The following is a 57,671-nucleotide window of genomic DNA, read 5'->3' on the forward strand; positions in this document are numbered from 1 at the left end:
TCAACCGGCCCCGCGCCGCCACCAACCTGGCCGCGTCACCGAGCGAGAACACCCCCGCCACATGCGCCGCCGCCAACTCACCAATCGAATGACCCCCCAAGAAGTCAGGCCGTACGCCCCACGATTCGAGCAGCCGGAACAACGCCACCTCAACCGCGAACAACCCCGCCTGCGCGAACACCGTCTGCCCGAGCAGATCCGGCTCCGACCACACCACCTCACGCAACGGCCGATCCAGATGCCGGTCCAACTCGCCGCACACCGCGTCGAACGCGGCCCCGAACACCGGGAACGCGCCGTACAGTTCCTGCCCCATCCCGAGCCGCTGCGAGCCCTGCCCCGAGAACAGGAACGCCGTCCGGCCGGTGCCCGCGACGCCGTGGACGACTCCACCGCCGGGGGCCTCGTCGGCCAGCGTGCGCAGGCCTGCCAGCAGGTCGTCCCGGTTCCGTCCGACCACCACCGCGCGATGGTCGAACAGCGCGCGCGACGTCGCCAGCGAGTACCCGATGTCGGCGGGGCGCAGTAGTGGACGGTCCGTCACGAAGTCCAGCAGACGGGCGGCCTGAGCGGGCAGCCCGTCCCGGCTTCGCGCGGACAACACCCAGGGCACCGTGCCCGAGTGGGACAGCCGGTCGCCCTGGTCACCCCGTGCGTCCCGCAGGTCTGCCGGAGCCGCTTCGATAATGACGTGGGCGTTGGTGCCGCTGATCCCGAACGACGAGACCCCCGCCCGCCGCAGACGACCCTCCGCCTCCGGCCACTCCCGCGCCTCCGTCAGCAGCTCCACCCGCCCCGCCGACCAGTCCACCTGCGAGGACGGAGCATCCACATGCAGCGTGCGCGGCAGCACCCCATGGCGCATCGCCTGCACCATCTTGATCACCCCGGCCACACCCGCCGCGGCCTGCGCATGCCCCATGTTCGACTTGACCGACCCCAGCCACAACGGCGGCCCGTCCGCACGATCCTGCCCGTACGTCGCCAGCAGCGCCTGCGCCTCGATCGGATCACCCAGCGTCGTCCCCGTGCCGTGCGCCTCCACCGCGTCCACATCGCCCGTGCCGAGACCGGCGGTGGCCAACGCCTGCCGGATCACCCGCTGTTGGGACGGACCGTTCGGCGCGGTCAAGCCGTTCGAGGCGCCGTCCTGGTTCACCGCGGAGCCACGGACGACCGCCAGCACCGGATGACCGTTGCGGCGGGCGTCCGACAACCGCTCCACGAGCAGCATCCCGGCGCCCTCGCCCCAGCCCGTTCCGTCGGCGGCGGCCGAGAACGCCTTGACGCGGCCGTCGGGGGCGAGCCCGCGCTGTTCGCTGAAGTCGACGAAGGTCTCCGGGGTCGCCATCACCGTCACACCACCGGCCAGTGCCAGCGAGCACTCCTGCGACCTGAGCGACCGTATCGCCAGGTGCAGTGCCACCAGCGAGGACGAACAGGCGGTGTCGACGGTGACCGCCGGGCCCTCAAGACCCAGCGTGTAGGCGACCCTGCCCGAGACGATGCTTCCGTTGCTGGAGCTGGTGCCGTAGTCGTGGTACATCACGCCGGCGAACACGCCCGTGCGGCCACCGCGAAGTGTGGCGGGGTCGATGCCGGCCCGCTCCAGGGCCTCCCACGACGTCTCCAGCAGCAACCGCTGCTGGGGGTCCATGGCAAGGGCCTCACGTGGCGAGATCCCGAAGAAGGCCGCGTCGAACCGGGCCGCGTCGAGCAGGAATCCGCCCTCGCGCACATAGCTCCTGCCGGGCGTGCCGGGCTCGGGGTCGTAGAGGCGCCCGGTGTCCCAGCCGCGGTCGGCGGGGAAGCCCGACACGGCGTCCGTGCCCTCGGCGACGAGCCGCCACAGGTCGTCGGGGGACGTGACGCCGCCGGGGTAGCGGCAGGCCATGCCCACGATCGCCACCGGCTCGGTGGCGGCGGCCTCCAGCCGTCCGTTGCTCTGCCGGAGCCGTTCGTTCTCCAGCAGCGAGTCGCGGAGCGCCTCGATGATCTCCTCGGCGGACGCGTCCACCTTCAGCCTCCGAACTCGTTGAGGAAGTCGGCCATCACCCGTGTGAAGTGTTCGGGCTCTTCCAGGTGGGGCAGGTGGCTCGATTCCTCGAAGACCTCCCACCGGACGTCGGGGATCAGTTCGGCGAACGGCCGCACGGTCGCGGGCGTCGCCTCGTCGTGCCGGCCCGAGATCAGGAGTGTCGGCACCTCGATGCCGGCGACGCAGTCCTCCACCGACCAGTCCCGCAGGGTCCCGGTCACGTGGAACTCGCTCGGGCCGTTCATGGTGCGGTAGACGGTGGGGTCGTTCTGGATCTCCATGAGCGTCGCCACGAAATCGCGCGGCCACGGCCGGAGCCGGCACACGTGCCTGTTGTAGAAGACCGTCATGGCCTGGTGGTACTGCTCGCTGTCGGTCTCTCCCGCGGCCTCGTGGCGGGCCAGCGTCTCGTCGACCCCGGGCGGCAGCAGTTCTCGCAGGACTTTCATTTCCTGGCGCCACAGGACATAGGAGGCGGGGGAATTGGCGACGACCAGTGCCCGAAGGCCCGGTGGCTTCGCCGAGGCGTGTTTCGCGGAGAGTGTGCCGCCCCAGGACTGGCCGAACAGTACGTAGTCGTCGGCGATTCCAAGCCTGTTCAGCAGGTTGTCGAGTTCGTCGAGAAACAGTCCCACGGTCCAGAATTCCGGGCCCCGCCCGGGAAGGTGGGTGGAGCCGCCGTTGCCGAGCTGGTCGTAGTGCACGACCGGCCGTCCCAGCTCGGCGAGCGAGGCGAGAGAGCGCAGGTAGTCGTGGGTGCTGCCCGGCCCGCCGTGGACGACCACCAGGGGCGGCCCGCCGGCGCGCAGGTCGCCCGTGACGCGATACCAGGTCTCGTACTCGCCGAATGGCACTCTTCCCTTGGCATGGGGAGCCAACGACACCTCAATCACCCCGTTCGACTGGTCTCACGACGCACGCCGTCATCGCCAGCCGCGGCCGGTCGACAGGCCGCGGCGGTCATGACGACACTAGTTACGGAAAGGCTCCGGGAACTCCCCTGAGATGCCCCGGACACCCCCTATATCCAGGGGCCGGAACCGGTGTCCTGCGCAGGAGCGGATCAGAGGTTCACTTCGTGGAGCCGATCCACTCGTCGACGATCCGCGCGGTGGTCTCCGCGTCCTCCTGTACGAGTGAGAAGTGGTTCCCGGGGGCCGTCCTGAGGGTCTGGGTGGCATTCCAGGGCGCGGCCAGCCACCGGTCGCCGCCGGGTTCCTCGCCGGGCCCGGTGATGAACGACTCGCCGGCCTGGACGAACAGCACGGGCGCGCGGAGTTCGCCCGGGGTGAAGTCGAGCAGGAGGTTGGCGTACAGGCCCATCGCGGAGAGCCGGGCGCTGCCGAAGCGCCCGAACGTCGGCTCCATCTCCAGCAGGTTCAGAGCTAGCGACTCCTGTCCGACGGTCATGGCCTCGTCGCGGACCTGGAAGCTGTCCAGCAGCACGATCCCCCGCGGGCCGGCGTCCACCGCCTCCAGGCGGCTCGCGACCGCGTGCGCGACCAGGCCGCCGGAGGAGTAGCCGAGCAGGACGTACGGCTCCCCTTCCGCGGCCCGTGCCACGCTCTCGGCGATCACTTCGGTGACGGCGCCGAGCGAGTCGGGGAGGCTCTCCCCCGCTGCGAAACCGGGCAGCGGCAGCGCCGTGACGTGCCGTGTCCCGTGCAGGTGCGAGACGAGCCGGGCGTGCTGGTGGACGCCGCCGACCGCCATGGGCGTGGAGACGCAGATCAGGCGTGGCCGCGTGGGCCCGTCCGCGAGGACCACCGGCCGTGGCGGGCTCGGCAGGTCGGCGCTCCCGGTGAACCTCGGACGGATGTCGGCGACCGCGCCGAGGAGGACGAACCCCTGGGTGACGTTCCCCGCTCGCACGGCCGCGCGGAACAGGTCGCTGAGGGTGTCGCCGTCGGTGTCGGCGGCGGGCTCGCCGTCCGTGCCCGAGCCGTCGAGGTCGGCCGCCAGCCGTAGTTGGACATGGCGGGCCAGTTCGGCGGGATTCTTGGAGTCGAACACGGCCATCGCGGGCAGGCGCAGCCCGGTCGCGGCGTTGAGTCCGTTGCGCAGTTCCATCGCCGTGAGGGAGTCGAAGCCCGCCTCCAGGAAGTCCCGGTCGGGGTCGACGGACTCGGGGCCGCTGTGGCCGAGGACTCCGGCGGCGCAGGTCAGCACCAGCGTCCGCAGTTCCCGGGCCCGCTCGTCCTCGGAGAGGCCGGCGAGTCGCGTGCGAAGCGCGCCCGAGTCCGCCCGGCCCGCCGTGGCGGTGCGCCGGGAGCGTGGTACCAGGTCCCGCAGCAGTGGAGGCAGGTCGTCACCGGTGGCGGCCAGGGCCCTGAGGTTCAGACAGATGGGGACGAGCGCCGCCGCATCGAGACGTCCGGCGGTGTCGAGGAGTCCGAGTCCCTGTGCGGCGGAGAGCGCTTGGACGCCCGAGCGGCCCACGCGCTGCCGGTCGTTGTCGTCGAGCCGGCCCGCCATGCCGCTGTCGCCGGCGCCCCACAGTCCCCAGGCCAGGGACTGGGCGGGCAGGCCGTGGGCGCGTCGGTGTGCGGCCAGGGCGTCCAGGAACGCGTTCGCCGCCGCGTAGTTGCCCTGTCCCGGAGTACCCAGCACGCCGGCCGCCGAGGAGAACAGGACGAACGCCGACAGATCCATGTGCCGGGTCAGCTCGTGCAGATACCAGGCGGCGTCGGCCTTCGGGCGGAAGACGGTGTCCACGCTCTCGGCGGTGAGGGAGGAGATCATTCCGTCGTCCAGCACCCCGGCCGCGTGCACGACGGCGCTCAGGTTCCGTCCGGTCAGGAGCCCTGCGAGGGCGTCGCGGTCGCCCACGTCGCAGGCGGCCACCTCCACGCGTGCTCCGAGTGCCGACAGTTCCTCGCACAGTTCGGCCGCGCCGGGTGTCGCCGCGCCGCGCCTGCCCACCAGGAGCAGGTTCCGTACGCCGCGTTCGGCGACCAGGTGCCGCGTCACGACCACGCCGAGCGCCCCGAGCGCACCCGTCACCAGTACCGGGCCCTCGCCTGCGAACTCCCCGAAGGGACGCGGCTCGGGCTCCTGGGGCGTGACCGAAGCTTCGGGAGCGACGGACGCCTCGGCCGGTACAGCCGGTTCGGCGGGTACGGCCAGTTCGGCGGGTACAACGGGTTCGGCGGGCACGGCGGGCACCTTCGCCAGGCGGGCCGCGCGGAGCACGCCGTCGCGCAGGGCGACCTGCGGCTCGTCCGACGACGCCAGGGCCGGGAGCACGCTCGTGACGTCGGCGGGATCCGCCAGGTCGGCGAGGACGATCCGACCGGGGTCCTCCGACTGTGCCGACCGCACCAGGCCCCATACGGCCGCGCCCGCGAGGTCGGTGACGTCCTCGCCGTCCACGGACACCGCGCCCGAGGTGACGACCACGAGGCGGGCACCCGCGAACCGGTCGGCGGCGAGCCACGACCGCACGACGTCGAGCACCTGACGCACGGCCTTCCGTGCCGGTGCGGCGCCCGCCGTCCCGGTCACGGGCAGCACCACCAGTTCGGGTACGGGGGTTTCGTCCCGCAGGTCGTCCCAGGCGATCCAGTCCGGGGTCCGCCCGGCACGGGCGGCCGGGAGCGGCGACCATTCCAGACGGAACAGCGACTCGTGGAACGGTGATCCGGCCGCGGCGGACAGCTGGGCCGGGGACATCTCCCGCAGGGCCAGCGACTCGACCGCCACGATCGGGTTCCCTGCCGTGTCCGCGGCCTGGATCGACACCACACCGGTGCCGGTCGGGGTCACCCGGACACGCAGTGCCGTGGCGCCGGAGGCGAACAGTTCCACGCCCGACCACGCGAACGGCAGCACCACCCCGTCACCGACCACCGCACCACTCAACGCCACCGCATGCAGACCCGCGTCCAGCAACGCCGGATGCAACCCGAACCCGGCCCCCTCCACCTGATCAGGAAGCGCGACCTCCGCGAACACCTCCTCACCCCGCCGCCACGCCGCCCCCAACCCCCGGAACACCGGCCCGTACTCCAGACCGACGTCGGCCAGTGCGTCGTACAGCCCGGTGACATCGATCTCGGTGGCGCCGGGCGGGGGCCACTGTTCGAGCCCGGGGTCCGTGGCCGCGCGGGCCGGGGTCAGCGTGCCGAGCGCGTGCCGGGTCCATGGCCCGTCCGCGTGCGCGCGGGTGTGGATCGTCACGGTCCGTCCGCCGTCCGGGCCGTCGGGGGCGCCGACCACCACCTGTACGGAGACGCCGCCGTCGGCGGGGAGCACCAGCGGCGCCTCCAGTGCCAGTTCCTCGACACGGCCGCAGCCGACCTGGTCACCGGCCCGTACGGCAAGTTCCACGAAGCCCGTTCCGGGGAACAGCGTCACGCCGGACACGGCGTGGTCGCCGAGCCACGGCTGGGTGCCCACCGACAGCCGGCCGGTGAGCGTCACGCCGTCCGTCCCGGGGGCCACGGACGGGACGACCGCACCGAGCAGCGGGTGGCCGGGTGCGTCCAGGCCCAGGGAGGTCACGTCGCCCGCGCCCGTGCTCTGGTCCGTCCAGTAGCGGCGGCGCTGGAAGGCGTAGGTGGGCAGTTCGGTCCGCCCGGCCCCGTGTCCGTCGAAGGCGGTCCTCCAGTCGACGTCCACACCGCCGGTGAACACCTCGGCGAGCGAGGTCGACAGCCGTTCCGCACCGCCCTCGCCGCGGCGCAGCGAACCGGCCGTCACTCCGCTCACGCCCGCCGACTCCATGGTCTCCCCCAGGCCGACCAGCAGGCCGGGGTGGGGGCTGGACTCCACGAACGCGGTGAAGCCGTCGTCCAGCAGGGCGCGTGTCGCCTCCTCGAACCGGACGGTGCGGCGCAGGTTCGCGTACCAGTACTCGGCGTCGAGGGTGGCGGTGTCGAGCTGCGTGCCCGTCACCGTCGAATAGAACGCCACCCGTGAGGGGCGGGGCGACAGGCCGTCCAGTTCGGCGAGGATCCGGGCGCGGAGCCCTTCGACGAACATCGAGTGGGAGGCGTAGTCGACGGGGATCAGCCGTACCCGGACGCCCTGTTCCTCCAGCGTCGCCCGGAGTTCCGTCAGCGCGTCCACCTCACCGGACACGACGACGGACGTGGGGCCGTTGACCACCGCCAGTTCGACACGTCCCTCCCATCCGGCGATCGCCTCGGCGGCCCGTGCCGGTGACAGGGCCACCGAGAGCATGCCGCCCTGGCCGGCGAGGTCCTCCGCGATGATGCGGCTGCGCACCGCGACGACTCGGGCCCCGTCGTCCAGCGTCAGCGCACCCGCCACACAGGCCGCCGCGATCTCACCCTGAGAGTGGCCGACGACAGCGGCGGGCTCCACCCCGAAACCACGCCACACCTCACTCAGCGACACCATCACCGCCCACAGGACCGGCTGGACCACGTCCACCCGCACCAAAGACCCACCGTCACCACGCAACACCTCCAACAGGTCCCACTCCACGTACGGCCGCAGCGCACGGCGGCACTCCTCCAGGCGGGCGGCGAACACCGGTGAGGAGTCGAGGAGTTCGACCGCCATACCGACCCACTGCGATCCCTGGCCGGGGAAGACGAACACGGGTGCGGCGCCGCCGCGGCCGGAGCCGCGCAGCACGCCGGGGTGCGCGGCGCCGGTGGCCAGCGCGTCCAGTCCGTCCAGCGCGGTCGCCCGGTCCGTCGCGAGCACGACCGCGCGATGGTCGAACGCCGTCCTGGACGTGGCCAGTGACAGGCCCACGTCGGCGATGTCGGCAGCCTCGTCCGCCCGGACGAAGGCGGCCAGGCGCTGGGCCTGGGCTCGTACGGCCTCGGCGCTCCGGCCCGTCACCACCCAGGGGAAGGTCCCGGTCCGGGGCCGGTCGGCGGGCCCGGAGGTGTCGTCCGTCCTGTTCGGGGCGGGGGGCTGTTCGAGGATCACGTGGGCGTTGGTGCCGCTGATCCCGAACGAGGAGACCGCCGACCGGCGGGGGCGACCGTTCCGCGGCCACTCCCGGGCCTCCGTCAGCAACTCCACCCGCCCGGCCGACCAGTCGACGTGCGGGGTCGGCTCGTCCACGTGCAGCGTGCGGGGCATCACTCCGTGCCGCATCGCCTGCACCATTTTGATGATCCCCGCGACACCGGCCGCCGCCTGGGTATGGCCCATGTTCGACTTGATGGACCCGAGCCACAGCGGATTGTCCTGCGGACGGTCCTGCCCGTACGTCGCCAGCAGGGCCTGCGCCTCGATGGGGTCGCCGAGCCGGGTGCCCGTGCCGTGTGCCTCCACCGCGTCCACATCGCCGGTGCCGAGGCCCGCGTTGGCGAGCGCCTGCCGGATCACGCGGCGCTGCGAGGGGCCGTTGGGCGCGGTCAGGCCGTTCGACGCGCCGTCCTGATTGGTCGCGGTGCCACGGACGACCGCCAGCACGGGATGGCCGTTGGCGCGGGCGTCCGACAGCCGCTCCACCAGGAGCATGCCGACGCCCTCGCCCCAGCCGGTGCCGTCGGCCGACGCGGCGAACGACTTGCTCCGTCCGTCCGCCGCAAGGCCGCGCTGCCGGCTGAACTCCACGAACGTCCCCGAGGTCGCCATCACCGTCACGCCGCCCGCGAGAGCGAGGGTGCACTCGCCGGTCCGCAGTGCCTGCGCGGCCAGGTGCAGCGCCACCAGGGACGACGAGCACGCCGTGTCGACGGTGACCGCCGGCCCTTCGAGACCGAGCGTGTAGGAGACCCGCCCGGAGGCGACACTGCCGCCGCTGGCCCCGCCTCCGTAGTCGTGGTACATCACTCCGGCGAACACTCCGGTCGCGCTGCCGCGCAGGGAGCCCGGCGCGATCCCGGCGCTCTCGAACGCCTCCCAGGATGTCTCCAGCAGCAGCCGGTGCTGTGGGTCGGTCTCCAGTGCCTCCCTCGGTGAGATCCCGAAGAACTCGGCGTCGAAGTCGGCCGCGTCGTAGAGGAAGCCGCCCTCACGCGCGATGCACTTGCCCGGTTTCCCCGGCTCGGGGTCGTAGAGGCCGTCGACGTCCCAGCCCCGGTCGCGGGGGAACTCCGCCACCGCGTCCACGCCGTCGGCGACGAGCCGCCACAGATCGTCGGGGGACGCGACCCCGCCGGGGAACCGGCAGGCCATGCCCACGATCGCGATGGGTTCGTCGACGCGCGCCTGAGCCCTGACCGGGGCCGCGGTCTCGCCCGCGCCGAGGAGTTCGCCCATGATGTGCCGGGCCACCGCGTCGCAACTGGGGTGGTCGAAGACGAGGGTGGCGGGCAACCGCAGGCCGGTGGCGGCGCCGAGCAGGTTGCGCAGTTCCACCGCCGACAGGGAGCTGAAGCCCAGCTCGGTGAACGCGCGCGCGGGTTCGATGGAGCGGGCGTCGTCGTGGCCGAGGACCGCGGCGACGTGCGTGCGTACCAGGTCGAGCAGCGCGCGGTCGCGTTCCGCCTCGGGCAACACGTCCAGCCGGCGCCGCAGTGACGCCGCGCCACCGGAGCGGGCCGCCCGGCGGGCGGGCGGCTTGACCAGGCCGTGCAGGACCGCCGGGACGGCGCCGGAGCCGGCGAACGACCGCAGCACGCCGAGGTCGAGCCGGACGGGCACGAGTTCCGCCGTCCCGGTGGACAGCGCCCGGTCGAACAGCGCGAGCCCCTCGGTGACCGTGAGGGGCGGCATGCCGGAGCGCCGCAGCCGCTCGATGTCGGCGTCGGCGAGCGTGCCCGCCATGCCCTCCGCCCCGGCCCACGGGCCCCACGCCAGGGAGACCGAGGGCAGGCCGAGCGCGTGGCGGTGAGCGGCGAGGGCGTCCTGGAAGGCGTTCGCCATCGCGTAGCCGGCCTGTCCGGCGCCACCCAGCGTGCCCGCGACCGAGGAGAACAGCACGAACGCCGACAGGTCCATGTCCCGGGTCAACTCGTGCAGGTGCCAGGCCGCGTGGGCCTTCGGCGCGAGGACGGTGTCCAGCCGGTCGGGCGTGAGAGAGGTCAGGACTCCGTCGTCCAGTACACCGGCCGTGTGCACGATGCCCGTCAGGGGGTGCTCGATCCCCGCGAGGAGAGCGGCGACGGCGTCCCGGTCGCCGACGTCACAGGCGACGACCGTGACCTCGGCGCCGAGCCCGGCCAGCTCCGTACGAAGCTCCTGGGCGCCGGGCGCCTCGATGCCCCGGCGGCTGGTCAGCAGCAGGCGCCGTACGCCGTGTTCGCGCACCAGGTGCCGGGCCACCAGCGAACCGAGACCGCCCGTACCGCCAGTGATCAGTACGGTCCCGGCGGCCCCGGCGGCCCCGGCTGGGGCGAACGACAGGGTGTCCGTACCGCCGGCTGCCCTGACGAGCCGGGGGACCCGCACCTCGGCGCCGCGCACGGCCAGTTCGGGCTCGCCGCAGACCGCCAGCGCGGGCAGCGACGGAACCGGGCCGCTTACCGGGTCCGGGTTCAGGTCCGGGTCCCCGACCGCTCCGTCCACGTCCGGATCCTGATGTGGATGGGGATCGGGATCCAGGTCCACGAGGACGAAGCGGTCGGGGTGTTCCGTCCGGGCGGTGCGGATCAGGCCGCGTACGGCCGCGCCCGCGAGATCACCCGGACGCTCGCCGTCGGCGGTGACGGCCGCGCCGCGGGTGACCACCACCAGCCGTGCGGGCTCCAGCCGTTCGTCGGCCAGCCACTCCTGGACGATGCGCAGCGTCTCGTGCGCGACCGCACGCACGCCTGCCGGGACGTCGTCGACGCCCGACGGGCAGGCCCACACGACGACGTCCGGAACCGGCTCCCGCGCGAGCGCGGCCAGGTCCGCGTACACCGGGACGTCCTGGGGCAGGCCGCAGCGGTCAGTTCCCAGTACCGCCACACCCGGCGTGGCCGAGGGCTCGCCGCTCGACCCGGCCGACACGGTCGACAGGAGTGACAGGGATGGCAGGGGCGGCCAGGCGACGGTGAACAGGGAGTTGTCCTGGCTGTCCGGGACGGCGAGTTGACCGGGCGTCACCGGCCGCGACACCAGGGAGTCCACCGACAGGACAGCCTGTCCGGTCTCGTCGGTCACCAGCAGGCTCACCCCGGCGGCGTCGGCGCGGCGGATACGGACGCGGGCCACCGGTGCTCCGGCGGCGTGCAGCCGTACCCCGCTCCATTCGAACGGCAGGACGACCTCGCGGCCCTCGTTACCCTCGCCGCCTTCGCCGCCTTCGCCGTCGACAAGGATCGCGTGCAGCGCGGCGTCCAGGAGGGCCGGGTGGATGCCGTACTCGGCGGCCTCGGCCCGGTCGTGCTCGGGCAGCGCGACCTCGGCGAACAGTTCGTCGCCGCGCCGCCACGCGGCACGCAGCCCCTGGAACGCCGGGCCGTAGCCGAACCCTCGGTCGGCAAGGATCTCGTAGACGCTCGTCAGGTCCAGGGTGGCCGCGTTCTCGGGGGGCCAGATCGCGAGGTCGTCCTCGAACGCCGCACCGCCCGAAGAGCCGCCCGAAGTACCGCCCGCCGAAAGGAGCCCGCTCGCGTGCCGCGTCCACGGGAGGCCGGGCGTGGCATCGTCGGAGTGGGCGTAGACGCTGACGCGGCGGGCGCCCTCGTCGTCCAGAGCGGCGACCACGACCTGGACGTCGACGCCGCCGTGCTCGGGCAGCACGAGCGGCGCTTCCAGGGTGAGCTGCTGCAGTACGTCGCAGCCGACCTGGTCCCCGGCCCGTACGGCCAGTTCCACGAAGGCGGTACCCGGCAGGAGGCGCGCGCCGAACACCTCGTGGTCGGCCAGCCACGGTCGGGTGCCGGTCGACACCCTGCCCGTCAGCACCACGCCGTCGTTTTCCGGGGACGCCACGGCGGCGCGGAGAAACGGGTGCTCGGCGGCGGTCTGACCGAGCCCCGACACATCACCCGCGCCCGTGGGGGTGTCGAGCCAGTAGTCCTGCCGCTGGAAGGCGTACGTGGGCAACTCCACCCGGCGGGCACCACGCCCGGCGAACACGGCCTGCCAGTCCACCGGGACCCCGTGCGCATGGATCAGGCCGATGGCCGCCCTCAGTTCCCGCTCCTCGGACCGGTCCCGGCGGAGCACCGGCACGACGACCTCCACGGCGTCGTTCACGGCGTTGTCCACGGCCCCGTCCAGTGCCTCGTCCGTGGCCTGCCCCCGGACCAAGGCGGACAGGACTCCGTCGGGACCCAGTTCCACGAAGCGGGTCACGCCGGCAGAGCGAAGGTGCGCGACTCCGTCGGCGAACCGGACCGCCTCGCGGACGTGCCGGACCCAGTAGTCGGCCGAGCCGAGGTCTTCCGCCTCCAATCCTCCTGTCACGTTGGAGACGATCGGGATGGCGGGCGTGCTGTACGTGACGCTCTCGGCGACTGCACGGAAGTCGTCCAGCATCGGGTCCATGAGCGGGGAATGGAAGGCGTGCGAGACCCGCAGACGGCTCGTCTTACGACCCAGCGCGGTGAAGTGGGCTTCGATGGCACCGACTTGGACGTCCGCACCGGACACCACGACCGACGCCGGGCCATTGACCGCAGCGATCGCCACGGCCGCGTCATCCAGCAGCGGAACGACCTCATCCTCACTCGCCTGGATGGCGGCCATCGCCCCACCCGACGGCAGCGCCTGCATCAACCGACCGCGCGCAGCCACCAGCCTGGCCGCATCGCCGAGCGAGAACACCCCGGCCACATGCGCCGCCACCAACTCACCAATCGAATGACCCGCCACGAAGTCCGGCCGTACGCCCCATGCTTCGAGCAGCCTGAACAACGCCACCTCAACCGCGAACAGACCCGCCTGCGTGAACACCGTCTGCCCGAGCAGCTCCGGCTCCGACCACATCACCTCACGGATCGGCAGATCGAGATGAGGGTCAAGGGCAGCACAGACCTCGTCGAGCGCTGACGCGAACACCGGGAACGCCTCGTACAACTTCCGCCCCATATCCGCCCGTTGCGCACCCTGACCCGAAAACAGGAACGCCGTCAGCCCCGCAGTGACCGCACCCCGCACGACACCGGAACGCGGCTCGTCGGACGCGATCGCTGCCAGCCCACGCAGTCCGGAGCCCCTGTCGTCGGCCACCACCACGGCACGGTGCTCCCACGCCGTGCGCGAGGACGCCAACGACACCCCGACATCGAGGGGACGCAGTTCCGGCCGGGCCTCCACGTACGCGCGCAGCTTCTCCGCCTGGGCCCGGAGCGCCTCGGCCGACCTGCCCGAGAGGATCCACTCCACAGGGGCGGGCGCCGGGCGATCCTGGGAATCGGTGCCGACGGGTTCGGGTGCGGATGCGGATGCGGATGCGGATGCGGATACAGGAGCCGCTTCGAGGATCACGTGGGCGTTGGTGCCGCTGATCCCGAACGAGGAGATCCCAGCCCGCCGCGGACGACCCTCCGCCTTCGGCCAGTCCCGCGCCTCCGTCAGCAACTCCACAGCCCCCGACGCCCAGTCCACGTGAGGCGTCGGCTCGTCGACGTGCAGCGTGCGCGGCAGGAGCCCGTGTTCCATGGCCTTGACCATCTTGATGATCCCCGCCACGCCCGCGGCAGCCTGCGTATGCCCGATGTTCGACTTGATCGACCCCAGCCACAACGGACTGCCCTCCGGACGATCCTGCCCGTACGTCGCCAGCAGCGCCTGCGCCTCGATCGGATCACCCAGCGTGGTGCCGGTACCGTGCGCCTCCACCGCGTCCACGTCACCCGTGCCGAGACCGGCGGTGGCCAACGCCTGCCGGATCACGCGGCGTTGAGAGGGCCCGTTCGGCGCGGTCAGACCGTTGGAAGCCCCGTCCTGGTTGACAGCCGTGCCCCGCACCACCGCCAGGACCGGGTGTCCGTTGGCGCGGGCATCCGACAGCCGCTCCACCAGCAGCATCCCCGCACCCTCACCCCACGAAGTGCCATCGGCTCCGGCCGCGAACGACTTCGCCCGCCCATCCGGAGCCAGCCCCCGCTGACGGCTGAACTCGATGAACGTCTCCGGCGTCGCCATCACCGCGACACCACCGGCCAACGCCAGCGCGCACTCCCCCGACCGCAACGCCTGCACCGCAAGATGCAACGCCACCAGCGACGACGAGCACGCGGTGTCAACAGTTACCGCCGGACCCTCAAGACCCAGCGTGTACGAGACCCGGCCGGACGCGACCGAACCCGTACTGCTGTTATGGGCGTAGTCGTGGTACATCATCCCGGCGAAGACACCCGTCGAACTGCCCCGCAACGACGACGGATCAATACCCGCCCGCTCCAACGCCTCCCACGACACCTCCAACAGCAACCGCTGCTGAGGATCCATCAACCACGCCTCATTCGGACTGATCCCGAAAAACCCAGGATCGAACCCGGCGGCATCATGCAGAAACCCACCCCGGTCCACGTAACTCTTGCCCGGACGACCGGGCTCCGGGTCGAACAGCCCGGCCAGATCCCAGCCCCGCTCGGTGGGGAGACCGGATACGCCGTCGACGCCGTCCGCGACCAGGTCCCACAGGTCGTCCGGCGAGACGACGCCGCCGGGATAGCGGCACGCCATGCCCACGATGGCGATCGGCTCGTCGTCGACCGGCGTCCGCAGTGCGAGGGCAGGCCCGGTGGACGGCTCCGAGCCCAGGATCTCGCCGAGCAGGTGGTCGGAGAGCACCAGCGGCGTCGGGTAGTCGAAGACCAGCGTCGCCGGCAGCCGCAAGCCCGTCGCCCGGTTCAACCGGTTGCGCAGTTCGACGGCGGACAGCGAATCGATACCGAGGTCACGGAACGCGCGCCCACCGTCGACGTCCTGCGGACCGGCGAACCCCAGAACGTGCGCGGTCTGGGCACGTACGGTCTCCAGGAGGGCCGGGCGGCGCTCGGCCTCGGGCAGCGCGGTGAGACTCTGTCGCAACGCCGCCGCCTCGTGCGTACCCGCTGCGACCGTCCTGCGACGGCGTCCGGATACCAGGCCGCGCAGGATGTGCGGCAGTTCGTCGCCGGCGCCGGCGAGCGCGTTCGTGGCCAGCTCGATCGGGACGAGCAGCGGCTCGGTCGTCCGGACGGCGGCGTCGAACAGGGCGAGGCCCTGGTCGGCGGAGAGTCCCTCCACCCCGGACCGGGCCATCCGCTGCGCATCGGACCCGGCAAGCCCGCCGGCCATACCCTCGGTGTCCGTGGCCCAGGGGCCCCAGGCGAGTGACTGGGCCGGCAGCCCGTTCGCCCGCCGGTGCACGGCAAGCGCGTCCAAGAAGGCATTGGCAGCCGCGTAGTTGCCCTGCCCCGGAGCACCCAGCACACCCGCCGCCGACGAGAACAACACGAACGCCGACAGACCCATGTCCCGCGTCAACTCATGCAGATGCCAGGCCGCGTCCACCTTCGGACGCAACACCGCATCCACCCGCTCCGGGGTCAACGACGAGATCACCCCGTCGTCCAACACCCCGGCAACATGCACCACACCCGACAACTCACGGTCCGCGACCAGCGCCACCACCGCATCCCGATCCGACACATCACAGGCCACGGCCTCGACCTCGGCACCCAGCCCGGCCAGCTCCGCACACAACTCCCCGGCCCCCGGAGCCTCCCCACCCCGCCGACCCACCAACAGCAACCGCCGCACCCCGTGCCCGGCAACGAGATGCCGCGCCACGAGGCCCCCCAACGCACCGAACGCACCCGTCACCAGAACCGCACCGGTGTCACTGTTGAAGACGGGCGTCGCGGTGGCCCCGCCGTTCGGGTCTGCCAGGTCCTCCGGAGGGGAGAGCCTGGCCAGTCGCGGGACGTGAGCGGCACCGTCACGGATCACCAGCTGGGGCTCGTCCACCGCTCTCGCGTCACCGGCCAGGCGGGACAAGTCAGCAGGGGTGTCCGTGTCCACCAGGAGAATGCGGCCCGGCTCTTCCGACTGGGCCGACCGCACCAGGCCCCACACCGCCGCGCCCGCGAGGTCCGTGACGTCCTCGCCGTCCAGTGCGACCGCGCCACTGGTCACCACAGCCAGCCGGGACCCGGCGAACCTGTCCTCGGCCAACCAGGCCTGTACGACCTCGACCGTACGGTGCACGGCGGTACGCACCTCGCATGCGTCCCCGCCGGTGACCGGCAGCACCACGACATCGGGCACCTCGGCCGCGTCAAAGAGGTCGTCCCAGAGCGCCCAGGACGCCTCGGTACCCGTGCCGGACCCGGTCGGGGTCCACGCCACCCGGTACAGCGAGTCGTGAGACGTCGGTGTGACGGCGGTGAGTTGCCCGGCCGACCACGGGCGCGAGACCAAGGAGTCCACGGTCAGCACCGGACTGCCCGCCGCGTCGGTCAGCCGCAGCGCCGTCCCGCCCGAGTCCGTCGGCGTGAGCCGCGCCCGTACGGCCGAGGCCCCGGAGGCGAACAGTCGTACGCCGTTCCATGCGAACGGGAGGACCATCTCGTCGGCGGCATGGTCGTCCCGGGTCATCAGAGCGGTGTGCAGGACGGCGTCGAGCAGCGCGGGGTGCATGCCGAACGCGGCTGCCTCCTCAAGCGCATGCTCCTCGTCCTGCGGCAGAGCTATGTCCGCGAACAGTTCGTCGCCACGCCGCCACACCGCCCGGAGTCCTTGGAACAGCGGTCCGTAGTCGTAGCCGGCAGCCGCGAGTTCTTCGTAGGCGCCGCCGACCGGCACCGCGATCGCGCCCGGCGGCGGCCAGGCCTCCAGGTCGGCCGACGGTTCCCCGGCCTCGTCGCCGAGGACGCCGGTGGCGTGGCGGACCCACACCTGGTCGGTGGCGTCGGCCTGGGAGTAGACGCCGATCACCCGCCGGCCGGCCTCGTCGGCGGCCTCCACCACGACCTGCACGGCGACACCGCCGTACTCGGGCAGCACCAGTGGCGCCTGGAGTGTCAGCTCCTCGACCACGGGGCACCCCGCGTGGTCGCCGGCGTGGATCGCCAGCTCCAGCAGCGCGGTCCCCGGCACGACCACGCCGCCCAGCATGCGGTGGTCGCTGAGCCAGGGGTGGGAGTCGGCCGACAGTCGGCCGGTCAGCACCAGCACACCGGAGCCGGGCAGGCCCGTGACCGCGCCGAGGAGCGGATGGTCGACCGGCCCGAGGCCCAGGGAGGTCGCGTCGCCGGTGGCCGAGGCATCGAGCAGCCAGAACCGGTCGCGCTGGAAGGCGTAGGTGGGCAGGTCCACCCGGACAGCGCCACGGCTGTCGAACAGTGCCTCCCAGTTCACCGGAACCCCGCTGGCGTGCAGCGTGCCGAACGCGGTGAGCAGCATGGCGGTCTCGGGCCGCTCGGCGACCAGAGTGGGCACGGCCACCGTCTCGTCGTCGGAGTCCGCAAGGCACGCTTGGGCCATCGCGGTCAGTACGCCGTCGGGACCCACTTCCAGGAAGCGGGTCACGCCCTCGTCGCGCAGGGCCTGGACTCCGTCGGCGAACCGGACTGCCTCCCGGACATGCCGGACCCAGTAGTCGGCCGAGCCGAGGTCTTCCGCCTCCGATCCTCCTGTCACGTTGGAGACGATCGGGATGGCGGGCGTGCTGTACGTGATGCTCTCGGCGACTTCGCGGAAGTCGTCCAGCATCGGGTCCATGAGCGGGGAATGGAAGGCGTGCGAGACCCGCAGGCGATTCGTCTTTCGCCCCAACGCGCCGAAGTGGGCTGCAATACGCGCGACTTGGGCGTCCGCACCGGACACCACGACCGACGCCGGGCCATTGACCGCAGCGACCGCCACGGCCGCGCCATCCAGCAGCGGAACGACCTCGTCCTCACTCGCCTGGATGGCGACCATCGCCCCACCCGACGGGAGCGCCTGCATCAACCGGCCTCGCGCGGCAACCAGCCTGGCCGCATCGCCGAGCGAGAACACCCCGGCCACATGCGCCGCCGCCAACTCACCGATCGAATGACCCGCCACGAAGTCAGGCCGTACGCCCCACGACTCCAGCAGCCGGAACAACGCCACCTCGACCGCGAACAACCCCGCCTGCGCGAACACCGTCTGCCCGAGCAGCTCCGGCTCCGACCACACCACCTCACGCAACGGCCGATCCAGATACCGGTCCAACTCCGAGCACGTCTCATCAAACGCAGCCGCGAACACCGGGAACGCGCCGTACAGTTCCTGCCCCATCCCAAGCCGCTGCGAGCCCTGCCCCGAGAACAGGAACGCCGTCCGGCCAGGAATCGTCGCTCCGCGCACTACTCCGCGACCAGGGACATCATCCTCAGCCAACTCGTCCAGGCTGGCCAACAGTTCGGCGCGGTCCCGGCCGACGACCACGGCACGGTGTTCCAAGTGCGCGCGTGAAGTCGCCAAGGAGAAGCCGATGTCCTGTGGCCTGAGGTGCCCTTCGGTCCGGACGAACGCGGCCAGCCGTCCGGCCTGAGCGCGTATCCCTGCTTCACCGCGTGCGGAGATCGGCCAGGGGACGACCTCCAAAGGTACTCCGGACGCCTCGCCGGACGCCGCCTCGGCAGGCGGTGCCGCTTCGACGGGCGGTGCGGCTTCAACGGGCGGTGCGGCTTCGACGATCACGTGGGCGTTGGTGCCGCTGATCCCGAACGAGGAGACGCCCGCCCGCCGCGGACGGTCATCGGCCCGCGGCCATTCCCGCGCCTCGGTCAGCAGCTCCACGGCGCCCGACGCCCAGTCCACGTGAGGGGTGGGCTCGTCCACGTGCAGGGTCCGTGGAAGGACGCCGTGTTCCATGGCCTTGACCATCTTGATGATCCCCGCCAGGCCCGCGGCGGCCTGGGTGTGCCCGATGTTTGACTTGATCGAGCCGAGCCACAGCGGACTGCCCTCCGGACGATCCTGCCCGTACGTCGCCAGCAGCGCCTGCGCCTCGATCGGATCACCCAGTGTCGTCCCCGTACCATGCGCCTCCACGACGTCCACCTGGTCCGACGACACACGCGCGTTGGCGAGGGCCTGGCGGATCACGCGGCGCTGGGACGGACCGTTCGGCGCCGTCAACCCGTTCGAGGCGCCGTCCTGGTTCACCGCGGAGCCACGGACGACCGCCAGCACCGGGTGCCCGTTGGCGCGCGCGTCCGACAACCGCTCCACCAGCAGCATCCCCGCACCCTCACCCCACGAAGTGCCATCGGCCCCGGCCGCAAACGACTTCGCCCGCCCATCCGGAGCAAGCCCCCGCTGACGACTGAACTCGACGAAGACATCCGGGGTCGCCATCACCGCGACACCGCCGACCAGCGCAAGGGAGCATTCGCCGGAACGGAGCGCCTGCACCGCCAGGTGCAGTGCCACCAGCGAGGAGGAGCAGGCCGTGTCGACGGTGACCGCCGGGCCCTCCAGACCGAGCGTGTACGAGATACGCCCCGACGCGACCGAACCCGTACTGCTGTTGTAGGCGTAGTCGTGGTACATCATCCCGGCGAAGACACCCGTCGAACTGCCCCGCAACGACGACGGATCAATACCCGCCCGCTCCAACGCCTCCCACGACACCTCCAACAGCAACCGCTGCTGAGGATCCATCAACCACGCCTCGTTCGGACTGATCCCGAAGAACCCGGGATCGAACCCGGCGGCATCATGCAGAAACCCACCCCGGTCCACGTAACTCTTGCCCGGACGGCCGGGCTCGGGGTCGAAGAGCCCGGCCAGATCCCAGCCACGGTCGACGGGGAAACCGGAAAGCCCCTCCGCCCCGTCGGAGACCAGGTTCCAGAGGTCTTCCGGCGACTGGACCCCTCCCGGGTAGCGGCAGGCCATCGCGACGATCGCTATCGGCTCGCGCAGGTCCGAGGTGAGCCGGCGATGCTGCGCGCGCAGCCGTTCGGTCTCCTTGAGCGATGTCCTGAGTGCCTGGAGGAGTTTCTCGTCGGAATTGGGCATCGTCGTTCACTCTTCCCGCGTCGTGTCATCGAGACCGGCGCCTTCGAGCGCCAGGGTGATCAGGCTTTCCGCGTCCATCACGTCGATGGAGAGTTCGTCGGAGGGGCAGTCGGCCGGAGCCGGTTCCCGCTCCCGCTCCCGGGCGCCGGCGAGTTCGAGCAGGCTGTCCATCAGGCCCGCCTCGCGCAGCCGGTTCAGGGGAATGGTCCGCAGGATGCGCCGAACCGTCTCCTCACCCGCGTCGGTCCTGGCCGCGTCGGGCACCAGCTCCGCCGCGATGTGAGCGGCGAGGACGCGGGCGTTGGGATAGTCGAACACCAGCGTCGGCGGCAGACGCAGCCCGGTCGCCGAGTTGAGGCTGTTGCGCAGCTCGACCGCGCTGAGGGAGTCGAAGCCGAGGTCGCTGAAGGCCCGTTCCGGCTCGATCGCGTGGTGGTCGCCATGTCCGAGGACCGCGGCCGCGTGGCTGCGGACCACTTCTTTCAGCATCTCGTCGCGTTCGTCGGGCGGCACGCCGTGCAGCCGTCGCACCAGTTCCGCGGCGGAGCCCGCTCCGCCATCGATGGTCCGCCGGGATGCCCTCCTGTCCACGAGGCCCCTGAACAGCTGGGGCAGGTCTCCGCCCGCGGCGGCAAGGGCCTTGAGGTCGAGCCGTACGGGCAGCAGGGCCGCGTCGTCCAACGTGATCACGGTGTCGAACAGGGCGAGGCCCTGCTCCGCGGAGAGTCCCTCCACCCCGGACCGGGCGATCCGTTCGGCGTCGGCGTTGTCCAGCCGCGCAGCCATGCCTCCGGCATCCGTGGCCCAGGGGCCCCAGGCAAGTGACTGGGCCGTCAGCCCGTTCGCCCGCCGGTGCACGGCAAGCGCATCCAAGAAGGCATTGGCCGCCGCGTAGTTGCCCTGCCCCGGAGCACCCAGCACACCCGCCGCCGACGAGAACAACACGAACGCCGACAGACCCATGTCCCGCGTCAACTCATGCAGATGCCACGCCGCATCCACCTTCGGACGCAACACCGCATCCACCCGCTCCGGAGTCAACGACGAGATCACCCCGTCGTCCAGCACCCCGGCAACATGCACCACACCCGACAACTCACGACCTGACAGCAGCACCGCGACCGCATCCCGGTCCGAGACATCACAGGCCACCACCTCGACCTCGGCACCCAGCCCCGCCAGCTCCGCACACAACTCCGCCGCTCCCGGCGTCTCCGCACCCCGCCGACCCACCAACACCAGCCGCCGCACCCCGTGCCCGGCAACGAGATGCCGCGCCACGAGGCTGCCCAACGCACCGAACGCACCCGTCACCAGAACCGCACCATCACCGGAGAACACCGAGGCCGGCTCCTCCCCCACCTCCAGTGCTTCCACGGCGACACGTGCCAACCGAGGGGCGTGCACCACGCCCTCCCGGACCACCACCTGCGGCTCACCCAGAGCAGCAGCCGCCACCACCTCGCCAAGACCGGCACCCACATCAAGGTCGGCCAGCACGAACCGCCCCGGATTCTCCGACTGCGCCGACCGCACCAGACCCCACACCGCCGCACCCGCCAAATCGGTGACATCCTCACCCACCGAAGACACCGCACCACGAGTCGCCACGACCAACGTCGCCTCGGCGAACCGCTCCTCCGCCAGCCACGACCGCACGACATCGAGCACCTCGTGCGTGGCCTCCCGAGCGGCGGTGGCGTTCGGCCCACCGGCCACCGGGAACACCACGATGTCCGGGACCGCGTCATCGGGTTTCAGCGTGTCCCACCGCGCCCAGGCCGGTTCGTCGGCCCGCGTCGGTGTGGTCGGCGCCCACTCCACCTTGAACAGGGATGCATGGAACTGCCCGGATCCGGCGGCGGCGGACGACAGGTGTTCCGGCGTGATCTCCCGCAGCGCCAGTGACTCGATGGACGCCACCGGTCGCCCGGACATGTCGGTCACCCGGAACGACCGTGCGCCGGTTCCCGCCGGGGCCACGTGCACCCGCAGCGCTGTGGCGCCGGAGGCGAACAGTTCCACACCCGACCAGGAGAACGGCAGGGCCACACCCTCACCGGCCACCCCGTCGACCGCCAACGCGTGCAGAGCGGCGTCCAGCAGTGCCGGATGCAGCCCGAAACCGTCCACCGCCTCCGCGTCGGGAAGCGCGACCTCCGCGAACACCTCCTCGCCACGCCGCCACACCGCCCGCAACCCCCGGAACACCGGCCCGTACTCCAGACCTGCCTGTGCCAACCCATCGTAGAGACCGTCGAGTTCGACCGGTACGGCGTCCACCGGCGGCCACTGCCGCAGATCGAAAGCCGCGTCCGTGCCGTCGGCGGAGAGGGTGCCCAGTGCGTGGCGCGTCCATGGGGCGTCGCTGTCCATGCGGGAGTACACCGACACCGGACGCTGCTCGGGCGCACCGGTCGCACCGGTCGCATCATCAGCACCAGTGACGCCCGTGACGCCAACAGCACCGACGATCACCTGGACGAAGGCATGGCCGTCGGCGGGCAGGATGAGCGGAGCCTCCAGGGTCAGTTCCTCAAGTCGGCCGCAGTCCAACTGGTCCCCGGCGCGGATGGCCAGCTCCACGAAGCCCGTGCCCGGGAACATGGTGACTCCGCCCACCGTGTGGTCGGCCAGCCAAGGGTGCCGGTGGACCGACAGCCGGCCCGTCAGGACGACGCCGCCCGAATCGGGCGACGAGACGACCGCGCTCAGGAGCGGATGCTCGGCCGACCCGAGTCCCATCGAGAGGGCGTCTCCGCCGATCTGCGAATCCACCAGCCAATACTTCTGGCGCTGGAACGCATAGGTGGGGAGGTCCGCCCGCCGGGCACCACGCCCGTCGAACAACCTGCCCCAGTCGACCGCGACACCACCGGCGTGCATCCGCCCGACCGCCGTCATCAACGTCGCAGACTCACCGTGCTCCGCGCGCAGCGTCGGCACCATCAACACGCCGGCGTCGGCGTCATCCACCATGGCCCGCGTCATCGCGGTCAGGACGCCGTCGGGCCCCAGCTCCACGAAGCGGGTGACCCCCTCGTCCCGCAGCGCCTCGACGCCGTCGGCGAACCGAACCGTGTGCCGTACATGCCGCACCCAGTAGTCAGGGTCCGTGATCTCTGCTGCCTTGACGGCATGGCCTGTCAGCGTGGAGACGATCGGTATGGCGGGACTGCCGTAGGTGATGCTCTCGGCCACCTCACGGAAGTCGTCCAGCATCGGATCCATGAGGGGCGAATGGAAGGCGTGCGAGACCCGCAGTCGGTTCGTCTTACGATCCAGCGCACCGAAGTGACGCTCAATCGCCAGGACTTGAGACTCCACACCGGACACCACGACCGAATCGGGGCCATTGACCGCCGCGATGGCCACCTCCGCGTCGTCCAGCAGCGGGGCGACCTCGTCCTCGGTGGCCTGGATGGCGGCCATCGCCCCACCCGACGGCAACCCCTGCATCAACCGGCCGCGCGCAGCCACCAGCCTGGCCGCGTCACCGAGCGAGAACACCCCGGCCACGTGCGCCGCAGTCAACTCACCAATCGAATGACCCGCCACGAAGTCAGGCCGTACGCCCCACGATTCGAGCAGCCGGAACAACGCCACCTCGACCGCGAACAACCCCGCCTGCGCGAACACCGTCCGATCCAGCAAATCCGGCTCGGACCACATCACCTCGCGCAACGGCCGATCCAGATGTTGGTCCAACGCCGAGCACACCGCGTCGAACGCAGCCGCGAACTCCGGGTACGCCTCATACAACTCCCGGCCCATCCCCACTCGTTGCGCACCCTGCCCCGAGAACAGGAACGCCGTACGGCCAGGGTTCGCCGCTCCTCGCACTACTCCACGACCAGGGACACCCGCGGCCAACTCATCGAGACCGGACAGCAGTTCGTCACGGTCCCGGCCGGCCACCACGGCACGGTGTTCCATGGCGGGGCGTGACGTGGCCAGCGAGAACGCCACGTCGGCGGAGTGCGTCTCCGGGTGAGCCGCGAGATACGACCGCAGTTTCTCCGCCTGGCCTCGCAACCCATCGGCGGACCTCGCGGAAAGCACGAAGGGAACGAGCGGGAGTTCACTCGTCGACGACTCGTCGCGTTCGGTCTCCGCTCCGGCGGGCGCCGCCTCGACGATCACGTGGGCGTTGGTGCCGCTGATCCCGAACGAGGAGATCCCAGCCCGCCGCGGACGACCATCGGCCTCCGGCCACTCCCGCGCCTCCGTCAGCAACTCCACAGCCCCCGACGCCCAGTCCACCTCCGGCGTAGGAGCATCCACATGCAATGTCCGGGGCAGAACACCGTGGTCCATGGCCTTGACCATCTTGATAATCCCCGCCACGCCCGCGGCGGCCTGCGTGTGCCCGATGTTCGACTTGATCGACCCCAGCCACAACGGCGGCCCGTCCGCACGATCCTGCCCGTACGTCGCCAGCAGCGCCTGCGCCTCGATCGGGTCACCCAGCGTGGTACCCGTACCGTGCGCCTCCACCGCGTCCACGTCCGCCGTCGTCAATCCGGCATTCGCCAACGCCTGCCGGATCACGCGGCGTTGGGACGGACCGTTCGGCGCCGTCAGCCCGTTCGAGGCGCCGTCCTGGTTCACCGCGGAGCCACGGACGACCGCCAGCACCGGGTGCCCGTTGGCGCGCGCGTCCGACAACCGTTCCACCAGCAGCATCCCCGCACCCTCACCCCACGAAGTGCCATCGGCCCCGGCCGCGAACGACTTCGCCCGCCCATCCGGAGCCAGTCCCCGCTGACGGCTGAACTCGATGAACGTCTCCGGCGTCGCCATCACCGTCACGCCACCGGCCAGCGCCAGCGAGCACTCCCCCGACCGCAGCGCCTGTATGGCCCAGTGCAGTGCGACGAGTGAGGACGAGCACGCGGTGTCGACAGTGACCGCCGGGCCCTCAAGACCCAGCGTGTACGAGATACGCCCCGACGCGACCGATCCCGTACTGCTGTTATGGGCGTAGTCGTGGTACATCATCCCGGCGAAGACACCCGTCGAACTGCCCCGCAACGACGACGGATCAATACCCGCCCGCTCCAACGCCTCCCACGACACCTCCAACAGCAACCGCTGCTGCGGATCCATCAACCACGCCTCATTCGGGCTGATCCCGAAGAACCCGGGATCGAACCCCGCGGCGTCGTAGAGGAATCCGCCCTGGTTCACGTAGCTGGTGTGGGGCCGTGCCGCTTCGGGGTCGTAGAGCCTGTCGGTGTTCCAGCCGCGATCGGTCGGGAAGCCCGCCACTCCGTCGGCTCCGCGCGCGACCAGGTCCCAGAGGTCTTCCGGCGAGACGACGCCGCCGGGATAGCGGCAGGACATGCCCACGATCGCGATGGGTTCGTCGTCCAGCGGGGCTCTGACTGCGGTGGTCTTCCCGATGGCGGGCGTGAAGCCCATGATCTCGTCCACCAGGTGCTGAGCCAGTGCCAGCGGTGTCGGATGGTCGAACACCAGCGTCGCCGGCAGCCGGAGCCCGGTCACCTGGTTCAGGCGGTTGCGCTGCTCCACGGCCGACAGCGAGTCGAAGCCGAGGTCGCGGAAGGCCCGTTCCGGCTCGACCCGGCCCGGGTCGTCGTATCCCAGCACCGATGCCGCCTGGACACGGACGGTGTCCAGCATCATCGGCACCCGCTCGGCAGCGGGCAGCGCGGCGAGACGGACCCGCAGGGCCGCCGCCGAGCCCCCGCCCGCCCCGGCGGTGCGGCGCGAGCGTCCCGCCAGGGCGCGCAGCACGTGCGGGAGTGCGTCGCCCGCGGCGGCCAGGGCCCCGGTCTCCAGGCCTATCGGGATGAGCAGGGCGTCGGTGGTCCGCAGGGCGGCGTCGAAGAGCCCGAGTCCCTGTTCGACGCTCAGCGCGCGGACCCCGGACCGGCCCATCCGCTGGGCATCGCCGCCGTCCAGCCGGCCGGACATGCCCGTCACGGTTGCCCACAGGCCCCACGCCAGCGACCGTCCCGGCAGCCCGTGCGCTCGCCGGTGGGCGATCAGACCGTCCAGGTACGCGTTCGCCGCCGCGTAGTTCGCCTGGCCCGGCGCGCCCATCACACCGGCCGCGGAGGAGAACACCATGAACGCCGACAGATCCATGTCGCGGGTCAGTTCGTGCAAGTGCCGGGCGCCCAGGGCCTTGGGGGCGAGCACGGCACGCATCCGCTCGGGGGTCAGGGAAGCGATCATTCCGTCGTCCAGGAGCCCGGCCGCGTGGACCACGGCGGAGAGGTCCCGGTCGTCCAGCAGGGCGGCCACCGCGGCACGGTCGGCCACGTCGCAGGCCATCACCTCGACCTCGGCGCCCAGTTTGGTCAGTTCCGTGCACAGCTCTGCCGCGCCCGGCGCCTGCCCGCCCCTGCGGCTGGTCAGCAGCAGGTTCCGTACCCCGTGGGCCGTCACCAGGTGGCGGGCCACCAGAGCGCCCAGCCCGCCGGTGCCGCCGGTGATCAGGACGGTCCGCGTGCCGAACGCCGGTTCGGCGTCGCCCGAGTCGGCGCGGACGACCGCCCGTGTCATCCGGGGGACGTGACCGGCTCCGGCCCGGATCGCCACCTGCGGCTCGTCGGCGGCTACGGCGGTGGCGACCACGTCCGCGAGGTCGCCGGGGTCGTCCACGTCGGCGAGCAGGAAGCGGCCGGGGTCCTCCGACTGGGCGGACCGGACCAGTCCCCAGATCGCCGCGCCGGTCAGGCCCGGCACGTCCTCGCCTTCGAGTGCCACAGCGCCCGAGGTGACGAACAGGAGCCGTGAGGACGCGTACCGCTCCTGGGCCGACCATGTCCGCAGAGCGGTGAGCGCCCGGTTCACCCCGTCGACGAGGTCGCCGTCCGTGACGGGCAGCACGACGACTTCCGGTACGTCGGACACGTCGAGTGCGTTGGAGATGGGCTCCCACAGACCCCAGGAGGCCCCTCCCCCCTCCGCCACCGGGGTCGCCAAGTGCCACTCCAGGCGGTACAGGGAGTCGTGCGATGTCGACGCGGAGGCCGCCAGTTGCTCCGGCGAGACCGGGCGCGACAGCAGGGAGTCGACGGACAGCACCGGCTGCCCGTCCTCGCCGGCGAGCCGCAGGGAGACCCCGTCGGCGCCGGCCGGTGCCAGCCGCGCCCGGACGAAACGTGCGCCGGAGGCGAACAGCCGCACTCCGTTCCACGCGAACGGAAGCACGGTCTCGTCCCGGTCCGTCCCGTCCCCGTCCCTGGCGACCAGGACCGTGTGCAGGACCGCGTCCAGGAGTGCGGGGTGCACACCGAATCGGTCGGCCTCGCTCCAGCCGTCCTCGGGCAGGGCGACCTCGGCGAAGAGTTCGTCACCGCGCCGCCACACCGCCCGCAAGCCCTGGAACAGTGGTCCGTAGTCGTAGCCCGCGGCGGCCAGCCGTTCGTACGGGCCGTCCAGCGCCAGCTCCGAGGCGCCCTCCGGTGGCCACGCCGTCAGGCCGAAGTCGCCGGCCGGGGCGGGGTCGGATCCATCGGCTGTCAGTACGCCGGTGGCGTGCCGGGTCCAGGGCGCGTCGGGCGCGCCCTCGCTCGGCCGCGTATGGATGCCGACGGGCCGGCGGCCCGTCCCGTCCTCCTCGTCCACCACCACTTGTACGGTGACCCCGCCGTGCTCGGGCAGGACCAGGGGAGCCTGGAGTGTGAGTTCCTCCAGTGCGCCGCTCCCCAGGTGGTCCCCGGCGCGGATCGCGAGCTCGACGAGCCCGCTGCCCGGGAACAGGATCCCGCCCAGCACCCGGTGGTCGGCAAGCCAGGGCCTGGTTCCGACCGACAGTCTGCCGGTGAGCACCGCGCCGCCCGAGTCCGGCAGTGTGAGGACCGCGCTCAGCAGGGGGTGGTCGGCGGGCAGCAGTCCCGCGCCGGACAGGTCACCCGACTCGGCCGCCCCCTCCACCCAGTACCGCTGTCGCTGGAACGCGTAGGTGGGCAACTCCACCGCGGCGGGCGGGTTCTCGCCGTGGACCGCCCGCCAGGACACGGGTACACCGCGCACGTGGAGCCGCCCGACCGCGGCGACCAGGGTCACGGTCTCGGGTCGGCCGGGCCGCAGGACCGCCGTCGCGGTGACGTCGCCGGTCGCTTCCTCCAGTGCTGCCTGGGTCATCGCGGTCAGCACGCCGTCCGGCCCCAGTTCCAGGAACCGGTTCACACCCGCGGCCCGTAACGTCCGTACACCTTCGTGGAAGCGCACCGCTTGCCGCACGTGCCGGACCCAGTAGTCGGCCGAGCCGAGGTCTTCCGCCTCCGATCCGCCTGTCAGGTTGGAGACGATCGGGATGGCGGGCGCGTTGTAGGTGACGCTCTCGGCCACCTCACGGAAGTCGTCCAGCATCGGGTCCATGAGCGGGGAGTGGAAGGCGTGCGAGACCCGCAGACGGTTCGTCTTACGGCCCAGTGCGCCGAAGTGCGCCTCAATGGCGCGGACTTGAGCTTCCACACCGGACACCACGACCGAATCGGGGCCGTTGACCGCAGCGATCGCCACCCCCGCCTCATCCAGCAGCGGAACGACCTCGTCCTCACTCGCCTGGATGGCGGCCATCGCCCCGCCCGACGGGAGCGCCTGCATCAACCGGCCGCGCGCAGCCACCAGCCGCGCCGCGTCACCGAGCGAGAACACCCCGGCCACATGCGCCGCCGCCAACTCACCGATCGAATGACCCACCACGAAGTCAGGCCGTACGCCCCACGATTCGAGCAGCCGGAACAACGCCACCTCGACCGCGAACAACCCCGCCTGCGCGAACACCGTCCGATCCAGCAGCTCCGCCCGCGACCAGATCACCTCACGCAGCGACCCACCGTCCGAGGGCTGGTCCAAGTGCACGTCCAACTCCGCGCACACCGCGTCGAACGCGGACGCGAACACCGGGAACGCCTCGTACAACTCCCGCCCCATACCCGCCCGTTGCGCACCCTGACCCGAGAACAGGAACGCCGTACGGCCGGAGGCCGCGATCCCGCGTGCCGTGCCCGGCCCGGCGGTGCCCTCGATCAGCGAGGCCAGGCCCGAGAGCAGTTCGTCGCGGTCGCGGCCCACCACGACCGCGCGGTGTTCCAGGAGCGCCCGCGTCGTCGCCAGCGCGTGGCCCACGCCCGCCGGGTCGAGGTCCGGTCGGGACAGCACATGCGCGCGCAGCCGTTCCGCCTGCCCGAGCAGACCGTGCTCGTCCCGCCCGGAGATCACCCAGGAGAGGACCGGGTGCGGGTTCGAGGTCGGTTCCCCGGCCTCGGCGGGGGCGGGTTCCGATGCCGCCTCGACGATCACATGGGCGTTGGTGCCGCTGACGCCGAACGAGGAGATCCCGGCGCGGCGCGGGCGGCCGAACTCCTCCCACTCGCGCGCCTCGGTCAGCAGTTCCACCTCGCCCGACGCCCAGTCCACCTCCGGGGTCGGCTCGTCGATGTGCAGCGTCCGGGGCAGGACTCCGTGGTCCATGGCCTTGACCATCTTGATGATCGCGGCGACTCCGGCGGCGGCCTGGGTGTGTCCGATGTTGGACTTGATCGAGCCGAGCCACAGCGGGCGCCCCTCGGGACGGTCCTGCCCGTACGTCGCCAGCAGCGCCTGCGCCTCGATCGGATCGCCCAGCGTCGTCCCCGTACCGTGCGCCTCCACCGCGTCCACGTCCGCCGTCGTCAGCCCGGCATTCGCCAACGCCTGCCGGATCACCCGGCGTTGGGACGGACCGTTCGGCGCCGTCAATCCGTTGGAAGCCCCGTCCTGGTTGACCGCCGTGCCCCGCACGACGGCCAGTACCGGGTGGCCGTTGGCGCGCGCGTCCGACAGCCGCTCGACCAGGAGCATCCCCGCGCCTTCGGCCCAGGACGTTCCGTCGGCCGAGGCGGCGAACGACTTGGCACGCCCGTCGCGCGCGAGTCCGCGCTGCTCGCTGAACTCGACGAAGACGTCCGGGGCCGCCATCACCGCGACACCGCCCGCCAGCGCGAGGGAGCATTCGCCCGAGCGGAGTGCCTGTACCGCGAGGTGCAGTGCGACCAGCGACGACGAGCACGCGGTGTCTACGGTGACCGCCGGGCCCTCCAGGCCGAGCGTGTAGGAGATGCGGCCGGAGGCGACCGAGCCGGTATTGCTGTTGTTCGCGTAGTCGTGGTACATCATCCCGGCGAACACGCCGGTCCGGCTGCCCCGCAGGGTCGTGGGGTCCATCCCGGCGCGTTCGACGGCCTCCCAGGAGACCTCCAGCAGCAGCCGCTGCTGCGGGTCCATCCAGCGGGCCTCGTTCGGGCTGATCCCGAAGAACCCGGGATCGAAGTCGGCGGCGTCGTGCAGGAATCCGCCCTGGTCGACGTAGCTGGTGCCCGGGCGGGTGCCCTCGGGGTCGTAGAGGCGCCGGACGTTCCAGCCCCGGTCGGAGGGGAACGGGGAAATGCCGTCGATCCCGTCCGCCACCAGGTCCCACAGCTGGTCCGGTGTGGTGACGCCGCCCGGGTAGCGACAGGCCATCCCCACGATCGCGATGGGGTCGTCGTCGGCGCCAGTGCGTACCGCGACCGGCGCGGCGCCCGCCGCCTCTCCCCGACCGGAGATCTCGTCCGCCAGGTACCGGGCCAGCACGGTCGGCGTCGGGTGGTCGAACACCAGCGTCGCGGGCAGCCGGAGTCCGGTCACCTGGTTCAGGCGTCCGCGCAGCTCCACGGCGGACAGGGAGTCGAAGCCCAGTTCGCGGAAGGCGCGCTCGGTTTCGATCGCGTCCTGGCCGTCGAATCCGAGCACCGCCGCCGCCTGGGCGCGGACGATCTCCAGGACTGCCGCGCGGCGGTCGTCCTCGGGCAGCGGCGCGAGGCGTTCGCGCAGCACCCCGGCGGCGGCCGGTCCGGACGCGGCACGGCGGCGGGCACGGCCGCTGTGCAAGCCCCGCAGGACGTGCGGCGGTTCATCGGAGGTGCCGGCCGGTGCGGTGGGGTCCAGGGCGATCGGGACCAGGAGTGGTTCCGGCCGGGAGATGGCGGCGTCGAACAGTGCCAGGCCCTGCTCGGCGGTGAGGGCGTGCACGCCGGAGCGCGCCATCCGGCGGACGTCGCCGTGGTCCAGAGCGCCGGCCATCCCGGTGCCCGTGGCCCACAGCCCCCATGCCAGGGACCGGCCCACCAGCCCCTGCGCGTGCCGGTGCTGGACCAGACCGTCCAGGAACGCGTTCGCCGCCGCGTAGTTGCCCTGCCCGGGTGAGCCCAGCACGCCGGCGGCGGAGGAGAACACGATGAACGCCGACAGGTCCATGTCGCGGGTCAGTTCGTGCAGATACCGGGCGCCCATGGCCTTGGGCGCCAGAACCGCGTCCAGCCGTTGCGGGGTCAGGGAGGCGACCACGCCGTCGTCCAGTATTCCGGCCGCGTGGACGACCGCGGTCAGGGTGCGCCCGGCCAGCAGCACGGCCAGGGCCGGCCGGTCGCCGACGTCGCAGGCGGCAACCTCGACGTGCGCGCCCAGTTCGGTGAGTTCGGCCATGAGCTGTCCGGTGCCCGGCGCGTCCTCGCCGCGCCGGCTCGTCAGCAGCAGGTTCCGTACCCCGTGGGCCGTCACCAGGTGCCGGGCCAGCAGGGCTCCGAGTCCGCCGGTCCCTCCGGTGATCAGCACGGTGCCCGTGCCGAACGGCTCGTCCGGGGCGGGCACTGCCGGGCCCGGCACCCGTGCCAGCCTCGGGACGTGGGCCGTCCCGGCGCGGAGGGCGGTCTGGGGTTCGCCCAGTGCCAGCGGGACGACGCCCGCCAGGTCGTCGGGGGTGTCGGTGTCCACCAGTACGATCCGGTCGGGGTCCTCGGACTGCGCCGAGCGGACCAGGCCCCACGCGGCGGCCGCCGCGAGATCGGTGACGTCCTCGCCGTCGACCGACACCGCGCCCGAGGTGACGATCAGCAGCCGGGATGCCGCGTACCGCTCCCCGGCCGTCCAGGTCTGCAGCGCCGCGAGCACCTCGTGGGTGACGGCCCGTACCTCGCCGGACCGTACTCCGCCGGCCCGGACCGGCAGGACGACGACGTCGGGGACCGTGTCACCGACCTGGTCCCACGCCGCCCAGCTCAGGTCGCCGGGGGCCGTGGGGAGCGCCGCGGGAGACCATTCCAGCCGGTACAGGGAGTCCGTGGAGGCCGGCGCGGTGACGGCGAGACGCTCGGGCGACACCGGGCGGGACACCAGGGAGTCGACCGACGCGACGGGCCGCCCGGCGCCGTCGGCGATCCGCAGCGCCACGCCGTCCGAGCCGGCCGGGCTCAACTGGGCACGGACCGCCGGCGCCCCCGCCGCGAACAGCCGCACCCCGTTCCACGCGAAGGGCAGGACCAGGTCGTCGCCCGCGTCCCCGGAGACCGCACTCGTGTGCAGGACGGCGTCCAGCAGCGCCGGATGCAGACCGAAGCGGGCGGCGTCGTCCCAGGCGTCCTCGGGCAGGGCGGCCTCGGCGAAGAGGTCGTCGCCGCGCCGCCAGACCGCGCGCAGCCCCTGGAACAGGCGCCCGTAGCCGTAGCCGGTCTCGGCGAGCCGCTCGTACGCGTCGTCCACCGGGACCGCGGTCGCGCCGGGCGGCGGCCAGGCGGTGAGGTCGAAGGCCGGTGCGGCCGTGCCGGGGGTGAGCGTGCCGCCGGCGTGCCGGATCCACACCTCGTCGCCGGCCGTGCCGCCCGACCGGGAGTAGATCCCGACCGGGCGCCGGCCGGTGTCGTCCGCGTTCTCCACCACGACCTGGACGGTGACGCCGTCGTGGTCGGGCAGGACCAGCGGCGCGTGCAGGGTCAGTTCCTCGACCGTCCCGCAGCCGACGCGGTCGCCCGCCTGTACCGCCAGCTCCACGAACGCGGTCCCGGGGAACAGCACGGCGCCCGCGACCATGTGGTCGGCGAGCCACGGCTGGGTGCCCGGTGACACGCGTCCCGTCAGAACGGCTCCGCCTCCGTCCGGCAGGGTCACCGCCGCTCCCAGCAGCGGGTGCTCGACGGGCCGCAGGCCCACCGACGCGACATCACCCGCGGTGCCGGCGCTCTCCAGCCAGTAGCGGCGGCGCTGGAAGGCGTAGGTCGGCAGGTCGACGCGGGAGGCGGTGCCCAGCAGCGGCTTCCAGTCGACGGCGAGGCCGTGCACGTGCAGATGGCCGATTGCGGTGAGCAGTTCGGTGGCCTCGGGCCTGTCCCTGCGCAGGGTCGGGACGGTGAGCGCGGTGTTCTCCTCGGCGTCGAGGCAGGCTTCGGTCATGGCGGTCAGAACGCCGTCCGGGCCCAGTTCCACGAATCGGCCGACGCCCGCCGCGCGCAGCGTCCGGATACCGTCCTGGAATCGGACGGTCCGGCGGATATGGCGTGTCCAGTATTCCGCCGACCCCAGTTCTTCGGCCGCTCGGCCGGTGACGTTCGAAATGACGGGGATCTTCGGAGGAGAATAGGAGAGCCCCGCCGCGATCTCCTGGAATTCGGCGAGCATCGGTTCCATCAGGGGCGAGTGGAAAGCGTGCGACACCCGCAGTCGGCTGGTCTTGCGTCCGAGTCCCTCGAAATGCATGGTGATGCGCTGCACCGCTTCTTCGGACCCGGAGACGACGACAGAGTCGGGCCCGTTCACCGCCGCGATGTCGACATCGGCGTCGAGCCTTCGGACGACCTCGTCCTCGGCGGCCTGGACGGCGGCCATCGCGCCGCCCGCCGGGAGCGCCTGCATCAGCCGTCCGCGGGCGGCGACGAGCGCGGTCGCGTCCGGCAGGGAGAGCACCCCGGCCACGTGGGCGGCGGCCAGTTCGCCGATCGAGTGGCCCGCGACGTAGTCGGGAACGACGCCTGCCGCTTCCAGGAGGCGGAACAGGGCCACCTCGACCGCGAAGAGGCCTGCCTGCGTGTAGGACGTCCGGTCCAGCAGCCCGGGTTCGGACCGGACGACCTGCGCCAGTGGCCGGTCGAGGTAGGGGGCGAACTCGGCGCACACGGCGTCGAAGGCGTCCGCGAACACGGGGAACGCCGCGTGCAGTTCCTGTCCCATGCCGGCCCGCTGCGAGCCCTGGCCGCTGAACAGGAACGCGATCGGCTCCCCGGTCGCGGCGACGCCGCGCAGTACGCTGCCCCGCCCGTCGGGCGGCTCGCCCGCCGGGTCGGCCAACTCGTCCAGTCCCGCGAGCAGTTCGGCGCGGTCCCGGCCGACGACCACCGTCCGGTGCTCCAGCGCGGCACGGCCGGTCGCCAGCGAGTACGCCACGTCGTGGAGGTCCAGTCCGGGATGCGTACGCAGATGGGTGCGCAGCCGGGCGGCCTGGCCCCGCAGACCGGTGTCGTCGCGCGCGGAGAGCGTCAGGGGGACGACGGGGGGCCTGTTCGCCGGTCGCGCACCGGCATCCGGGGCGGTCGGCGGCTCACCGGCGGCCGGGGCCGGCGCCTGCTCAAGGATGACGTGGGCGTTGGTGCCGCTGATCCCGAACGAGGAGACCCCCGCCCGGCGCGGGCGGCCCGTGCGCGGCCACTCCCGCTCCTCGGTGAGCAGCCGGACACCGCCCGGTGACCAGTCCACATGGGGTGTCGGCTCGTCCACGTGCAGCGTTCTGGGCATCACCCCGTGCCGTAGCGCCTGGACGGTCTTGATGATCCCCGCGACACCGGCGGCGGCCTGCGCGTGACCGATGTTCGACTTGACCGATCCCAGCCACAGGGGCCGACCCTCCGCGCGGTCCCGCCCATAGGTCGCCAGCAGGGCCTGGGCCTCGATCGGGTCGCCCAGTACGGTTCCGGTGCCGTGCGCCTCCACGAGGTCCACGTCGTGTGTGCTCAGCCCGGCGCCGGCCAGGGCCTGTTCGATCACCCGCCGCTGCGACGGGCCGTTCGGGGCGGTCAGTCCGTTGGACGCGCCGTCCTGGTTCACCGCCGAGCCGCGTACCACGGCCAGCACCGGGTGGCCGTTGGCCTGTGCGTCCGAGAGCCGCTCGACCAGCAGCATTCCGGCGCCCTCGCCCCACCCCGTGCCGTCCGCGGCGGACGCGAACGCCTTGACGCGGCCGTCCGGGGCGAGTCCGCGCTGGCGGCTGAACTCGATGAAGGTCTCGGGCGTCGCCATCACGGTCACGCCACCGGCCAGCGCCAGGGAGCACTCCCCCGACCGCAGGGAGCGCATGGCCCAGTGCAGCGCCACGAGCGACGACGAGCACGCCGTGTCCACCGTCACCGCCGGGCCCTCCAGGCCCAGCGTGTAGGAGATGCGTCCCGACGCGATCGCTCCGGTACTGCTGTTGAACGCGTAGTCGTGGTAGTTGACACCGGCGAAGACGCCGGTGCGGCTTCCCCGGTACCGGGACGGGTCGATGCCCGCCCGCTCGAACGCCTCCCAGGAGATCTCCAGCAGCAGCCGCTGCTGGGGGTCCATCGTCAGCGCCTCGTTCGGTCCGATGCCGAAGAACCCCGGATCGAAGTCCCCCGCCTCGTGCAGAAAGCCGCCCCGGTCGACATAGCTCTTGCCCGGGCGGCCGGGTTCGGGATCGAAGAGGTTGGCCACGTCCCACCCGCGGTCCCGCGGCAGGCCGGAGAGTCCGTCCCGTTCCGCGGCGACCAGGTCCCACAGTTCCTCGGGCGAGGCGACGCCGCCGGGAAAGCGGCACGCCATCCCCACGATCGCGATGGGTTCGCGCTCCCGCTCCTCGATCTCGGTGATACGGCGTCGCGCGTCGCGCAGATCCGTAGTCGTCCGCTTGAGATAGTCGAGGAGTTTTTCCTCAGTGCTCATCTCGGCCACCCCGCGCTTAATCGACCAGCTTTGGCGTCCCCTGGGGATCCGCACTCGAACGGCAATCAAAACGGACGCTAGCGAGCAGGTGCCGGGGCTCACCACCCTTACCCGCCCCTACCCCTGCACCGCCTCGGGCCGGCTGCGAAATGGGGGCCGCGACTTCATGCAGTGCAACTTTCGGCCAGCGGACTCGTTGCTTCTCGGCCCTGCCCCGTCCATAGACTCACGCCGGGCAAGAGGAACAAATGTTCATACAGTTCACACGGAACGGGGCCGCTGTGAGGCTGAAAGATCGCACCAAGGAACTGGCTGTTCTGGACTCGGCGAGCGCCGAGGCGTTGTCCGGGCGAACCCGGACAGTACTCATCGAGGGCGCGGCGGGCTGCGGCAAGAGCTCGCTGCTCGCCGCCGTGGCCGAACGTGCCGCCACCAAGGCCGTGGTCCTGCACGCGGAGGGCACGGAGCCGGAGAGCAGCCAGCCGTTGGGGCTGCTTCGTCAACTGCTGGACACCGTTCCGGCCGACGGGCGGCCTCAGCTGCCCGACCCGGACGAGGGGCCGCCACGCCCCGAGTCGCTGCGGGAGTTCTGCACGTGGCTGCACAGCTTCGCCGCGGCCGACCCGGTCGTGTGCTCCATCGACGATCTCCACCACGCCGACGAACTGTCGCTGCAGTACCTGCGGTACTTCATCCGCCATGTGCGCTCCGCGCGCATCCTTCTCGTGGCGGCCGCCACGCCACACCACGGGAGCGCCGACTCCTCGCTGCAGTCCGAGCTGCTGCGCAGTCCCGCATCCCGGTACGTACGGCTGCGCAGGCTCAGCCGGCTGGGCGTCGCGCAGATGCTCGACGCCGATCCGGAGCTGTCCCGGCACTACGGCCTGGTGGAGGATCTGCACCACATCAGCGGCGGCAATCCGCTGCTGGTGCGTGCCCTGCTGGAGGACTGCCGTGCCGCGTGGCCCGAGACCGCCGAGCCGCGTGCGCTGCGGCCGGTGACCGGGGGTCTGTTCGCGCACGCCGTGGACAACTGTCTGCGCCGTAGCGGTCGCGCCGCCCGCGAGGTGGCCGCCGCCTTCACCGTCCTGGGCGGTCTCGGTACCCCCGAGCGGTCCGCCGAACTGCTCGGCATCAGTGTCTCGGCCGCGGCACGCGGCATAGCGGCGCTCACCTCCGCGGGCATTCTCGACGGATGCGGTTTCCGGCATCCGGCGGCCCGCGCGGCCGTTCTCGACGACTTCACCTCGGCGGAACAGGCCGGGCTGCACCGCCGGGTCGCCCGGCTGCTGCACGACACGGAACCGCGTTCGACCGCCGTGACCGGGCATCTGCTCGCCTCCGCGCAGGCGGACGTCCCCTGGTCCGAGACGCCGTGGGCAACGGACATGCTGCGCGACCACGCCGAGCGGCTGCTCGCCGGGGACGAGCCGAGGCCGGCGGCGGCGGCGCTGGAACTGGCGTATGCGGCATGCTCCGACGAGCGGATCCGGATCGACATCACCACCCGTCTCTCCACCGTGCTGTGGCGTTTCGATCCGAGGAGGGCCGAGAGCCTCCTGTCCTCCTCCCTCGACACCGCGGAGGGCGGCACGCTGACAGGTCCGCAGTTGGGGTCGGTCGCCCATGTACTGGCCTGTCAGGGCCGGGTGGCCGAGGCCGCCGCGATCAACGACCGGATCGCCGAGTCCGCGAACAGGACGGGTGACACGAGTCTCCAGCTGCCGGAGCTGCCGGGAAGCCGGGTGCTCACCTCGTACTGGGATGTGCCGGACGCGGCGGACCGCAGCGCGGGTACGGCGGCGGAGCGGGTGCTGGAGCAGTCGGTCCTCACCGATACGACCCTGCACGCGCTCAACCAGGCGGTCCGCGCCCTCGCCCATTCCGCGCAGCCCGAGCGGGCCGCCCACTGGAGCCAGAGCCTGGCCGAGGAGGCCGAGCGTCGCGAGGCTCCGGGCTGGCAGGCGCTGTTCACCACCCTCCACGCCGAGGTGCTGCTGCGGCTCGGTGATCTGCGGGGGGCCGAACTGCAGGCCTCCGCCGCCCTGGACGTCCTGCCGGAACCGACCGCGGGCGCCTTCGCCTCGGCACCCACCGCGGTGCTCATCCGCGCCCACACCATGACCGGGCAGTTCGCCGCCGCGGCCGACCGGCTGAACCGGCCGGCCGACGATCAGCTGTTCGACAGTATCCACGGTCCCGGACATCTGCGCGCCCGGGGGCTGTACCACCTGGCCACCGACCAGTTCCACCTGGCTCTCGGCGACTTCATCGAGGTGGGCCGGCTGCTGAAGCGCTGGCATCTGGACAGGCCCGTCGTGCTGCCCTGGCGCACGGACGCGGCCGAGGCGCTGCTGCGGCTCGGTGAGGTGCAGCAGGCGGAGCGCCTCATACAGCGGCAGCTCGCCTCGCCCGACGCCCGACATCCGTGGGTACGCGGAATCTCCCTGCGCACCCACGCGAAGACCGTCTCCCAGGAGGAGCGCCCCGCGCTGCTCGGGCAGGCCGTCGAGGAGTTGCGGCGGTCGGGGGACCGGGTCGAGCTGGCCCGTGCGCTCGGCGACCTCGGCAGGGCCCTGCAGTCGGTCGGCGAGGCCACCCGGGCCAACACGATGACCCGGCGCGCCTGGAACCTCGCGCACATCTGCGGGGCCAGGCCCCTGTGCGAGGAGACGATTCCCGGCAGGGCGTCCAGGGACCTCACTCGTGAGCGGACCCTGATCCCGGTGACCACCGCGATCGACTCGAAGCTCAGCAGCTCCGAGCAGCGGGTCGCCGCGCTCGCGGCACAGGGCTACACGAATCGTGAGATCTCGCTGCGGCTCTACATCACCGTGAGCACGGTGGAGCAGCATCTCACCAAGGTCTATCGGAAACTCAAGATCACCCGGCGGCAGGATCTTCCCGTGGATCTCCAACTGGCTTCCGCGCAGGGCTCCTGAGAACCTTGTCCGTCCAGGGCCGGAGGCCGGCCGCGGTTTCCAGCGTTTCTTTGCCTTGGCACGGGTGACAATCGAGTTCGTCATTTCGCGTCGGCCCAGCGCGGGGGCTTTTTGCACTCGGTCAATAATCACTGTCGCAATAAGTGGTGAACGTTTCACGTTCGGCACGGAGCCCCGCCCGGGGCGCCGTGCACGCCGCGTCCGCCATCGGACCGGGCACAGCAGTGGCCCCTCCCCGCGAAGGGGAGGGGCCACTGGCGCTCGCGTCAACTACGCGTGCGGGGCCAGCCGTTGTCGTCGAACGGGCCGTGGAGTCCACCCTCCACGGCCACCCTCCGGCTCGCCGGACCCACGGTCACGGGAACGGATCCCGCCAATATTTCACCCGAAATGACACTTCTCATCACGAAGAGCCCCATACATCCCCCATTGGTGACGACTTGGTTTCTGCAGCGGAGAAGCGTCGTGCGTCGTCATCGCTTCCCACCCCCCTTCGAGTGACGAGATCCAGGATGCCCGACTCCGGCGCTCCCCCCAAGTCACCTCCCCTGGCGTAAAGTTGCATGGCAACAACTGAAGTCAGCACGGGGGAGAAGGACTGCATGGGAGGAATCAACGGCTCCACGCCGGAGTTCGCCGAACTCGACCACTCAAGCGCCAACGCCTATCGACACGCAATTAAGCGTGGTCAGTTCGTGCGGGAAGAAATAGCCGATGAATTACAGGCATCCAGCACGGAAGTGTCCCGGATCGAGGGTGTACTACGCCATCTGCGGCTGCTGCAGCCGCTGCCCGGCGACCCCGACCGGCTGGCTCCCGTGAGCCCGGACGCCGCCGCCGCGGAGCTGCTGGGCTCCTCCGAGGGGCAGATACGCGAACTGCAACAGGCGGTCAGTGAAGTCCGCACCCGGATGCTTTCCCTGATGCCGACCTATTTCGAGGGTCGGCGCCGGCGCAATCAGATGGAAGCCTTCGACCTCATCACGGACGTCGACACCATTCGCGCGCTCCTCGACGAGCACCTGCTCCGCGCGCGCGCCGAAATGTTGACTGTTCAACCTGGAGGAGCCCGCCCACCCGAGGTTCTCGACACCGTCCGGAATTCAAATGTCGCCGCACTGGACCGGGGTGTCCGTATGCGCACCCTCTACCAGCACACGGCCCGCAGCGATCTGGTCACCAGCGCCTATGTCTCCGAAGTCACCGCCAAGGGCGCCGAGATACGCACCACCGACGAACTCATCGACAGACTGATCATCTATGACCGCGAAGTCGCGTTCCTGCCCGAGCAGAACCTGCCCGACCCCGGGCGCGGCGCGGTGATCATAAGAGAGCCCAATCTCGTCGCCTTCATGTGCTCGGTGTTCGATCACATGTGGCAGGGCGCTCTTCCCTTCCAGCCCGGCACCAGCGCCCCCGAGCCGCTCGCCGACGAGGTCAAGGCATCGATCCTGCGGCTCATGGCCAATGGCTACAAGGACGAGATGGTGGCCCGGCGTCTCGGTATGTCCGTACGCACCTGCCGTCGGCACATCGCCGAGATCACCGAGGAACTGAAGGCCACCAGCCGCTTCCAGGCAGGGGTCAACGCCACGCTGTCCGGGCTGGTCCAGCCCAGCTCGCAGGAGTAGCCGCCTCGCGGGCGAGAGCCGCTCGCGAACCGTCGAAGCCCGCGTCGTACACGGCGGCGCCCACGCAGTGGCCGTTGGGCAGCAGAAAGGTGCGGAACGCCCACTCGGCACCGGTGCCGGGCGTTCCGTCGGGCCTGTGCACCTTCATGGGCTTGCCGTCGGGGCCGAACCCGAACTCCGTGAACCGGAGTCGCCGCTCGGCCCCGATGGCCTTGCCGTAGGCCTCTTTGAGTGTTCGCAGCCGCACCAGCGTCGGATTGCGTTCCGCCTCAGGAAGATTGGCGAGCGAGATCAGCTCGTACGGTGTGCACACGTGCCCGCTCATCCCCAGGCCGGGCAGTTTCCGGTCGGCGCGCTCCGAGTCCACGCCGATCAGGCCGGTGGTGGTGAGGCCCACCAGCAGCCGGTCCTCGGCGTGACTCAGGCTGATGTCCACCCGGTCGCAGCCGCGCAGATAGGGGCGTCCGGCCGGCCCGTAGCCGAGTTCCACGCCCTCGGGGTCACCGCACGGCATCACGCCCGCCGCGTGCTTCAGCAGCAGGCGGCCGGCGACATGACGGATCCGGGTCTCGGGAGGGGCGACGTCGAGATAGCGGGACCAGTCCCGGCCCAGCAGGCGGCGCATCTCCGGGATGTCCTCCGGCTCGGGGCACCAGTCGGCCAGCCGGGTGTGCACCAGGGCGGTCCCGCACTGCCGGAGATCCCGGAAGACCCGTTCCCAGCCGTCGTCCCGGTCCAGAACCTCTACGGGTTCACGGAGCGGGGGGCCCACGGTCGAGTCGCCCGGAAGCGTCATAACGCGTTCCAGGAGCACACCCAGCCCGCACAACCGCCCCGTACCGAACGCGAGTGCCTGCCCAACGCCGTCTCCCGCCTCATGACAGGGCACCCTCTCCGGACAACGAGGACACCGCCTACGCTACGAAGCCCGCACGTACGTCAAACCACTTATGAGACCAGTCGATACCCCTGCGGCACAAGAAGGGAATCCGCCGCGGCCGGTCGAATTGTCGATTTCAGGAACCGATGCCCACTGGCGTTCCTGCCGTCCCTCCAAAACAATCCTCAACCATTGAAGCAATCTCCGGAGCATCGGAGCACTGATCAGTGAACCACGGGCCCGCTCACCCGAGAGGGCGGCAGAACACCGCACTTGGTGCCGTGCAAGTTGTGGCCATCAGGTTGCGGCCATCAGCACGAACATCCCGGCCGTGAACGGTGCACAAAACCGTGAAATCCGGAATACGGCCCATGCGAAAAGGGCCCCCGCAGGCTCTCGCCTGCGAAGACCCTTCACATCGTCGGGACGACAGGATTTGAACCTGCGACCCCTTGACCCCCAGTCAAGTGCGCTACCAAGCTGCGCCACGTCCCGATGCGCCTCGCCGCGGTGAACCGCGTGATCGCGCGAACAGAACCTTACCGCACACAGGGGGAGTCCCGAAGACGGCGAGCATGGGGGGACAATCGGCGCATGAGCAACACTTCTGGCGACAGGCGGGACCGGGACACGGAGGGCCGGGCGCGCAACGCGCGGCCCCGGGACGGGCTCGGGAGGCCCCTGCCGTACGGGGTGGACGGCGTGGAGCGGCAGCCCGAGGGGGTGGTGCGCGCCCCGGAGGACACCGTCACCGAGGCACAGGCACTGCTGGCGGCGGGGAAGCCGTTCCACGCGCACGAGGTCTTCGAGGACGCCTGGAAGGCGGGCCCCGACGAGGAACGGGCACTGTGGCGGGGGCTCGCCCAGCTCGCGGTGGGGCTCACGCACGCGGCCCGCGGGAACGTGACGGGCGGGGCACGGTTGCTGCGGCGGGGGGCCGGAGCGGTCGAGGAGTGGGGCGCGGGTTCCGGGAACCCGCGTCCGTACGGGCTCGCTTTGGCTGAACTCGCCTCCTGGGCGCGCGAGTTGGCGGGTGCCGTGGAGCGGGACGAAGCCGCCGTGGACGCGTCGGCGTGGGCCCCGCGGTTGCGTGGCGGCGACTCCTGAGCGATTCAACCGGCCGCGCGCGACCGGGTGGGGTGAGCGGGGCCGTGCTGCCGTGCGGCAGACTCTGGAGGTGCGAAAGATTCATGTCATCGGCATCGGCGCGGGCGACCCCGACCACCTGACCCTCCAGGCGGTCAAGGCGCTGAAGAGCACCGACGTGTTCTTCGTCCTGGACAAGGGCGAGGTGAAGTCGGACCTCGTGCGGCTGCGCCGTGACATTCTCGGCGCGCACCTGCCGGAGGGGACGTACCGGACGGTCGAGGCGCGCGATCCCCAGCGCGACCGTACGGCGGAGGGCGCGGGCTACTCCCCCGCCGTCGGGGACTGGCGCAGCGCCCGTGCCGGCGTCTTCGAGCGGCTGATCGCCGAGGAACTGGGCGAGGACGGGACCGGGGCGTTCCTCGTCTGGGGCGACCCCTCGCTGTACGACAGCACGCCGGGTGTCCTGGAGGAGGTCCTGGAACGGGGTGTCGTGGTCTTCGAGTACGACGTCGTGCCGGGCATCAGCAGCGTCTCGTCCCTCGCCGCCCGTCATCGCACCGGCCTCAACCGGGTGGCGCGTCCCGTGCAGATCACCACGGGCCGCCGGCTCGCCGAGGGCCTCCCCGAGGGCGTCGACGACGTGGTCGTCATGCTGGACGCCCATCAGACGTTCCAGCGGTACGCCGGCACGGGCGAGGACATCGACATCTACTGGGGCGCCTATCTGGGCATGCCGGACGAGATCCTCGTCTCGGGGCCCCTCGCGGAGACAGCGCCCCATATCGTCGAGGTCCGCGCGCAGGCCCGCGAGCGCAAGGGCTGGATCATGGACACCTATCTGCTGCGCAGGCATCCCGGGCCCGAGGGCCCTCCCGGAGACGAGGGTGTTCCCGGACCGGGCTGACCAGCTGGACCTCCTCCGTTTCGCGGCAGCGGCCCGCACCCCCATGCGGGCGGCCCCGCATGCACACCCCACCGGCAGGTGTGAAGCTGACCGGTGTGACGACCATCGACACCGCTGGACCGCCCGCCGGACCGCCCGCCGCCGAAGCGCCCGCCACGCAGCCGCCCGTGCTGGACAAGCGGCGCCGCAACGTCGTCTTCGTGACGATCATGCTCGGCATGCTGCTGGCCGCGCTGGACCAGACGATCGTGGGCACGGCCCTGCCCACGATCGTGTCGGACCTCGGCGGCGCGGAGCACATGTCGTGGGTGGTCACCAGCTATCTGCTGGCGGAGACCGTCGCCACGGTGCTCGTCGGCAAGTTCGGTGACCTGTTCGGCCGCAAGCTCGTCTTCCAGGCGTCGGCGATCATCTTCATCACCGGCTCGTTCCTGTGCGGCCTCTCCTCGAACATGCTCCTGCTGATCTCCTGGCGGGCCATGCAGGGCATCGGCGCGGGCGGTCTGATGGTCACCGCGATGGCTCTGATCGCCGACGTGATCCCGCTGCGCGAGCGCGGCAAGTACCAGGGGGCGATCGGCGCGGTGTTCGGCGTCGCCACCGTGATCGGGCCCCTGCTCGGCGGCCTGTTCACCGACCATCTCACCTGGCGCTGGGCGTTCTACGTCAACGTCCCCATCGCGATCCTCGTCGTGGTGGCCGCGGCCCGCACGATCCCGGTGGTGAAGTCGCCGTCCCGGCCGGTCATCGACTATCTGGGCATCGCCCTGGTCGCGGTCGGCGCCAGCGCCCTGATCCTGGCGACGAGCTGGGGCGGCAACGAGTACGCCTGGGGCTCCCCCACCATCATCGGCCTCTTCGCGGGCGGTGTCCTCGCCCTCGCGGCCTTCTGCCGGGTGGAGACCCGCGCGGCCGAACCCATGCTGCCGATGCGGCTGTTCGGCAACCCCGTCTTCACGGTCTGCTCGATCCTCAGCTTCATCGTGGGCTTCGCGATGCTCGGCGCGATGACGTTCCTGCCGACGTATCTGCAGTACGTGGACGGCGACTCGGCGACGATCTCCGGCGTACGCACGCTGCCCATGGTCGTCGGGCTGCTCATCGCGTCGGTCTTCAGCGGCAACGTGATCAGCAAGACCGGCCACTACCGGGTCTTTCCCGTCGTCGGCTCGCTGGTGATGGGCGTCGGGCTCTATCTGCTCTCCCTGATGAACAGCGGCACCGGCACCTGGCTCTCCTCGCTCTACATGTTCGTGCTGGGTGCGGGGATCGGGCTGTGCATGCAGGTCCTCACCATCGCCGTGCAGAACACCGTCGAGTACACCGACCTGGGTACCGCGACGTCCGGCGTCACCTTCTTCCGTACGCTCGGCAGTTCCTTCGGCACGGCGGTCTTCGGCACGATCTACGCCAACACGCTGAAGCCGAACCTGGCGGACGGGGTCGCCGAGGCGGCCCGGACGAGCGGGACCGATCCCGCGGCCCTCACCAAGGCCGCGACCAGCCCGGAGGGGCTGCACGATCTGCCGCCGGCGACCGCCGCGCCTCTCGTCGAGGCGTACGCGGAGACGCTGCAGACCGTCTTCCTGTGGACCGTGCCCGTGGCGGCGCTCGGTTTCCTGGTCTCGCTGTTCCTCAAGCAGGTGCAGCTGCGCGACAGCGCGCGGATGGGGTCCACCGACATGGGCGAGGGTTTCGCGACCCCGTCCGCGGCCGACAACCGGCAGCGTCTGGAAGCCACGGTCGGGAAGATCCTCGGCGGTACGGGGGTCGCCACCCTGCGGCGGATCGTCGTCGGGGCGGACACCCGGCTGGACATCGCGGGTGCCTGGGCCGTGATGCAGGTCGAGCTGTTCACCCGGATGGTCGGTCATGCCAACCTGTCCCTGATCGCCGCGCGGCAACGCCTGCCTCCTGAGGTCCTGGTGCCGGTCTTCCAGCGGATGGTCGACGAGGGGTACCTCACCCGTGAGGGGACGCTGTTCTCCCACACGGAGTCCGGTGCGCGCGAGGCCCGTGTCATCGGCGAGGCGTGGGGGTGCTGGCTGGCCGACCGGGTCGAGCAGGACCTCGGGCGGCCGTCGGGGGCGGAGCTTCGGGTCGCCGTCGACAGCATCGCCAAGCGGCTGCTGGTCGAGGACCTGACGGACGACACGTCTGCGGTGCCCCGCCCGAAGGTACTGGCTGCGGCGGAGAGTGACCGGTGAGGGGTGGGGGTGGGTGCCTGTCTGCGGGCGCGTCGTGGCTGGCCCCGCTCAGCCCAGGGCCCGGTCCAGGTTGAAGGCTGCGCTGATCAGGGCCAGATGGGTGAAGGCCTGGGGGAAGTTGCCCTGTTGTTCGCCGGTGTGGCTGATCTCCTCGGCGTACAGGCCGAGGTGGTTGGCGTAGGTGAGCATCTTCTCGAAGGCGAGGCGTGCCTCGTCGAGCCGGCCGGCCCGGGTCAGCGCCTCGACGTACCAGAAGGAGCAGATCGAGAAGGTGCCCTCCTCGCCGCGCAGGCCGTCGGGGCTCACCTTCGGGTCGTAGCGGTAGACCAGTGAGTCGGAGACCAGGTCCTCGGTGAGCGCGTCGAGCGTGGAGAGCCACTTCGGGTCGGTCGGCGAGATGAACTTGGCCAGCGGCATCATCAGCACCGCGGCGTCCAGGACGTCGTCGTCCTCGTGCTGGACGAACGCCTTGCGCGTCGGTGACCAGCAGCGGTCCATGATCCGCCGGTAGATCGTGTCCCGGGCGCCGCGCCAGCACGGGAGGTCCGCGGGCAGGCCCCGGCGGTTGGCCAGCCTGATCGCCCGCTCGATCGCCACCCAGCACATGAGCCGGGAGTAGAGGAAGTTCTTACGGCCGCCGCGGGTCTCCCAGACACCCTCGTCGGGCTGGTCCCAGTGGTCGCACACCCACTCGACCAGCGCGCAGATGTCGTCCCACTGGTCGCTGGAGATCGGCTGGGCCCACTTGTCGTAGAGGTAGACCGAGTCGATGAGTGCGCCGTAGATGTCGAGCTGGAGCTGGTCGGCCGCCGCGTTGCCGATCCGGACGGGGGCGGAGCCCTTGTACCCCTCCAGGTGGCCGAGCTCCTGCTCACTCAGGTCGGTGCGCCCGTCGATGCCGTACATGATCTGCAGCGGGCCCGCGGGGCGGCCGTCGCCGGGGCTGATGTGTCTGGCCGTGAACGCCATGAACGACTTGGCCTCGCTGGTGAACCCCAGGCGCAGCAGGGCGTACACGCAGAACGCCGCGTCGCGCACCCACACGTACCGGTAGTCCCAGTTCCGTTCGCCGCCGAGCTGCTCGGGCAGGCTGGTCGTCGCGGCGGCCACGATCGCACCGGTCGGCGCGTAGGTGAGGAGTTTGAGGGTCAGCGCGGAGCGGTGCACCATTTCGCGCCACCGGCCGCGGTACTGGGAGGCGGTCAGCCAGTTCCGCCAGAACGCCACGGTGGCGCCGAACAGCTCCTCCGCCTCGGCGCGCGGGCAGCCGCGGGGCTCTACGCCGCCGCTGACCTGGTCGAGGGCGAACACCGCCGACTCGCCCTCGTGGAGTTCGAAGTCCGCCGTCGCGTCGAGCCCGTCGCAGGCGAGCGGCTCGGTGGAGGTCAGGGCGAGCGAGAGGTTCTTGGACTCGAAGACCACCGTGTCGTCGTGGATCCGGGCGGTGTGCGGCTGCGCCGCGTAGTCGAAGCGGGGTGCCACGCGCGCGTGGAAGGGGACCGAGCCGCGTACACACAGCACGCGGCGGATCAGCCGGTGCCGGTCCGCCTCGGTCTCGTCGCCGTCCACCGGCATGAAGTCCTGGATCTCGCCGACGCCGTCCTCCGTGAAGAAGCGGGTGAGCAGGACGTTGGTGTCCGGGAAGTAGAACTGCTTGGTCCTGGCCGGGACGGCGGCGGTCAGTTCGAAGGAGCCGCCCTTGTCCGCGTCGAGGATCGAGGCGAAGACGCTGGGGGCGTCGAAGGAGGGGCAGCAGTACCAGTCGATGGTGCCGTCGATGCCGACGAGGGCGACGCTGCGCAGGTCGCCGATGAGGCCGTGGTCGGCGATCGGGAGGTAGTGGCCCGATGTCGGTGGGTCCTGGTGAGCGGATGCCTCGGACATGGCCTCAGGGTAGACGTTCCGCCGGGGGGGTCGCCGGGAGTCCGTGGGTCCGTTCGGGCCGGTCGCGCCCACGCGGCCGAGCCGCGGGATGTCACGGTCCCGCGCCCCTGCGGGACGCCCTCCGCAGGGCGCTGTTCAGCGCAGCAGCAGCTGCAGGCCGCCCAGGATCGTCGCCGCGATGACCAGGCGTTCGAACAGGCGCTGGTTGATGCGGTCCACCGCCCACTTGCCGATGAGGGCGCCGGGGAGGACGAAAGCCGCCAGGGCCGCGTCCAGGAGCAGGGAGTGGCCGTCGATCAGGCCGAGGCCGACGCTGAAGGGGACCTTGGAGACGTTGACGATCAGGAAGAAGAAGGCGGAGGTGCCCAGGAAGCCGAGCTTGCGGAAGCCCGCGGAGAGGAGATACATCGACATCACGGGGCCGCCCGCGTTGGCGACCATCGTGGTGAAGCCGCCCAGCACTCCGTAGGAGCGGGCCTTGATCCGGCCGGTGCGCGTGGCCACCGAGTCGGGCTCCTCGTCGGTCTGCGCCGCCTCGGCCTTCCGGCGGCGCCACACGGTGACGCCGGCCATGAGCAGCAGGATCGCGCCGATCGACGTACGCACCATCGCGTCGTCGGCCCACACCAGGAACAGCGTGCCGACGACCACGCCCGCGGCGACCGCCGGGAACAGCTTCCACAGGGTCGGCCAGTGCGCGTGCCGCCGGTAGGTGAGCACGGCGAGCACGTCCCCGACGATCAGGATGGGCAGCAGCACCCCCGTGGACGCCCTGGTCGGCAGGACCGCCGCGAAGATCGCGAGGCTGACGGTGTTGGCCCCGCTCACGGCGGTCTTGGAGAAGCCGACGAGCAGAGCCGCGGCGGCGAGGGCGGCGAACTCCCAGGGAGTGATGTGCCAGAGCGTCATCGTGTTCATGCGGGGACCGATGCTATGCCCACCTATCCGGCCCTGTCAGGGGCGTCTCGACAGATGACCCCTGCCACCGCCACCGGCCGCGCTCTCTGGACCGCCTCCTCGCCCCCTGGAAGGATCTCCCTTGATCGTCCCCGCCCGCCCCTGATCGCCCTCGAACCTTCGCCGACGCCGATGGAGGACCCATGGCCGACTCCCGCGAACACACCCTCACGGGCACCCGGAGCAGCATCACGGCACGCGAGTGGCCACGGGCACGGCCGCGGTACGTGGCACTGCTGGTCCATGGATACGGCGAGCACATCGGCCGCTACGAATACGTCGCCGACGTGCTGCACGGGCATGGCGCGGCGGTGTTCGGCCCCGACCACACGGGACATGGGAAGTCCGGCGGCGAACGGGTGCTGATCGAGGACTTCGAGGACGTGGTGAGCGACGTCCACGCGGTGGAGCTGCTGGCCCGGGACGCGTACCCGGGCGTGCCGGTCGTGCTGATCGGCCACTCGATGGGTGGCCTCGTCGCGGCGCGACACGCCCAGCGGTACGGGGACGGGCTGGCCGGGCTCGTCCTGTCGGGGCCGGTGATCGGTACCTGGGAGCCACTCCATCAACTGCTCGCGCTCGACCCGCTGCCCGAGGTCCCCATCGACCCGACGGCGCTCTCACGCGATCCGGCGGTCGGACGGGCGTACGCGGCGGATCCCCTCGTCTGGCACGGGCCGTTCAAGCGGCCCACGCTGGAGGCCTTCGTCCACACCCTGGACACCGTCTCCAAGAGCGGTGACGTGGGGACTCTCCCGCTGCTGTGGCTGCACGGGGACGACGACCGGATCGTGCCGTTGCCCGCCAGCCGGGCCGGCATCGAGGAGCTGCGCGGCACCGAGTGGGACGAACGCGTGTACCCGGGCGCCCAGCACGAGGTGTTCAACGAGACGGTCAAGGACGCGGTCCTGGCCGATGTCACACGCTTCGTGGACGGCGTGCTCGCGTGAAACCCCTCCTGCCGGGCAGGCAGGCAGAACACGAGGATACGAACGAAAGGGACACCCGATGGCCGACGCCCTCGAACTCGACGCGCTGTGGGCCGAGTTCCACCGCGTGGTGAACATGACCTCACAGGAGCTGGCAGCCTGGCTGCGGGTGAACGACGCGTCCGAGGAGTCCGTGGCGCCGCCCGAGCACGCGGGCGCGCCGACCGGCGAGCATGTGCTGGCCATCCTGCAGAAACGGCGCATCGATCTCACCGAGGACGACCTCGACGTGATGTACGAGGTCGTGGACACCGTCACCGCCGAGACCGGCCCCGAGCGCGGGTCGAAGCAGGGGTCCGAGGCCGAGGAGACGCGTCGCCGCCACCGGCTGATGACCCTGGGGCACGACCCGAGCAGGCCGCAGGTGTGAGTGCTGCCGTCGACGCCGTCGACCGCCGCGTTGCGGAGCAGGAAGCCCACGACGTCCACGACGTCCACGACGTCCCGCACGCGCGCGAACCGTCCCGCGGGCGTCCGTGCGCGGCAGTTCTCCAGCACCTCGGCGGGCTGGGCCGCCCAGAACGGGTTGTCGCCGACGAGTTCGAGAGTCACGAGACGCAGCGCGGCCTCGATGTCGTACTCGGCCACGGTGTTCCGGTCGCGCGCGATACCGGCGAGCACCCGATGATCGACGCGCTCGACACCGGCCAGGGCGGGAGCGAGCCCGATACCGGCCGTACCCCCGACCACGACCACACCGCTCATGGCTCGTCCTCCGGCGCGTAGCAGCTCATGACCGCTTCTCCAGTACGTCGCGCAGGTGGTCCCAGTCGCGTGCGAACCGGCAGGAGTGGCGCGACGGCGGCTGTGTGCCTGCGTCTCCGGCCGATGCACCGGTCCCGTACCGGCGCGCCCGGTCGGCCGCCGGGTTGGCCACGGCTCAATCGCGTGCCTGACGGCCCACCCCTGATCAAGTTAGCTTAGGCTAAGCTAACTGACTCTGAGGAGGCTCGGGTGCCCACGCCCCCAGGGAGGAGCCCGCCCATGGTCCTGCCCGTCATCAACCCCTATGCCATGCCCGAACGTTCCGCGGTTCCCGCGTCCGGCCCGGCCTGGACGATCGACCCGGCGCGGGCGGCGCTGCTCGTCCACGACATGCAGAACCACTTCGTCCAGGCCTTCCCGCCCGGCTGCTCACCCGTCGTGGAACTGATCGACAACATCGCCACCCTGCGCGAACTGGCGGGCACCCTCGGCATGCCGATCGTCTTCAGCGCCGAACCGGCCGGGCAACGCCCCGGCCAGCGCGGTCTGATGCGCGACATCTGGGGTCCGGGCATCGGCCCGGAACCCGACGGGGACGCGGCGGTCGTGGCACCGCTCATGCCCCGGGTGGGGGAACACCTGATGGTCAACGTCCGCCACAACGCGTTCCTCCGCAGCCATCTCGGCAGGCTGCTGCGCTCCGAGGGGCGGGATCAGCTGATCCTCTGCGGGGTGCGGGCGCACCTGGGCATCCTGCTCACGGCCGCGGACGCCTTCATGCACGACATCCAGCCGTTCGTGGTGGCCGACGCGGTGGCCGACTTCTCCGCCGAGGACCACTCCATGGCGCTGCGGTGGATCGCGCGGACGGGCGTCGTCTGCACCACCAACCAGCTGATCCGCCACCTTCTGCACGGCAAGGCGGCACAGAGCATGTGACGGGCGCCGGCGCACTGCCGCGCCGGGGCAGCGGCCCGATCGGACGCGACAGCGGGGTAGTTCACGCGCAGGGGCGTCCCGGATACTCGTCGCTCTCCGGCACACCCGCCTCGCGCATCCTGCGCAGGACCTCGCCCCGCAGCGGCCCGTCGTCGATGTCCACCAGGCAGTTGGTGTCCCGGTCGAAGACGAGGACGTCCCCCGCGGTGTCCCAGAGCACCCACCTGCGCGGGTACTCGGGCGCCCGCCACAGATGGGCGTACGTTTCCACGCTGTCGATGCGCGTGCTCACAGTGCGCCTCCTTCGGTCTCGCGGCCGTCGACGAATGTCGCGACCACGTCGATGTCGCCGATGCGCGCGACCTCGACGCCCGTGGGGTCGTCGCCCAGGACGATCAAGTCCGCGCTCCTGCCCGGTGTGAGGCTGCCCGCGCGGTCCTCCCAGTGGCAGGCGAAGGCGCCCGCCACGGTGTAGGCGCGCAGTGCCTCGCCGACCGTGACACCCTCGTCCGGGCCGATGACCTGCCCCGGCTCGGAGGCCCGCTCGACCATGAACTGGATCGCCCTGAGCGGCGATCCGTCCGCGACGGGCCGATCGGAACTGCCGGCCAGTGTGATGCCGTGGTCGAGGAATCCCCGTCCACGGTACAGCCAGGGTGCTCGATGCGGTGCCGAGCGCCCGGCGGGCAGCCGCAGCTCCAACCGCCGGCCCGTGCCGGTGGTGTCGCGGAGCGGGTCCAGCGGGCTCTTCAGCGGCAGGGGTGCCGCACTCCGCAACACGCCTGTCCAGAAGGGCAGTTCCACGCTCCGTCAACTCGCGTACGGTGTGCGGCGCGTCCAGCACCAGGACGTCCATGCCTTCGCACGGCGGGATGTCCGCCGCGACCTCCCGGTGGTGAGCATGCGGACCGGGCGTCGGCCAGCGTGTACGAGATGCGGTCGGCCGGATAGTCGGTGTCCACCGGCAGATGGTCGGCGCCGGACTTCAGTACGGCGACCTCGGCGACGATCAGTTCGGCCGGGTGTCCTCGAAGGCCGGCGCGATCTCGTCGGGCCGCTGCCGCACCTGCTCGGCGAACACCTCCGGCCAGGTCCGCAGAGGCGGGAGGAGGGGGGGCGTCGTGGTCGGTGTCGTTCCACTCCTCCAGGACGCGGTGACGTTCCCCGGCGTCCAGCAGGTCCAGTTCACCGATCGGGGTGCACGGCCGGGCGATCGCGTCGGCCAGCAGGGTGGCGTAGTGGCCCGCGGTACGCAGAGCGGTCCCGTCACGGAACAGGTCCGGGCGGTACCTCGACCTCGTCAACACCGGACACAGCTGACCGTGCCTCCAGAGTGTGTGGAACCGGTTCAGCCGGAGGACCGCAGGTCACATTGAGGAAGGGTCACCTAACCGCAAGGTCTCTTCTCTGTGGACCACGTGATCCCCACTACGATTAAGGCCTGCCTAACTTTAGGGAGCTGGCCGTTGGACGACGTACCTCGACCTGGCCCATCAGATCGATGTCCTGGACCTGGTCACCGACCTCAACCGCCGGGAGAACCGCACGGTCGTGATGGTCCTCCACGACCTCAACCAGGCCTGCCGGTACGCCGATCACGTGGTCGCCATGAAATCCGGAAAGATCGTCGCGGAGGGCAGCCCGGCCGAGGTCGTCACCGCCGAGACGGTCGAGCACGTCTTCGACCTGACCTGCCGCATCACGATGGACCCGGTCAGCGGCACCCCCCTGGTCATCCCCATGGGCCGCCACCACGGCCCTACGCCTTGAGGGGCACGGGGAACGGCGCGCCCAGCCACAACGCACCCGCAGCCGAACGCCCCGCCCCACTCCACCCCTCAGCCGACGACGTCGTCCGACACGACAGTCGTCCCCGTTCCGACCCCACCGACCAGCCCGTCGAGCAACGCATGCGGCGCCCGCCCGTCAAGAACCCGGGCAACCCCCACCCCACCCCGCACGGCCCGCAGACACGCCTCCATCTTCGGCCCCATCCCGCCGGCCAGCCCCGGCAGCACCCGCTCCAACTCCCCCACCCCGATCCGGTCGACGACCCGCTCACTCGCGGGCCAGTCGGCATACAGCCCCGGCACGTCGGTGAGGACGACGAGAACCCGCGTCCCCAAAGCGGCGGCCAACGCCCCGGCCGCCGTGTCCGCGTTGACGTTGCAGACCTGCCCGTCCTCGCCCCGCCCGACGGAGGAGACCACCGGAATGTGGCCGCCCTCCAACAGAAGCCGTACGACGCCGGTGTTGACCCGCGCCACATCTCCGACCAGCCCGATGTCGACGCGCTCACCGCCCACTTGGGCGTACCGCTTGACGGCGGTGAGGGTGTGTCCGTCCTCGCCGCTGAGGCCGACCGCGTGCGGCCCGTGCTCGTTCAGCAGTCCGACCAGGTCCTTCTGGACCTTGCCGGACAGCACCATCCGTACGACCTCCATGGTCTCGGGGGTGGTGACCCGAAGCCCGTTCAGGAAGTCGGACCTGAGCCCGAGCCGGTCCAGATGAGCGGCGATCTGCGGGCCCCCGCCATGCACCACGACCGGCCGGACGCCCGCCCGGTACAAGGTGAGGACGTCCTGGGCGAAGGCCCGCCGGAGCGTGTCGTTAGTCATCGCGTGGCCGCCGTACTTGACGACGACCGTGTGCCCGCGCAGGTGTTCCAGCGCCACGAGCCGCTCGGCGGGACCGACGGACGCGGCACCCTCGGTCACCGCGTCCGCCACGACCGCGTCCGCCACGACCACCTCCGTCACCCCGGCGTCCGCGTCCGTCACCGCCGTGCCGCTCACGCGGCGTGCTCCGCCCCGGCCGCGGTGCGGACCCGCTTGACGACCAGCCCGCGCAGCCGCCCGTTCCTCGCCTCCGTGCCGGCGACGGTGTCGGCCGAGCCGACCGGCGCCGGGCGCTGCAACAGCACGTCACCGGCGTCGAGTTCGGCGTTCACCCGGTGCGCGGTGACCCCGACCTCCCGCTCGCCGCTGACGAGGGCCCGGAGCAGCGGGGAGAAGCCCGCGTAGGCCGGGAGCAGCGGGTCGTGGATGTCGAGCGTGCCGTGGGGCGGCAGGTCGAGGAGCTCGGGGTCCTCGGGCCGGTTGCGCAGCAGCACCGGTACGCCGTACTTCTCGGCCGGGACCACCTCGTGGTCGGAGTCCAACAGAGCCTGAAGGGTGCGATGCCCCCAGGTCTGGCAGCCGAACATGACGACCCGCACAGTCGATCCCCTCCTAGGACACACCATTGCAAGGTAAGGCTAACCTTATGCAACATCAGTGGCGCCTAGGGGAAGGAAAAGTTGCGGTGAACGCACTGCACGACGAACCGGACGCCGTCCTTGACGTGCTCGGTATAGGGTTTGGGCCGTCAAATCTCGCACTGGCCATTGCAGTTGAGGAACACAACGCCCAAGCCGCTCCGGAGAACCGGATCCGCGCGGGATTCCTGGAGCGCCAGCCGTCGTTCGGCTGGCACCGGGGCATGCTCATCGAAGACGCCACGATGCAGGTGTCCTTTCTCAAGGACCTGGTCACCATGCGCAACCCGACCAGCGACTTCAGCTTCCTGTGTTTCCTGCGGGAGCGGGGCAGGATGGTGGACTTCCTCAACGCCAAGACGCTGTTCCCCCTGCGGATCGAGTTCCATGAGTACTTCGAGTGGGCGGCCGCCCGGGTGGCACACCTCGTCGACTACTCGGACGAGGTCGTGTCCGTCGACCCGGTGACCGGCCCCGACGGCGAGGTCCGCTATCTGGACGTCGTCAGCCGCGTGCCCGGCGAACCGGGCCGGACCGTCACCCGGCGGGCCCGGAACATCTCGGTGGCCGTCGGCCTGGAGCCGCATCTGCCCCCGGGGACCGCCCTGTCCGACCGCATCTGGCACAACAGCGAACTCGTGCCGCGCGTGCGGGAACTGAACGCCTCCGGTGGCGGCGACGCGGTGGGCCGTGTCCTGGTGCTCGGCGCGGGCCAGAGCGGCGCCGAGGCACTCGACTACCTGCACCGGTCCTTCCCCGGGGCGGAGATCTGCGCGATCTTCGCCAAGTACGGGTACACACCCGCCGACGACAGCCCGTTCGCCAACCGGATCTTCGACCCGGAGGCCGTGGACGTCTACTTCCGGTCCACGCCGGAGGTGAAACAGTCCCTGGTCGACTACCACCGCAGCACCAACTACTCGGTGGTCGACATGGACCTCATCGAGTCGCTGTACGCGACGATGTACCGCGAGAAGGTCCAGGGCCGCGAGCGGCTGCAACTGCGCAACGTGTCCCGCATCCGGGACGTCCGCAGCCTCGACGACCACCTGGAGGTCACCGTCGAGTATCTCCCCACCGGGGAACGGGAGGTGATCTCCGCGGACCTGCTGGTCCACGCGACCGGCTACCGTCCCAGAGACCTCGACACCATGCTGGGCAGAGCCGCGAAACTCTGCCTGCGGGACGACAAGGACGCCGTACGCGTCGGCCGCGACCACCGGATCGAGCTGACACCCGACGTCACGGCGGGCATCTACCTGCAGGGCGCGACCGAGCACACACACGGTCTCACCTCGACCCTGCTGTCCACCACGGCGGTACGATCCGGCGAGATCCTGGAGTCCCTGATCGCCCACCGCTCAAGCGACTTGACGGTTTCGGCGGGCTGAGGCCCGCCCCGCGCGGGTGTGACACCACGCCGCACCCGCGCGGACGCACTCGTACCACCACACCTCGTACCACCACACCCGAGCGGGGCTCTCTCACACGTGCCCGCCTGGGCAATGCCATGGTCAGCAACTTAGAGTAGCCTCACCTAACTTTTCTTCGTCCGATCCCGGAGGGGTTGCGGGTGAGTCCTACATATCCGTCAGGACGTGACGTCCTGCGGGAGTCGGTCAAAGGGCAGCGCCGGGACGTCGGTCTCGGCGCACTGCTCGCGTCCGGACACCAAGTCGGGGAAGCCCTGGTTCCGGTGCTGATCGGCGTGGTGATCGACCGGGCCGTCACCGGCTCCGACACCGGCGCCCTCCTCCTGTGGCTCGGCGTCCTCGCCATGGTCTACGTCGGGCTGGCCCTGTCCTTCCGCTTCGGCGCCTGGGCCGGCGACCGGTCGTCTGTCCGGGCCGAACACTCCCTGCGCATCGCCCTCGTACGACGCGTACTGCACCCCGGCGGCGGCGCCGAGGACGGCCGGCTGCCCGGAGCGCTCGCCAACACCGCGACCGAGGACGCCAAGCGGGTCGGCGGTGTCAACACGGCCGTGATGTACGGGATCGCGTCCCTGGCCGGCATCCTCACCTGCGCCTTCGTCCTGCTGCGTACGTCGGTCATGCTCGGTCTGGTCGTCCTCCTCGGCACGCCCGTGCTGCTGTGGCTCGGGCATCTGCTGAGCAAGCCCCTGGAGACCCGCAGCGAGGCCGAGCAGGAGCGCGCGGCACACGCCTCCGCCGTCGCCGCCGACCTGGTGGCCGGCCTCCGGATCCTCAAGGGCATCGGCGGCGAGTCGGCGGCCATCGCCCGCTACCGCACCACCAGCCGCGACTCCCTGGCGGCCACGCTGAAGGCGGCCCGCGCACAGGCCTTCCAGAGCGGCATGGTGCTCTCCCTGACCGGCTGCCTGATCGCCCTGGTCGCCTTGGTCGGCGGACGGCTGGCCGCCGAAGGCACCATCAGCCTCGGCCAGTTGGTGTCGGCGGTCGGGCTCGCGCTCTTCCTGGTCGGCCCCCTCGAAGTACTCGCCTGGGTCAACGCCGAACTCGCCCAGGGCCGCGCCTCGGCCGGCCGGGTCGCGGAGGTCCTGGCCACCCCGCACGGAGTCACCGCCGGTGACCTGAGCCTGCCCACGGAGGTGCGCGGCGCCCTGCGGCTGGCCGGCGTCAGCCACGGCGGACTGCGCGAGGTGGACCTGGACATCGCGCCCGGCGAGCTGCTCGGCGTGGTCGCCACCGACCCCGCCCACGCGACCGATCTGCTGCGCTGCCTGGCCCGGCGGGCCGATCCCGACACGGGCACGGTGGAACTGGACGGCGTGTCCCTGCGGGACCTGGACCCGGCCGAGATGCGTACGGCCCTGCTGGTGGCCGAGCACGACGCGGACCTCTTCGAAGGCACCGTGCGCGACAACGTCATGGCCGCCGCCCCCGCGTCCGGCGATCCCGCACCGGCGATGACGGCGGCCGGAGTGGCCCAGGTCGCGCAGACACTGCCCGAGGGCGAGGACACCGCGGTCAGCGAGCGCGGACGCTCGCTCTCCGGCGGGCAGCGCCAACGGGTGGCGCTGGCACGCGCGTTGGCGGCCGACCGTGCCGTCCTGGTGGTCCACGATCCGACCACGGCGGTGGACGCGGTGACCGAGGCGGGCATCGCGACCGGCCTGCGCGAGGTCCGCAAGGGACGTACCACGGTCGTGGTGACCACCAGCCCCGCGCTGCTCGCCGTGACGGACCGGGTCGTACTGCTCGAAGGCGGCCGGGTCACCGACACGGCCCCGCACGCCGACCTGATCGCCCGTCATGAGACCTACCGAGCGGCGGTTCTGGCATGAGCGACACCGTCGCCGATCCGAACGACCCCACCACCGCGGGCCGGGAGTTGCTGCCCACAGCGACACCACAGCGGCGGCCTGCGGCTCCGACGACGACTCCGGCTCGGACGCGGCGGGCGCGGACAGGTCCCCGTCCGCGAACAGCGCCTTCCCGGTGACCCTGGCCCACAAGTACGGCAACACCACCGTCGAGTCCGAACCGAAGCGGATCGTGACGGTCGGGCTGACCGACCAGGACGCCGTACTCGCCCTCGGCAAGGTGCCCGTCGGGACCACCGAGTGGCTCGGCGGCTACAAGGGCGCCATCGGGCCCTGGGCCGCCGACAAGCTGGGCAGCGGGAAGACCCCCACCGTGCTGAAGGACACCGGCACGGGTCCGCAGACCGAGAGGATCGCCGCCCTCAAGCCCGACCTGATCCTCGCGGTCTACGGCGGTCTCACGAAGGACCAGTACACGACCCTC

Annotated in this window: 23 protein-coding genes, 1 tRNA gene and 2 pseudogenes (1 of these 26 running past the window's edge); 13 read left to right on the forward strand and 13 right to left on the reverse strand. The window is 71.4% G+C overall.

The window, feature by feature from the left end; all coding sequences use genetic code 11:
• From ACH4DZ_RS35555 to ACH4DZ_RS35570, 4 genes are all read right to left on the reverse strand, one after another.
• Nucleotides 1-2,017: type I polyketide synthase (locus ACH4DZ_RS35555; RefSeq protein WP_398292316.1), on the reverse strand; the 2,017-nt coding region annotated here is incomplete at its 3' end.
• A 2-nt stretch (nucleotides 2,018-2,019) separates the two neighbouring features.
• A complete protein-coding gene (locus ACH4DZ_RS35560; RefSeq protein WP_398292318.1) occupies nucleotides 2,020-2,922 on the reverse strand; it encodes a proline iminopeptidase-family hydrolase in 903 nt (300 codons plus the stop codon).
• 187 nt (nucleotides 2,923-3,109) lie between these two features.
• A complete protein-coding gene (locus tag ACH4DZ_RS35565; protein WP_398292321.1) occupies nucleotides 3,110-19,831 on the reverse strand; it encodes an SDR family NAD(P)-dependent oxidoreductase in 16,722 nt (5,573 codons plus the stop codon).
• Nucleotides 19,832-19,837: 6 nt separating this feature from the next.
• Complete coding sequence (locus ACH4DZ_RS35570) at nucleotides 19,838-35,557, reverse strand: SDR family NAD(P)-dependent oxidoreductase (RefSeq protein ID WP_398292323.1); 15,720 nt, start codon at nucleotides 35,555-35,557, stop codon at nucleotides 19,838-19,840.
• 281 nt (nucleotides 35,558-35,838) lie between these two features.
• Between ACH4DZ_RS35570 and ACH4DZ_RS35575 the strand changes: the two genes are divergently transcribed.
• Nucleotides 35,839-38,499 (forward strand): AAA family ATPase, encoded by a 2,661-nt coding sequence (locus ACH4DZ_RS35575; protein WP_398292325.1) that lies wholly within the window; start codon nucleotides 35,839-35,841, stop codon nucleotides 38,497-38,499.
• Between the two features lie 602 nt (nucleotides 38,500-39,101).
• The gene (locus ACH4DZ_RS35580) at nucleotides 39,102-40,130 is read left to right on the forward strand and encodes a LuxR C-terminal-related transcriptional regulator (RefSeq protein WP_398292327.1); all 1,029 of its coding nucleotides are present in this window, start codon (nucleotides 39,102-39,104) and stop codon (nucleotides 40,128-40,130) included.
• On the opposite strand, the gene ACH4DZ_RS35585 is transcribed toward ACH4DZ_RS35580, so the two are convergent.
• Together ACH4DZ_RS35585 and ACH4DZ_RS35590 are read right to left on the reverse strand one after the other, a co-directional pair.
• Nucleotides 40,084-40,926 carry a 4'-phosphopantetheinyl transferase family protein gene (locus ACH4DZ_RS35585; RefSeq protein WP_398292329.1) on the reverse strand — a complete coding sequence of 281 codons (843 nt, stop codon included), beginning with the start codon at nucleotides 40,924-40,926 and terminating at the stop codon, nucleotides 40,084-40,086. The genes ACH4DZ_RS35580 and ACH4DZ_RS35585 overlap by 47 nt on opposite strands.
• A 505-nt stretch (nucleotides 40,927-41,431) precedes the next feature.
• A tRNA-Pro gene (locus ACH4DZ_RS35590) sits at nucleotides 41,432-41,505 on the reverse strand.
• A gap of 99 nt (nucleotides 41,506-41,604) precedes the next feature.
• Between ACH4DZ_RS35590 and ACH4DZ_RS35595 the strand changes: the two genes are divergently transcribed.
• The 3 genes from ACH4DZ_RS35595 to ACH4DZ_RS35605 all read left to right on the forward strand — a co-directional run bounded on the left by ACH4DZ_RS35595 (nucleotide 41,605) and on the right by ACH4DZ_RS35605 (nucleotide 45,210).
• Nucleotides 41,605-42,117 (forward strand): DUF309 domain-containing protein, encoded by a 513-nt coding sequence (locus ACH4DZ_RS35595; RefSeq protein ID WP_398292331.1) that lies wholly within the window; start codon nucleotides 41,605-41,607, stop codon nucleotides 42,115-42,117.
• 70 nt (nucleotides 42,118-42,187) lie between these two features.
• On the forward strand, nucleotides 42,188-43,003 hold the full coding sequence (gene cobF / locus ACH4DZ_RS35600; protein ID WP_398292333.1) for a precorrin-6A synthase (deacetylating): 816 nt from the start codon (nucleotides 42,188-42,190) through the stop codon (nucleotides 43,001-43,003).
• A gap of 167 nt (nucleotides 43,004-43,170) precedes the next feature.
• Nucleotides 43,171-45,210, forward strand: a complete 2,040-nt coding sequence (locus ACH4DZ_RS35605) for an MDR family MFS transporter (protein ID WP_398292776.1) — start codon at nucleotides 43,171-43,173, stop codon at nucleotides 45,208-45,210.
• Between the two features lie 48 nt (nucleotides 45,211-45,258).
• On the opposite strand, the gene ACH4DZ_RS35610 is transcribed toward ACH4DZ_RS35605, so the two are convergent.
• Together ACH4DZ_RS35610 and ACH4DZ_RS35615 are read right to left on the reverse strand one after the other, a co-directional pair.
• Nucleotides 45,259-47,094 (reverse strand): glycoside hydrolase family 15 protein, encoded by a 1,836-nt coding sequence (locus ACH4DZ_RS35610; RefSeq protein ID WP_398292335.1) that lies wholly within the window; start codon nucleotides 47,092-47,094, stop codon nucleotides 45,259-45,261.
• Nucleotides 47,095-47,229: 135 nt separating this feature from the next.
• Nucleotides 47,230-48,012 (reverse strand): sulfite exporter TauE/SafE family protein, encoded by a 783-nt coding sequence (locus ACH4DZ_RS35615; RefSeq protein WP_398292337.1) that lies wholly within the window; start codon nucleotides 48,010-48,012, stop codon nucleotides 47,230-47,232.
• Nucleotides 48,013-48,194: 182 nt separating this feature from the next.
• Between ACH4DZ_RS35615 and ACH4DZ_RS35620 the strand changes: the two genes are divergently transcribed.
• The 4 genes from ACH4DZ_RS35620 to ACH4DZ_RS35635 all read left to right on the forward strand — a co-directional run bounded on the left by ACH4DZ_RS35620 (nucleotide 48,195) and on the right by ACH4DZ_RS35635 (nucleotide 50,684).
• Entirely contained in the window at nucleotides 48,195-49,001 is an 807-nt protein-coding gene (locus ACH4DZ_RS35620) for a lysophospholipase (protein WP_398292339.1), read from the forward strand.
• 58 nt (nucleotides 49,002-49,059) lie between these two features.
• Complete coding sequence (locus ACH4DZ_RS35625) at nucleotides 49,060-49,410, forward strand: DUF3140 domain-containing protein (protein WP_398292341.1); 351 nt, start codon at nucleotides 49,060-49,062, stop codon at nucleotides 49,408-49,410.
• Nucleotides 49,407-49,766 carry a hypothetical protein gene (locus tag ACH4DZ_RS35630; RefSeq protein ID WP_398292343.1) on the forward strand — a complete coding sequence of 120 codons (360 nt, stop codon included), beginning with the start codon at nucleotides 49,407-49,409 and terminating at the stop codon, nucleotides 49,764-49,766. Before ACH4DZ_RS35625 ends, ACH4DZ_RS35630 begins: the two co-directional genes overlap by 4 nt.
• Nucleotides 49,767-50,024: 258 nt before the next feature.
• A complete protein-coding gene (locus ACH4DZ_RS35635) occupies nucleotides 50,025-50,684 on the forward strand; it encodes an isochorismatase family protein (RefSeq protein ID WP_398292345.1) in 660 nt (219 codons plus the stop codon).
• A 61-nt stretch (nucleotides 50,685-50,745) separates the two neighbouring features.
• Here the strand turns inward: ACH4DZ_RS35635 and ACH4DZ_RS35640 are convergent, their stop codons facing one another.
• The 3 genes from ACH4DZ_RS35640 to ACH4DZ_RS35650 form a co-directional block, all read right to left on the reverse strand.
• Nucleotides 50,746-50,976, reverse strand: coding sequence for a hypothetical protein (locus tag ACH4DZ_RS35640; protein WP_398292347.1), 231 nt, complete (start codon nucleotides 50,974-50,976; stop codon nucleotides 50,746-50,748).
• Nucleotides 50,973-51,488: an amidohydrolase family protein gene (locus ACH4DZ_RS35645; RefSeq protein ID WP_398292349.1), complete on the reverse strand. Its 516-nt coding sequence runs from the start codon at nucleotides 51,486-51,488 to the stop codon at nucleotides 50,973-50,975. Before ACH4DZ_RS35645 ends, ACH4DZ_RS35640 begins: the two co-directional genes overlap by 4 nt.
• A 205-nt stretch (nucleotides 51,489-51,693) precedes the next feature.
• Nucleotides 51,694-51,873 (reverse strand): hypothetical protein, encoded by a 180-nt coding sequence (locus ACH4DZ_RS35650; RefSeq protein WP_398292350.1) that lies wholly within the window; start codon nucleotides 51,871-51,873, stop codon nucleotides 51,694-51,696.
• Nucleotides 51,874-52,154: 281 nt separating this feature from the next.
• Here ACH4DZ_RS35650 and ACH4DZ_RS35655 point away from each other — a divergent pair.
• A pseudogene (locus tag ACH4DZ_RS35655) lies at nucleotides 52,155-52,454 on the forward strand (ABC transporter ATP-binding protein); the annotation flags it as partial.
• Nucleotides 52,455-52,522: 68 nt separating this feature from the next.
• Here ACH4DZ_RS35655 and argB read toward each other — a convergent pair.
• Both argB and ACH4DZ_RS35665 read right to left on the reverse strand, forming a co-directional pair.
• Nucleotides 52,523-53,353, reverse strand: coding sequence for an acetylglutamate kinase (argB, locus tag ACH4DZ_RS35660; protein WP_398292778.1), 831 nt, complete (start codon nucleotides 53,351-53,353; stop codon nucleotides 52,523-52,525).
• Between the two features lie 164 nt (nucleotides 53,354-53,517).
• Nucleotides 53,518-53,901: pseudogene (locus tag ACH4DZ_RS35665) on the reverse strand (formyltransferase family protein); the annotation flags it as partial.
• A 47-nt stretch (nucleotides 53,902-53,948) separates the two neighbouring features.
• Between ACH4DZ_RS35665 and ACH4DZ_RS35670 the strand changes: the two are divergent.
• From ACH4DZ_RS35670 to ACH4DZ_RS35680, 3 genes are all read left to right on the forward strand, one after another.
• A complete protein-coding gene (locus tag ACH4DZ_RS35670) occupies nucleotides 53,949-55,331 on the forward strand; it encodes a lysine N(6)-hydroxylase/L-ornithine N(5)-oxygenase family protein (RefSeq protein ID WP_398292352.1) in 1,383 nt (460 codons plus the stop codon).
• 182 nt (nucleotides 55,332-55,513) lie between these two features.
• Nucleotides 55,514-57,208, forward strand: coding sequence for an ABC transporter ATP-binding protein (locus ACH4DZ_RS35675; protein ID WP_398292354.1), 1,695 nt, complete (start codon nucleotides 55,514-55,516; stop codon nucleotides 57,206-57,208).
• Nucleotides 57,177-57,671, forward strand: partial view of an iron-siderophore ABC transporter substrate-binding protein gene (locus ACH4DZ_RS35680; protein WP_398292356.1) — the 5' end (the start) only. 606 nt of this gene lie beyond the right edge of the window; the window shows 495 of its 1,101 coding nt (coding positions 1-495); the start codon lies at nucleotides 57,177-57,179; its stop codon lies off the right edge, out of view. The genes ACH4DZ_RS35675 and ACH4DZ_RS35680 overlap by 32 nt, the downstream gene beginning before the upstream one ends.

The organism is Streptomyces sp. NPDC017991 (genome assembly GCF_044328075.1).
Taxonomy (GTDB): Bacteria; Actinomycetota; Actinomycetes; order Streptomycetales; family Streptomycetaceae; genus Streptomyces.

Bases quoted from the DNA above. Each gene is read 5' to 3' on its own strand.
- ACH4DZ_RS35565 (WP_398292321.1), bottom strand. From the start codon at position 19,831: ATGCCCAATTCCGACGAGAAACTCCTCCAGGCACTCAGGACATCGCTC.
- ACH4DZ_RS35570 (WP_398292323.1), bottom strand. From the start codon at position 35,557: ATGAGCACTGAGGAAAAACTCCTCGACTATCTCAAGCGGACGACTACG.
- ACH4DZ_RS35580 (WP_398292327.1), top strand. From the start codon at position 39,102: ATGGGAGGAATCAACGGCTCCACGCCGGAGTTCGCCGAACTCGACCAC.
- ACH4DZ_RS35585 (WP_398292329.1), bottom strand. From the start codon at position 40,926: ATGACGCTTCCGGGCGACTCGACCGTGGGCCCCCCGCTCCGTGAACCC.
- ACH4DZ_RS35595 (WP_398292331.1), top strand. From the start codon at position 41,605: ATGAGCAACACTTCTGGCGACAGGCGGGACCGGGACACGGAGGGCCGG.
- ACH4DZ_RS35610 (WP_398292335.1), bottom strand. From the start codon at position 47,094: ATGTCCGAGGCATCCGCTCACCAGGACCCACCGACATCGGGCCACTAC.
- ACH4DZ_RS35615 (WP_398292337.1), bottom strand. From the start codon at position 48,012: ATGAACACGATGACGCTCTGGCACATCACTCCCTGGGAGTTCGCCGCC.
- ACH4DZ_RS35620 (WP_398292339.1), top strand. From the start codon at position 48,195: ATGGCCGACTCCCGCGAACACACCCTCACGGGCACCCGGAGCAGCATC.
- ACH4DZ_RS35625 (WP_398292341.1), top strand. From the start codon at position 49,060: ATGGCCGACGCCCTCGAACTCGACGCGCTGTGGGCCGAGTTCCACCGC.
- ACH4DZ_RS35635 (WP_398292345.1), top strand. From the start codon at position 50,025: ATGGTCCTGCCCGTCATCAACCCCTATGCCATGCCCGAACGTTCCGCG.
- ACH4DZ_RS35670 (WP_398292352.1), top strand. From the start codon at position 53,949: ATGCAACATCAGTGGCGCCTAGGGGAAGGAAAAGTTGCGGTGAACGCA.